Source organism: Streptomyces sp. NPDC029526, assembly GCF_040637405.1.
Lineage (GTDB): Bacteria > Actinomycetota > Actinomycetes > Streptomycetales > Streptomycetaceae > Streptomyces.
This window is the reverse complement of record NZ_JBEZWE010000024.1, coordinates 1-57000: the sequence shown is the minus strand read 5'-3', so window position 1 is coordinate 57000 and position 57000 is coordinate 1. Positions and strand designations below refer to the sequence as shown.

At 73.7% G+C, this 57000-nt stretch carries 48 protein-coding genes (1 of these 48 only partly in view); 22 read left to right on the top strand and 26 right to left on the bottom strand.

Annotated elements, in window-relative coordinates; genetic code table 11:
- On the bottom strand, nt 1–1653 hold the beginning of the coding sequence (locus tag AB0F01_RS29340) for a glycosyltransferase (RefSeq protein WP_362101868.1). It extends 2184 nt beyond the left edge of the window; the window shows 1653 of its 3837 coding nt (coding positions 1–1653); the start codon lies at nt 1651–1653; its stop codon lies beyond the left edge, outside the window.
- 260 nt (nt 1654–1913) lie between these two features.
- Nucleotides 1914–2177, bottom strand: a complete 264-nt coding sequence (locus AB0F01_RS29335; protein WP_362101865.1) for a WhiB family transcriptional regulator — start codon at nt 2175–2177, stop codon at nt 1914–1916.
- A 735-nt stretch (nt 2178–2912) separates the two neighbouring features.
- Between AB0F01_RS29335 and AB0F01_RS29330 the strand changes: the two genes are divergently transcribed.
- The 4 genes from AB0F01_RS29330 to AB0F01_RS29315 all read left to right on the top strand — a co-directional run bounded on the left by AB0F01_RS29330 (nt 2913) and on the right by AB0F01_RS29315 (nt 6958).
- Nucleotides 2913–3521 (top strand): cysteine dioxygenase family protein, encoded by a 609-nt coding sequence (locus AB0F01_RS29330; RefSeq protein ID WP_362101862.1) that lies wholly within the window; start codon nt 2913–2915, stop codon nt 3519–3521.
- A 33-nt stretch (nt 3522–3554) separates the two neighbouring features.
- The gene (gene cofD / locus AB0F01_RS29325) at nt 3555–4535 is read left to right on the top strand and encodes a 2-phospho-L-lactate transferase (RefSeq protein ID WP_362101859.1); all 981 of its coding nucleotides are present in this window, start codon (nt 3555–3557) and stop codon (nt 4533–4535) included.
- A complete protein-coding gene (locus tag AB0F01_RS29320; RefSeq protein ID WP_362101856.1) occupies nt 4532–5845 on the top strand; it encodes a coenzyme F420-0:L-glutamate ligase in 1314 nt (437 codons plus the stop codon). Before cofD ends, AB0F01_RS29320 begins: the two co-directional genes overlap by 4 nt.
- 165 nt (nt 5846–6010) lie before the next feature.
- The gene (locus AB0F01_RS29315) at nt 6011–6958 is read left to right on the top strand and encodes a DNA-3-methyladenine glycosylase 2 family protein (protein ID WP_362101910.1); all 948 of its coding nucleotides are present in this window, start codon (nt 6011–6013) and stop codon (nt 6956–6958) included.
- Between the two features lie 310 nt (nt 6959–7268).
- Here AB0F01_RS29315 and AB0F01_RS29310 read toward each other — a convergent pair whose 3' ends face one another.
- Complete coding sequence (locus tag AB0F01_RS29310) at nt 7269–8351, bottom strand: NDP-sugar synthase (protein ID WP_362101853.1); 1083 nt, start codon at nt 8349–8351, stop codon at nt 7269–7271.
- Nucleotides 8352–8486: 135 nt separating this feature from the next.
- Nucleotides 8487–9905, bottom strand: a complete 1419-nt coding sequence (locus tag AB0F01_RS29305; protein WP_362101850.1) for an N-acetylmuramoyl-L-alanine amidase — start codon at nt 9903–9905, stop codon at nt 8487–8489.
- Nucleotides 9906–10033: 128 nt separating this feature from the next.
- On the opposite strand from AB0F01_RS29305, the gene AB0F01_RS29300 reads away from it, so the two are divergent.
- The 5 genes from AB0F01_RS29300 (at nt 10034) to AB0F01_RS29280 (ending at nt 18575) form a co-directional block, all read left to right on the top strand.
- Complete coding sequence (locus AB0F01_RS29300; RefSeq protein ID WP_362101847.1) at nt 10034–10807, top strand: TIGR03089 family protein; 774 nt, start codon at nt 10034–10036, stop codon at nt 10805–10807.
- A 496-nt stretch (nt 10808–11303) separates the two neighbouring features.
- Nucleotides 11304–12584 (top strand): LCP family protein, encoded by a 1281-nt coding sequence (locus AB0F01_RS29295; protein ID WP_362101844.1) that lies wholly within the window; start codon nt 11304–11306, stop codon nt 12582–12584.
- A gap of 245 nt (nt 12585–12829) precedes the next feature.
- Complete coding sequence (locus tag AB0F01_RS29290) at nt 12830–14581, top strand: LCP family protein (RefSeq protein WP_362101841.1); 1752 nt, start codon at nt 12830–12832, stop codon at nt 14579–14581.
- A 487-nt stretch (nt 14582–15068) separates the two neighbouring features.
- Nucleotides 15069–16823, top strand: a complete 1755-nt coding sequence (locus AB0F01_RS29285) for an LCP family protein (protein WP_362101838.1) — start codon at nt 15069–15071, stop codon at nt 16821–16823.
- Nucleotides 16824–16976: 153 nt separating this feature from the next.
- Complete coding sequence (locus AB0F01_RS29280) at nt 16977–18575, top strand: LCP family protein (RefSeq protein WP_362101835.1); 1599 nt, start codon at nt 16977–16979, stop codon at nt 18573–18575.
- A 359-nt stretch (nt 18576–18934) separates the two neighbouring features.
- On the opposite strand, the gene AB0F01_RS29275 is transcribed toward AB0F01_RS29280, so the two are convergent.
- Nucleotides 18935–19972, bottom strand: coding sequence for a glycosyltransferase family 2 protein (locus tag AB0F01_RS29275; protein WP_362101832.1), 1038 nt, complete (start codon nt 19970–19972; stop codon nt 18935–18937).
- Nucleotides 19973–20006: 34 nt separating this feature from the next.
- Here AB0F01_RS29275 and AB0F01_RS29270 point away from each other — a divergent pair, with 34 nt between their 5' ends.
- A complete protein-coding gene (locus AB0F01_RS29270; RefSeq protein ID WP_362101829.1) occupies nt 20007–21572 on the top strand; it encodes an LCP family protein in 1566 nt (521 codons plus the stop codon).
- A 237-nt stretch (nt 21573–21809) separates the two neighbouring features.
- On the opposite strand, the gene AB0F01_RS29265 is transcribed toward AB0F01_RS29270, so the two are convergent.
- Nucleotides 21810–22367 (bottom strand): acyl-CoA thioesterase, encoded by a 558-nt coding sequence (locus AB0F01_RS29265; RefSeq protein ID WP_362101827.1) that lies wholly within the window; start codon nt 22365–22367, stop codon nt 21810–21812.
- Nucleotides 22368–22485: 118 nt separating this feature from the next.
- Between AB0F01_RS29265 and AB0F01_RS29260 the strand changes: the two genes are divergently transcribed.
- Entirely contained in the window at nt 22486–23772 is a 1287-nt protein-coding gene (locus AB0F01_RS29260; protein ID WP_362101824.1) for an LCP family protein, read from the top strand.
- A 288-nt stretch (nt 23773–24060) separates the two neighbouring features.
- On the opposite strand, the gene AB0F01_RS29255 is transcribed toward AB0F01_RS29260, so the two are convergent.
- Nucleotides 24061–24423, bottom strand: coding sequence for a four-helix bundle copper-binding protein (locus AB0F01_RS29255; protein ID WP_362101821.1), 363 nt, complete (start codon nt 24421–24423; stop codon nt 24061–24063).
- Nucleotides 24424–24646: 223 nt separating this feature from the next.
- Between AB0F01_RS29255 and AB0F01_RS29250 the strand changes: the two genes are divergently transcribed.
- Entirely contained in the window at nt 24647–25843 is a 1197-nt protein-coding gene (locus tag AB0F01_RS29250; RefSeq protein WP_362101818.1) for a phospholipase D-like domain-containing protein, read from the top strand.
- 75 nt (nt 25844–25918) lie between these two features.
- Entirely contained in the window at nt 25919–26563 is a 645-nt protein-coding gene (locus AB0F01_RS29245) for a dihydrofolate reductase family protein (protein ID WP_362101815.1), read from the top strand.
- A 93-nt stretch (nt 26564–26656) separates the two neighbouring features.
- On the opposite strand, the gene AB0F01_RS29240 is transcribed toward AB0F01_RS29245, so the two are convergent.
- The gene (locus tag AB0F01_RS29240) at nt 26657–27814 is read right to left on the bottom strand and encodes an acyl-CoA dehydrogenase (RefSeq protein ID WP_362101812.1); all 1158 of its coding nucleotides are present in this window, start codon (nt 27812–27814) and stop codon (nt 26657–26659) included.
- Nucleotides 27815–28002: 188 nt separating this feature from the next.
- Here AB0F01_RS29240 and AB0F01_RS29235 point away from each other — a divergent pair, with 188 nt between their 5' ends.
- Nucleotides 28003–29346 (top strand): UDP-glucose/GDP-mannose dehydrogenase family protein, encoded by a 1344-nt coding sequence (locus tag AB0F01_RS29235; protein ID WP_362101809.1) that lies wholly within the window; start codon nt 28003–28005, stop codon nt 29344–29346.
- Between the two features lie 341 nt (nt 29347–29687).
- Here AB0F01_RS29235 and AB0F01_RS29230 read toward each other — a convergent pair whose 3' ends face one another.
- A complete protein-coding gene (locus AB0F01_RS29230; RefSeq protein ID WP_362101806.1) occupies nt 29688–30245 on the bottom strand; it encodes a CGNR zinc finger domain-containing protein in 558 nt (185 codons plus the stop codon).
- 112 nt (nt 30246–30357) lie between these two features.
- Between AB0F01_RS29230 and AB0F01_RS29225 the strand changes: the two genes are divergently transcribed.
- The gene (locus AB0F01_RS29225) at nt 30358–30717 is read left to right on the top strand and encodes a VOC family protein (protein WP_362101803.1); all 360 of its coding nucleotides are present in this window, start codon (nt 30358–30360) and stop codon (nt 30715–30717) included.
- A gap of 44 nt (nt 30718–30761) precedes the next feature.
- Complete coding sequence (locus AB0F01_RS29220; protein ID WP_362101800.1) at nt 30762–31154, top strand: VOC family protein; 393 nt, start codon at nt 30762–30764, stop codon at nt 31152–31154.
- A 123-nt stretch (nt 31155–31277) separates the two neighbouring features.
- Here the strand turns inward: AB0F01_RS29220 and AB0F01_RS29215 are convergent, their stop codons facing one another.
- The 4 genes from AB0F01_RS29215 to AB0F01_RS29200 form a co-directional block, all read right to left on the bottom strand.
- Nucleotides 31278–32429 (bottom strand): dipeptidase, encoded by a 1152-nt coding sequence (locus AB0F01_RS29215; RefSeq protein WP_362101798.1) that lies wholly within the window; start codon nt 32427–32429, stop codon nt 31278–31280.
- A gap of 193 nt (nt 32430–32622) precedes the next feature.
- The gene (locus tag AB0F01_RS29210) at nt 32623–33801 is read right to left on the bottom strand and encodes a dipeptidase (RefSeq protein WP_362101795.1); all 1179 of its coding nucleotides are present in this window, start codon (nt 33799–33801) and stop codon (nt 32623–32625) included.
- Between the two features lie 14 nt (nt 33802–33815).
- Nucleotides 33816–34346 (bottom strand): 5-(carboxyamino)imidazole ribonucleotide mutase, encoded by a 531-nt coding sequence (gene purE / locus AB0F01_RS29205; RefSeq protein WP_362101792.1) that lies wholly within the window; start codon nt 34344–34346, stop codon nt 33816–33818.
- Nucleotides 34343–35482 (bottom strand): 5-(carboxyamino)imidazole ribonucleotide synthase, encoded by a 1140-nt coding sequence (locus tag AB0F01_RS29200; RefSeq protein ID WP_362101789.1) that lies wholly within the window; start codon nt 35480–35482, stop codon nt 34343–34345. The genes purE and AB0F01_RS29200 overlap by 4 nt, the downstream gene beginning before the upstream one ends.
- A 209-nt stretch (nt 35483–35691) precedes the next feature.
- On the opposite strand from AB0F01_RS29200, the gene AB0F01_RS29195 reads away from it, so the two are divergent.
- Nucleotides 35692–36189: a GtrA family protein gene (locus tag AB0F01_RS29195; RefSeq protein ID WP_362101907.1), complete on the top strand. Its 498-nt coding sequence runs from the start codon at nt 35692–35694 to the stop codon at nt 36187–36189.
- Between the two features lie 21 nt (nt 36190–36210).
- Here the strand turns inward: AB0F01_RS29195 and AB0F01_RS29190 are convergent, their stop codons facing one another.
- On the bottom strand, nt 36211–37485 hold the full coding sequence (locus tag AB0F01_RS29190; protein WP_362101786.1) for an ATP-binding protein: 1275 nt from the start codon (nt 37483–37485) through the stop codon (nt 36211–36213).
- Nucleotides 37486–37532: 47 nt separating this feature from the next.
- A complete protein-coding gene (locus AB0F01_RS29185) occupies nt 37533–38210 on the bottom strand; it encodes a response regulator transcription factor (protein ID WP_362101783.1) in 678 nt (225 codons plus the stop codon).
- Nucleotides 38211–38763: 553 nt separating this feature from the next.
- Here AB0F01_RS29185 and AB0F01_RS29180 point away from each other — a divergent pair.
- A complete protein-coding gene (locus AB0F01_RS29180; protein WP_362101780.1) occupies nt 38764–40302 on the top strand; it encodes an oligopeptide:H+ symporter in 1539 nt (512 codons plus the stop codon).
- Nucleotides 40303–40377: 75 nt separating this feature from the next.
- Here AB0F01_RS29180 and AB0F01_RS29175 read toward each other — a convergent pair whose 3' ends face one another.
- From AB0F01_RS29175 to AB0F01_RS29160, 4 genes are all read right to left on the bottom strand, one after another.
- Nucleotides 40378–40737, bottom strand: coding sequence for a hypothetical protein (locus AB0F01_RS29175; protein ID WP_362101777.1), 360 nt, complete (start codon nt 40735–40737; stop codon nt 40378–40380).
- Nucleotides 40738–40828: 91 nt separating this feature from the next.
- Nucleotides 40829–41293 (bottom strand): hypothetical protein, encoded by a 465-nt coding sequence (locus AB0F01_RS29170; protein ID WP_362101774.1) that lies wholly within the window; start codon nt 41291–41293, stop codon nt 40829–40831.
- Between the two features lie 155 nt (nt 41294–41448).
- Complete coding sequence (locus AB0F01_RS29165; RefSeq protein ID WP_362101771.1) at nt 41449–42048, bottom strand: ATP-binding protein; 600 nt, start codon at nt 42046–42048, stop codon at nt 41449–41451.
- Nucleotides 42049–42301: 253 nt separating this feature from the next.
- On the bottom strand, nt 42302–42679 hold the full coding sequence (locus AB0F01_RS29160; RefSeq protein WP_362101768.1) for an STAS domain-containing protein: 378 nt from the start codon (nt 42677–42679) through the stop codon (nt 42302–42304).
- Between the two features lie 239 nt (nt 42680–42918).
- Between AB0F01_RS29160 and AB0F01_RS29155 the strand changes: the two genes are divergently transcribed.
- Nucleotides 42919–43845 (top strand): RNA polymerase sigma factor SigF, encoded by a 927-nt coding sequence (locus AB0F01_RS29155; RefSeq protein ID WP_362101765.1) that lies wholly within the window; start codon nt 42919–42921, stop codon nt 43843–43845.
- 191 nt (nt 43846–44036) lie between these two features.
- Complete coding sequence (locus AB0F01_RS29150) at nt 44037–45638, top strand: RICIN domain-containing protein (RefSeq protein WP_362101762.1); 1602 nt, start codon at nt 44037–44039, stop codon at nt 45636–45638.
- An 82-nt stretch (nt 45639–45720) separates the two neighbouring features.
- Here AB0F01_RS29150 and hutI read toward each other — a convergent pair whose 3' ends face one another.
- The 4 genes from hutI to hutU all read right to left on the bottom strand — a co-directional run bounded on the left by hutI (nt 45721) and on the right by hutU (nt 51312).
- Complete coding sequence (hutI, locus tag AB0F01_RS29145; RefSeq protein WP_362101760.1) at nt 45721–46893, bottom strand: imidazolonepropionase; 1173 nt, start codon at nt 46891–46893, stop codon at nt 45721–45723.
- Between the two features lie 179 nt (nt 46894–47072).
- Entirely contained in the window at nt 47073–48437 is a 1365-nt protein-coding gene (locus AB0F01_RS29140; protein ID WP_362101905.1) for a formimidoylglutamate deiminase, read from the bottom strand.
- Nucleotides 48434–49651 (bottom strand): allantoate amidohydrolase, encoded by a 1218-nt coding sequence (locus tag AB0F01_RS29135; protein ID WP_362101756.1) that lies wholly within the window; start codon nt 49649–49651, stop codon nt 48434–48436. The genes AB0F01_RS29140 and AB0F01_RS29135 overlap by 4 nt, the downstream gene beginning before the upstream one ends.
- Nucleotides 49648–51312, bottom strand: a complete 1665-nt coding sequence (gene hutU, locus AB0F01_RS29130) for a urocanate hydratase (protein ID WP_362101753.1) — start codon at nt 51310–51312, stop codon at nt 49648–49650. Before hutU ends, AB0F01_RS29135 begins: the two co-directional genes overlap by 4 nt.
- Nucleotides 51313–51434: 122 nt before the next feature.
- Between hutU and AB0F01_RS29125 the strand changes: the two genes are divergently transcribed.
- Nucleotides 51435–52868, top strand: a complete 1434-nt coding sequence (locus AB0F01_RS29125) for a diaminopimelate decarboxylase (protein ID WP_362101750.1) — start codon at nt 51435–51437, stop codon at nt 52866–52868.
- Between the two features lie 281 nt (nt 52869–53149).
- Here the strand turns inward: AB0F01_RS29125 and AB0F01_RS29120 are convergent, their stop codons facing one another.
- The 3 genes from AB0F01_RS29120 to AB0F01_RS29110 form a co-directional block, all read right to left on the bottom strand.
- On the bottom strand, nt 53150–53734 hold the full coding sequence (locus tag AB0F01_RS29120) for a hypothetical protein (protein ID WP_362101747.1): 585 nt from the start codon (nt 53732–53734) through the stop codon (nt 53150–53152).
- A 240-nt stretch (nt 53735–53974) separates the two neighbouring features.
- Nucleotides 53975–54817, bottom strand: a complete 843-nt coding sequence (locus AB0F01_RS29115) for a MurR/RpiR family transcriptional regulator (protein WP_362101745.1) — start codon at nt 54815–54817, stop codon at nt 53975–53977.
- A gap of 98 nt (nt 54818–54915) precedes the next feature.
- Entirely contained in the window at nt 54916–55458 is a 543-nt protein-coding gene (locus tag AB0F01_RS29110; RefSeq protein WP_362101743.1) for a GNAT family N-acetyltransferase, read from the bottom strand.
- 609 nt (nt 55459–56067) lie between these two features.
- Between AB0F01_RS29110 and AB0F01_RS29105 the strand changes: the two genes are divergently transcribed.
- The gene (locus AB0F01_RS29105) at nt 56068–56499 is read left to right on the top strand and encodes a hypothetical protein (RefSeq protein WP_362101903.1); all 432 of its coding nucleotides are present in this window, start codon (nt 56068–56070) and stop codon (nt 56497–56499) included.
- Nucleotides 56500–57000: the final 501 nt, after the last annotated feature.

Genomic DNA, 57000 nt, shown 5'->3' with positions numbered 1-57000 from the left:
CAGCGAGCGGGAGGCGAAGTAGGCGGTGAGGCCGGCCAGCGGGACCGAGCCGACCAGCAGCAGGGTGACGGCGAGGCCGGTCGAGCCGAGCAGCAGGGTCGCGAACGCGGCGAGCACGGCGAGGTAGGGCGGGGCGGAGCCGGTGCTGCCGGTGCCCACCGCGTGCCAGGCGTCGGTGTAGCGCGCCCACAGGTCACCGGCGTCGGCGGGGACCGGGAGCAGGGCGCCGCCGGCGAGGGCGCCGCCGCCGAGGAGGTGGCGGCAGGCCGTGAGGGAGACCAGCAGCAGCACCACGAAGAGCACCGGGGCCGGCTTGCGGGCGATGCGCTTGAGGCGGGCGAACTGCTCGATCTCCAGGAAGTCGGCGTCGTCGCCGCCGGGGCCGGACTCGACGGCGCCGCCGTGCCGTCCGGCGCCCGAGGCGGTCTCCGGGTCGGAGCGTCCGACGAGGCTGCCGGCGACCTGCTCGACGGTGACGCGGACGGTCGCCCCGGGCGGCGGGAACAGCGGCCGCAGCTCGGCCTTGTCGACCTGCGGGGTGCCGCGGCGGCGCCGTCCGGCGAGGATGCGTTCGGGGCGCAGCAGGGTGCCCAGCAGGCCGCGGATCTCGTCGAGGGCCTGGCCGGGCACCTTGCCCACGAGGTGGGCGAGGGTGCGCAGCAGGGTGCCCAGGACGAGCCGCAGCAGGACCCAGGGCAGTGCCGCGGTACGGGTGTTGACGAGCAGGGTGTGGACCGCGCCGGCCTTGTCGACCTTGTGCGGGGAGGCGGCGGTGCGGCCCACGCAGTCGACGGTGCGCCGCTCGCGGGAGGCGGCCTCGGCGTGCCGGACGACGGCCTCGGGGGCGACGAGGACCCGGTAGCCGGCGGAGTGCGCCCGCCAGCACAGGTCGACGTCGTCCCGCATCAGGGGCAGGTGCGGGTCGAAGCCGCCGAGTTCCTCGAAGACGTCACGGCGGACCAGCATGCCCGCGGTGGAGACCGACAGCACGGTGCGGACGTGGTCGTGCTGGCCCTGGTCCTGTTCGCGGCGGTCCAGGCCGGTCCAGCGGCGGCCGGAGTTGGCGATGGAGACGCCGACCTCCAGCAGTTGCCGGCGGTCGTACCAGCCACGCAGCTTGGGTCCGACGACGGCCACGTCGTCGCGGCCGAGTTCGTACTCGTTCTCCACCACGCGCAGGAGCTGGGCGAGGGCGTCGGGTTCGGGGGCGCAGTCGTCGTGCAGCAGCCACAGCCACTGCACCGGTTCCCCGTGGGGCAGTTCGGGCAGGTCGTAGGCGTCGTCGCGCCAGCTGCGGGTGACCGGGTCCCAGCCGCTGGGCCGCTTCAGGTAGGGCAGGTCCTCGGGGGTGAGGTGGGGGGCGCTGCGGTCGCACTCCTCGACGGCCTGGCCGAAGCCGGTGCGCCGGGCGAGGTGCAGGACGCGGTCGTCGCCGAGGGCCTCGCCGAGCAGCCGGGCGGAGTCGTCGGCGCTTCCGGTGTCGGCGCCCATGGCGTACTGGACGGGCCGCTCCTGGCCGAGCAGCCCGGAGAGCGCGTCGGGCAGCCAGCGGGTGCCGTCGTGGGAGACGAGGACCGCGGTCACCACATGACGCGGGAACTCGGGTGCGGCGGCGGCGTCTTGGGCGGCTGCCGGGTGGCTGTGCACGGACATCGAGGTACGGGCCCCGGTTCGGTGGACTGAGGTGGACGCCCGTGCGCGCTGGGGGCGGCGGGGCGTCTCGGACGAGCGACCACACTAGCGGCTGGTCCGCACAGCGGCCCGCCGCCTGTGGACAACCCACGGGCGACGGGCCGATCGTGCCGTATGTACTGGTCTGGCGGGTCCGGGGCGGCGGTGCGGCCTCCCGGGCGCGGGGTTCCGCGGCCGGTGGGAGCGGTGCTCCGGCGGCGGCGGAGGTGCCGCGCGGTGGGTCAGACCGCGGCCTTCTTCAGGCGGCGGCGCTCCCGCTCGGACAGGCCGCCCCAGATGCCGAAGCGCTCGTCGTTGGCGAGGGCGTACTCGAGGCACTCGGAGCGGACCTCGCAGGCGAGGCAGACCTTCTTGGCCTCCCGGGTCGACCCGCCCTTCTCGGGGAAGAAGGACTCGGGGTCGGTCTGGGCGCACAGTGCGCGCTCCTGCCAGCCGAGCTCCTCTTCCGCGTCGTCGACCAGCAGTTCCTGCACCAGCTCGGTCATGTGCGCCCCTCGTCCGTCTTCCACGTCCCCGTGATGCAGCCGTTACCGTTTCCGGCTGAACGACACGAGTGAAATTACAAGTGTGCTGCTCCGGGCGAGTCAAGCCGAAATCTGCTATTGGGCCCCTTATTCACTCTGCGGAACCAAGGCCAAGCGGAAAGTGTTCAAATCGCCATAAACCTTGACACACAGACTGGGCCCGCGAAGCACCCCGCCCCGCGCGCAACCTCCACAGGGAAGGACGTCCGGCAGAAAGGACTTGTTCCGGCACGCGCGACGAAGCGAACCTGATCACATTCGGATCACAGGATCACAACGACGTTCATGCTCCCGGTCGTGCGCACCATGTGTCCCGGGATCCGTATGAGCAAACCTTTCACCTGCGAGATGAACCGGATGAGGTGAACCGCGTCCCACGAACGGGGCGTCGAGTTGACAGTGGGGGTGTGAACCGCTGTCCTTGTGGGCATGCTCGCGAACTCGGCACTCACCTCGACCCGCTCCGCCGGGTCCCCCGGTGCTGCCCTCGTTCGCTGTAGCTGTCGCTCCTGCGGCTGTTGAGCCCTTCCCCCGCTCCGGCCGCCGCCGCCGCGTCGTACCCGACCCGGCCGCTGTGACCCCGCTCCCCCGCAGGGCGCCCCGCGCCGCCGTCCGCGATCCGGACGCCCGCGACACCGTCCTCGCACCCCCTGCCACCGCCTGCCACCGCCTCTGAGCCGAGGAACCACCGCACCCATGAACAGCGACAGCGACCTCCAGATCGCCGGCGACATCCTCGAAGTGCCCCACCTGCTCCAGGCCCCGCGCCGACACCCCGCCACCGTCGCCGACTTCGTCGGCCTGGCCCGCTCCCTGGCCGCCGACCGCGCCCAGTGGGAGCCCCTGGTCCGCTTCGACGCCACCACCCGCTGGTACCACCGCCTGCGTGCCGTACCCGGGGCGTCGGACCCGGCGCTGCCGGCCGGGGGGCCGCCGCACGACGCCGCCTCCCCCGGCACCCCCGGTTACGAGGTCTGGCTGCTGTCCTGGGTACCGGGGCAGGGCAGCGGGCTGCACGACCACGGCCGCTCCTCCGGGGTGCTCACCGTCCTGTCCGGCGCCCTCACCGAGCGCACCGCCCGCGGCACCCGGGTGCTGACCCCGGGCTCCCAGCGGGTGTTCGCGCCGGGCTACGTCCACGAGGTCGTCAACGACGCCCTGGAGCCGGCGGTCAGCCTGCACGTCTACTTCCCCGGCCTGACCGAGATGCCGATGCACCCCGCGGCCGGGTCCGGGGCGGCCGGGCGGCCCTCCCCCGCCGCCCGCCGCGCGTCCGGGGCGCTGCCCGGGTCCCCGACTGCCTGACACGGGGGCGGGGGCGCCTGCCAGACTTGCCCCATGCGCATTGTGGTTCTGGCAGGCGGCATCGGCGGTGCCCGTTTCCTGCGCGGTCTGAAGCAGGCCGCGCCGGACGCGGACATCACGGTCATCGGCAACACCGGCGACGACATCCACCTCTTCGGGCTCAAGGTCTGTCCCGACCTCGACACGGTGATGTACACGCTCGGCGGCGGCATCAACGAGGAGCAGGGCTGGGGGCGGGCCGAGGAGACCTTCCACCTCAAGGAGGAACTCGCCGCCTACGGCGTCGGCCCCGAGTGGTTCGGGCTCGGCGACCGGGACTTCGCCACCCACATCGTGCGGACCCAGATGCTCGGCGCGGGCTACCCGCTGAGCGCGGTCACCGAGGCGCTGTGCGACCGGTGGAAACCGGGCGTGCGGCTGATCCCGATGACCGACGACCGGGTGGAGACGCACGTCGCCGTGACCCTCCCCGACGACGAGGGCGCGGGCGCCGGCGAACGCCGGGCCGTCCACTTCCAGGAGTACTGGGTGCGGCTGCGGGCGTCGGTGCCCGCCGAGGCGATCGTGCCGGTCGGCGCGGAGCAGGCGAAGCCCGCGCCGGGTGTCCTGGAGGCGATCGGCGCGGCCGACGTGATCCTCTTCCCGCCGTCCAACCCGGTGGTGTCCATCGGCACCATCCTCGCCGTGCCCGGCATCCGGGAGGCCATCGCCGAGGCCGGCGTGCCCGTGGTGGGCCTGTCGCCGATCGTCGGCGGCGCCCCGGTGCGCGGGATGGCCGACAAGGTGCTGGCCGCGATCGGCGTGCAGAGCACGGCGGCGGCGGTCGCCGAGCACTACGGTTCCGGTCTGCTGGACGGCTGGCTGGTCGACACCGCCGACACGGCCGCGGTGGAGCGGGTGGAGGCGGCCGGCATCCGCTGCCGGGCCGTCCCGCTGATGATGACCGACGTGGACGCGACCGCCGCCATGGCCCGCCAGGCGCTGGCCCTCGCCGAGGAGGTGCGCGCCCTGTGACCGGCACGCACCGGGAGCCCGGCTACCGCGTCTGGGCGGTCGCGGGCCTGCCCGAGATCCGCAAGGGCGACGACCTCGCCCGGCTCATCGCCGACGCCGAGCCGGACCTCGCCGACGGGGACGTCCTGCTCGTCACCTCGAAGATCGTCTCCAAGGCGGAGGGCCGCGTCGTCGAGGCCGCCGACCGGGAGGCGGCGATCGACGAGGAGACCGTACGGGTGGTGGCCCGGCGCGGCCCGCTGCGCATCGTGGAGAACCGGCAGGGCCTGGTGATGGCGGCGGCCGGCGTCGACGCGTCCAACACCCCTTCGGGGACGGTGCTGTTGCTGCCGGAGGACCCCGACGCGTCGGCCCGCTCGATCCGGGACGGCCTGCGCGACGCCCTCGGCGTCGAGGTCGGCGTGCTCGTCACCGACACCTTCGGGCGCCCCTGGCGGACGGGGCTCACCGACGTCACGATCGGCGCTGCCGGGGTCCGGGTCACCGACGACCTGCGCGGCGGCGAGGACACCCACGGCAATCCGCTGAGCGCCACGGTCGTCGCCACGGCCGACGAACTGGCCGCCGCGGGCGACCTCGTGAAGGGCAAGACGGCCGGGCTGCCGGTGGCGGTCGTGCGCGGGCTGCCCCGCCTGGTCACCCCGGAGGACGGCCCCGGCGCCCGGGCCCTGGTCCGTGACGCGCGCGACGACATGTTCCGCCTCGGCACCTCGGAGGCGGTCCGGGAGGCCGTCACCGGGCGGCGCACGGTGCGCAGCTTCACCGACGAGCCCGTCGACCCCGAGGCGGTGCGCCGCGCGGTCGCCGCCGCCGTGACGGCACCCGCCCCGCACCACACCACGCCCTGGCGGTTCGTCCTGCTCCCGTCGCGGGAGTCCCGGACGCGTCTGCTGGACGCCATGCGGGACGCCTGGATCGCCGACCTGCGCGGGGACGGCAAGTCGGAGGAGTCCATCGCCCGGCGGATCCGCCGGGGGGACGTGCTGCGCAACGCCCCCTTCCTGGCGGTGCCGTGCATGGTGATGGACGGCTCGCACACCTACGGCGACGCCCGGCGGGACGGCGCGGAGCGCGAGATGTTCGTGGTCGCGACCGGCGCCGGGGTGCAGAACTTCCTGGTCGCCCTGGCCGGGGAGCGGCTGGGCTCCGCCTGGGTGTCGTCCACGATGTTCTGCCGTGACGTGGTCCGCGAGGTGCTGGACCTGCCGGCCCACTGGGACCCGATGGGCGCGGTGGCGATCGGTCACCCCGCCGGGGAGCCCGGGCCGCGGCCCGCGCGGGACGCGGACGCCTTCATCGAGGTGCGGTGAGCCGGTCCCGCGAGCGCCTACCCTCGTAGGGTCCCTCCGCGGCCCCGGCCGCGCCTCCGCCCCCGTCCCCTGGATCACCTCGTGGCAGGACGTTTCGCCCCCCGGCCCCCGCGCCCCGACGGCGCGGGGCGGGCCGCCCCCGTGCCCGGGCGCGGGGGCCGGGTCGTGGCGCCCGCCGCCGGGATACCCCGGCAGGCGCTGGCGCCGGCGCGGGTGCGCACCTGGGTGCCGGGCGGCCCGCTCGACCTCGGCCTGGTCCTCGGCCCGCTGCGGCGCGGCACCGGCGACCCGACGTTCCGGACCCTGCCGGACGGTTCGGCCTGGCGGGCCAGCCTCACCCCGGCCGGACCGGGCACCCTGCGGGTGACCCGGCGCGGCGAGGAGGTCCGCGGCGAGGCGTGGGGGCCGGGCGCCGACTGGCTGCTGGACCACCTCCCGGAGCTGCTCGGCTCCACCGACGACCCGGACGCCTTCGTGCCCCGGCACCGGCTGCTGGCGCACACCCGGCACCGGCGGCCCGGACTGCGGCTGACCCGGACGGGACTGGTGCTGGAGTCGCTGATCCCCTCGGTCCTGGAACAGAAGGTCACCACCGGGGAGGCGTACCGGGCGTGGCGGCTCCTGGTCCGCAGGTTCGGGGAGCCGGCACCCGGACCGGCGCCGGAGCGGATGTACGTGATGCCGCCGCCGCGCACCTGGGCGCTGATCCCGTCCTGGGAGTGGCACCGGGCGGGCGTCGACGACAAGCGGGCCTCGACGGTCCTGCGGGCGGTGCGGGTCGCGCCCCGGCTGGAGGAGGCGGTGCGGATGCCGCCGGCGGCGGCGCGGGAGCGCCTGGAGCGGGTGCCGGGCATCGGGCCGTGGACGTCGGCGGAGACCGTGCAGCGCAGTCACGGCGCGCCCGACGAGGTGACCGTGGGGGACCTGCACCTGCCCGGCATCGTCGGCTGGGCCCTCGCCGGGGACCGCTACGCGGACGACGCGGTGATGCTGGACCTGCTGGAGCCGTACGCGGGCCAGCGGTACCGGGCGGCGCGCCTGATCCTGCTCAGCGGCCGGGTCCCCGAACGCCGGGCGCCGCGCATGCCCCACGGGGACATCGGCCGGCTGTAGCCGTCCCGGCCGGACCGGCCGGGACGACGGAGGCCGTCGGCGGTCCGGGGCACGGGCACACGGGGCACGGGGCCAGGGGGCAGGGGGCAGGGGGCACGGCCACTCGGGGTACGACCACGAGCGGGGCTCCCGCCGCCCGGGCCCGTCGGCCGCCCCGCCCGTCCACCGCCCCGCCGTGCTCCCGCGCCGCCGTGCTCCCGCGCCGCCGTGCTCCCGCGCCGCCGTGCTCCCGGGCCGCCGTGACGGCGTGGGTCGCCGTGACGGCGTGGGCCCGGGAGCGTGTCCCGGGGCCGTCACCGCCCCCGGGCGGTCACTGGTCCGAGGAGAAGCGCACCGCGCCGGCCGGGATGCGGGCGTCGCACCAGACGCGGGCCCCGTCGAGGAACTCGTTGCGGGCGCCGACGACCGCGCCGTCCCCTATCACCGCCCCGGTGAGCACCGACCGCTCCCCCACCCGGGCCCGGGTGCCGATCAGGGAGTCGGTGACGACCGCGCCCGGTTCTATGACCGCGCCCGGCAGGATGGTGCTGCCGAAGACGCGCGCGCCCTCCGCCACGAACGCGCCCTCGCCGACCACCGTGCCGCCCGCCAGCTTCGCGTCCGGTGCCACCGTCGCCGTGGGCAGCACCAGCCGGTCGCCGCAGCGGCCGGGCACGGCGGGCGACGGGGCCCGGCCGAGCACCAGGTCCGCGGAACCGCGCACGAAGGCCGCCGGGGTGCCGAGGTCCAGCCAGTAGGTGGAGTCGACCATGCCCTGCAGGTGCGCCCCGGCCGTCAGCAGCCCGGGGAAGGTCTCTCGTTCCACGGACACCGGCCGTCCGGCGGGGATGGTGTCGATGACCGAGCGGCGGAAGACGTACGCGCCCGCGTTGATCTGGTCGGTGACGATCTCCTCGGGGGTCTGGGGCTTCTCCAGGAAGGCCAGGACCCGTCCGGTGTCGTCGGTCGGGACCAGCCCGTAGGCGCGGGGGTCGGTCACCTTCGTCAGGTGCAGGGAGACGTCCGCGCCGGTCGTCTCGTGCGTGCGCACCAGCGCCCTGATGTCCAGCCCGGTGAGGATGTCCCCGTTGAAGACGAGCACCGGGTCGTCGGGGCCCGAGTGGAGGCGGGAGGCGACGTTGCGCAGGGCGCCGCCGGTGCCGAGCGGTTCCTCCTCCGTCACGTACTCGATGTGCAGCCCGAGCGACGCGCCGTCGCCGAAGTGCGGTTCGAAGACCTCGGCCAGGTAGGACGTGGCCAGGACGATGTGTTCGACGCCCGCCGCTCTGGCTCTCGCCAGCTGGTGCGTCAGGAAGGGCACTCCGGCCGCCGGGACCATGGGCTTGGGCGTGTGCACCGTGAGCGGACGCAGCCGCGTGCCCTTGCCGCCGACCAGGAGGATCGCTTCTGTCACCTGTCGTCTCTGCTTCCTGCCGGGACCGGCCGAACTGTCTTTCGGCCGGTCAGTGTATGCAGACCGTTCCACCGCGCATGCGACGGCCGTGGACTCCGGCAGGAAGGAACGTGCGGCCCGGCGGCCCCGCGTGCCTCAGCGACCCTGGTAACGGGCCGCCGTGGAACGGGCGCTGCCGAGCTTCTTGTAGAGCTTCCCCCCTGGGCACGCCGTGTTGAACCCGTCCCTGTGACCGGAGATCACGTTCAGTCGCACCTTCTTGCCCTTTCGGTAGAGGTTGCCACCTGCCGACGTGAGGTATGTCTTCCCCTTGGGATTCATGCCGTGCAGACCCAGCTTCCAGGCCGTCAGCCGGGACACGGCCTTCACCGCGGAGCCCGACGGCTTCTTGGCGCCGTAGGAGCCGATGACCGCGATGCCCATGCTGTTGCTGTTGAAGCCGAGCGTGTGCGCGCCCAGCACCGGCTTGGCCACTCCCCCGGCGCGGCCCTCGTAGATGCGCCCGCACTTGTCGATGAGGAAGTTGTAGCCGATGTCCCGCCAGCCGAGGCTCACCACGTGGTAGCGGTAGAAGCCGCGGATGAGGGAAGGCGCCTGGGAGCACTTGTACGTGTTGCCGGAGGCGGTGTGGTGGACGAAGGCCGCCTTGACCTTCTTGGTGTAGGAGAAGCCCTTCTCCCGCATGCTCTCGTTCGCCCCCCAGCCGCGCCGGGTGGTGATGGCCGGGCGCGGCCCGATGTACGGCTTCGCCTGCCGGGCGCCCGGCGCGGCGGCCCCGCGGTCGGAGAGGAGCTCCCGCTCGGTCAGTTCGCGGCTCAGGGCGGGGATCTCGGTGGCGCCCAGGGGCGCGAGGGAGGCGTTGGCGGCGGAGGCGGCGGTCGCCTCGGTGCCCGTCTCCCCGGCCCGGGGGGCGTCGAGGGGTCCGGCGGACGCCGGGGTGCCGTCCCCGGGGTCGATGAGTTCGAGCTGGAGCCCGGCCGGGAGCAGCGGGACCGCCGCGCTCCGGGTGCCGTCGGCGGGGCCGGTCGCAGTACCGTCCGGGGAGCCGGTCGCGGGAGCGGCCGTCGCGCGGACGCGGATCTCCACGCCGTCCGACGCGCCCACCCACAGCGGTGCGGTGGCCCCCCGCCGGGTGCCGGAGGCGCGTTCCGGGGTGCCGGGGTCGGCCGCGTGGTCGGCGTTGTGGGTCTCGACGTCCTGCCAGCCGGACCAGGTGCCGGTGGCGACGGACCGGGTGCGGACCTGGACCAGGCCGTCGAGGTGGGCTGCGGGATCGTCCCAGACGACCCCGAGGAGGGAGAACTGCCGTACGGTCCGCGGGCCGAGGCCCTGGACCACGGTGCCCGCGGCGCGGTCGCCGCCGAGCGGACGGAGGGACAGGGACTGGGTGCTGCCGGGGACGTCCGCATCGGTCGCGCCCGTCGCGCCCGTCGCACGCGTGGCCGCCTCAGCCGTCGGCGCCGGTCCCGCGACCGCCGCGGCGGGCGGGGCGAGGGGGAGGGCGAGGGCGGCGGCACACGTGACACCGATCGAGGAAGCAAGAATTCCACGCATGCCCCTGAGCTTGGACACAGTCGTACAAATCTGTCCATCGCGGATATGACGGGCCGTCGGGCCCCGTTCCGCCGACCGGTGGACCGGCCGAACGGTGCCCCGGGGCCCGCCCGCGTACGCTTGCCCGGGTGAACGCCAGCGACCGTACCCCTGCCGACCTGCTGAGTTCCGCGCTCGCCGCGGACCCGGCACGCCCCCTGGTGACGTTCTACGACGACGCCACGGGCGAACGCGTCGAACTGTCCGTGGCCACCTTCGCCAATTGGGTGGCCAAGACCGCCAATCTCCTCCAGGACGAGCTGTCCGCGGAACCGGGCGACCGGGTGGCGCTGCTGCTGCCCGCGCACTGGCAGACGGCCGTGTGGCTGCTGGCCTGCTCGTCGGTCGGTGTGGTCGCCGACGTGGCGTCCGCCGATCCGGGCGCGGCCGACGTCGTGGTGAGCGGGCCGGACACGCTGGAGGCGGCACGGGCCTGTCCGGGCGCCCGGATCGCGCTGGCCCTCAGGCCGCTCGGCGGGCGCTTCCCGCAGCCTCCCGAGGGCTTCGCCGACTACGCGGTGGAGGTGCCGGGCCAGGGCGACCGCTTCGCGCCGTACGCTCCGGTCTCCCCGGACGACCCGGCGCTGATCGTGGCCGGACGGGAGTTCAGCGGCGCCGAGGTGGTGCAGCGCGCCGAGGCCGAGGCCGCCGGCCTGGGGCTGACCGGGCCGGGCACGCGCATCCTGTCGGGGCTCGCCTACGACACCTGGGACGGGCTCAACGCGGGGCTGTACGGGCCGCTGGCGACCGGCGGTTCGGTGGTGCTGTGCCGCAACCTGGACCGGCTCGCCGCGGAGGACCTGGACAAGCGGGTGGAGAGCGAACGGGTCGCGGTCATCGCGCGCCTGCCCTCCCAGCCGTAGGCCGCGCGGACGGCGGCCCGCCCGCCGTCGGGCCGCGGACCCCGGTGGACCGGGCCGCCCCCGGCCCCGGGACCCACCGGTGGACCACGGCCCACCCCACGGGACCCGGACGCACCGGTGGGCCAGGGCCCGCCCCACGGGACCCGGACTTACCGGTGGACCAGGGCCCACCCCGCCTGCCCCCGGCCGGTGCCCTGGGCTCCGTCCTACGGCGTCCGCCCGCCCGGGAGGCGCCCCCGGCCCGCGTCGCGCGGCCCAAACCATGGGGCGGCCTCCTTCACCCGTACGCCCCGGCCCGTCCCCCGTTCGGCGCAGTTCCGCCCGCGCGCCGCCGCCCGGCCGGGGCATCGTCGTGAGCGACGGCACGGCACGCTGCGCGCCGGACGCGCCGGACGCCCCGCACGCGGTGCGCCGCCGACGCGGTGGGCGGCGGCTGCTGCCCGGCGGCGTCCGGCCCGTACGACGTTCCCGCGCGCCAGGGAGGGGTGGACCGGTCATGAGCGACACCGCAGACGCGTCCCCCGGCGGGCCGGGGCCGGCCGGGCGCGGTCTCGGCCCGGGCGCCGGGGCCTCGGCGAGCGGGGCCGGGCCGGACCGGCGCAGGCGCCGGCGGTGGACCCGGATCACGGCACTCTCGGCCGCCGGCGTGCTGGTGGCGGCAGCCGCCGCCGGCTGGGCGGTCTACGCCAAGCTGGAGGGCAACATCACGCCGGACGAGGCCGCCGCGGCCGAACTCGCCCGGTACGAGAAGGAGCGGCCGACCGCTCTGGTCAAGGACGCCCGGAACATCCTGCTCATCGGCTCGGACTCCCGGGCCGGCGACGGCAACGCCCGCTACGGCCGCGACTCGGGCACGGAGCGGTCGGACACCGCCATCCTGCTGCACCTGGCGGCGGGCCGGCGCGACGCGACCGCGGTGTCCCTGCCCCGCGACCTGATGGTCGACGTGCCGGGCTGCCTGCGCCCGGACGGCACCCGGACCCGGCCGATGTTCACGATGTTCAACCAGGCGTTCGCGGTGGGCGGTTCCGCCTGCGCCATCCGCACCGTGGAGAAGCTCACCGACATCCGCGTCGACCACCACGTCGTCGTCGACTTCCAGGGTTTCAAGAAGATGGTCGACGCCGTCGACGGCGTGGAGGTGTGCCTGCGGCGGCCCATCGACGACGAGGACGCCGGACTGAGCCTGCCCGCCGGGCGGGTGACCCTCGACGGCGAGCAGGCACTCGGGTATGTGCGAGCCCGGAAGTCCCTCGGGAACGGGAGCGACACCGACCGGATGGAACGCCAGCAACGCTTCCTCGGGGCGCTCGTCACCAAGGTGCGCAGCAATGACGTCCTGCTGAATCCGGCGAAGCTCTATCCCGTTCTGGACGCGGCCACCTCCTCCCTCACCACCGACCCGGCACTGGCGAGTCTGCGCGGCCTGTACGAACTCGTGCGCGGGTTGCGGGACATCCCCACGGAACGGGTGCAATTCCTCACCGTGCCGCGGGAGTCCTACGTCCACGACGCGAATCGGGACCAGTTGGTGCAGCCCGCCGCGCGGGAACTCTTCGAGCGGCTGCGCAGGGACGAGCCGCTGGTCGTGGCGCGGGGAGCGGCGCGGAACCCGGCCGGGGAAAGCGGATCCGGAGCCTCCTACGAGAATGCGGGGCGCGCTGCCGCACGGGGTGCGGAAAAGGCCGACGGAAAGGCCGCGGGGGAAACCTCCGACAACGCCTCGCCCGCCCCCACGTTCTCCGGCAACACGGCCGCCGAGGACAGCTGCACATAAGGACCGGGGACCGACAACTCCACGACGGGCGGGCACCGTCCAGGGAAATGGGCGAATTGCCCGCTTGTACGCGCGTGGAATGTGTCACCGGCGTCGCCGTGGACTGATCCGTGCCGTTAGTGTGAGCCGACCCCGGTGCGCGGCACCTCGGGACCGGTCCTGAGGTCGCGCGCCGTGACACCGAGACCCGAGCGCCTTGGGAGGGGAAAGGCGCCGCGTGGCCCCGACGGAGGATTCAGGCGACCGTGGACGCGCAAGGCCGTGGGCGGGCGGACGACATCGACCCCGCAGACCAGTGGGTGCTCAACCCGACGACGGGTGAATACGAACTGCGACTGAGCCCTTCCGCGGCGCAGTCGCCGGTCCCCGAACCCCGCAGCGCGCGCAGCGCCGCGCCGGCCGCACCGCGCGGCCGGACCCAGGCGCCGCCGAGGACCACCGAGGCCCCCGCCCGGCGCCCGCCCGAGCGTGAGGTGCCGCCGCCGCGCCGGCGGAAGGGCGCGCCCGAGGAACCGCCGCCGGGACGGCGCGGACGCCGGCCGGTCAAGAAGAAGGGCAAGGCGAGGCGCGCACTGCTGTGGACCGGCGGGGTCATGGCGTTCGTCGTGCTGGCCACCGGTGCGGCCGGGTACCTGTACCTGGAGCACCTCAACGACAACATCACCTCGGTCTCCGACGACGGCGCGGGCACGGGCGGCTTCAGCAAGGACAAGGCCATCAACATCCTGCTGATCGGCACCGACAAGCGCACCGGCAAGGGCAACAAGGGGTACGGCGACGCCGGGAGCCCCGGGCACGCCGACACCACGATCCTGCTGCACGTCTCCAAGGACCGCACGAACGCGACCGCGTTGAGCATCCCGCGCGACCTGATCGTCGACATCCCCGACTGCCCGACCACGCAGGAGGACGGCAGCACGAAGGTCATCGCGGGCACCACCGGGGTCCGCTTCAACACCAGCCTCGGCCAGGACGGCCGGACGCCCAGCTGCACCATGCGCACCGTCACCGAGCTGACCGGCATCACGCCGGACAACTTCATGGTGGCGGACTTCAACGCGGTCAAGACGCTGACCTCGGCGGTGGGCGGGGTCGAGGTCTGCCTCGCCAAGAACATCGACGACCCCGACTCGCACCTGAAGCTGCCCAAGGGAACGCACACCATCGAGGGCGAGACGGCGCTGGCCTACGTGCGCACCCGCCACTCGGTCGGCTTCGGCGGGGACCTGAGCCGGATCGGGCTGCAACAGCAGTTCCTGAGCGCGCTGATGCGCAAGCTGAAGTCCAGCGACACGCTCACCAGCCCGTCGAAGATGGTCAAGCTCGCCGAGGCCGGGACCGAGGCGCTGACCGTCGACTCCCAGCTGGACAGCATCAACAAGCTGAAGGACCTCGGCCTGGAACTGGGCAAGCTGAACACCGAGAACCTGACGTTCACCACGGTGCCGGTGAAGGACAACCCGGCGGAGCAGGTGAAGGCGACCGTCGTCCTCGACGAGGCCAAAGCCCAGCAGGTGTTCGACCTCATCCGCAACGACGTGTCGTTCACGGACGTCAAGCAGCGGAAGAAGAAGGAGAAGGCCGCCGTCGCCGCCCGCCTCGAGGGCGAGAAGGCCCCGGCCGGCGAGGTGCGGGTGCGGGTCCTCAACGGCGGTGCCGCCCAGGGCAGTGCCCAGCAGACCCTGAGCTGGCTCCAGGTCGAGGAGGGCGTCACCAAGTCGGAGAACGGCGGCAACGCGCCGAAGGAGCTGAAGCGGACCACGCTGGAGTACGCGCCCGACCAGGCCGCCCAGGCCCGCCGCCTCGCCGCGATCCTCGGCCTGTCGGGGTCGGGGATGAAACCCGGCGAGAGCGTCACCAACGCGCAGGGCGTGCCCGCGATGACGCTGACACTGGGCAAGGACTTCAAGGGGCCGGGCGTGTCCCTGACCCCGCCGGACAAGGCGCCGGACGACATCGACAAGTCCACGGCGGACAAGGTCGAGTGCGCCGAGTGACCCGCCGGGTCCGCCCCACGCCCCGTGTCCCACCGGGCGTGGGGCGGGCCCGTGTTCGGGCGCGAGGCGGACCCGCGTCCGGCGTGCGGGCTCCCTCGGCGCCGGCACGGTCGTCGCCGGGTCGGGCACGTCGGCCACGTCGGCCGGGGCGACCGGGTGCCGCCGTGCGCGTCCGGGACGAGCGCCCCGCCCGGGTGGCGGACGCCGCTCGGCGGTTCCGCCGGGCGGTCACGCAGGATCAGCCCGGTCGGCGGCAGTGGGAAAACCCTTTGATCCAGGGCCGGATGGCAGGTAATGTCCCGTTTCGTCAGCGAGGAATTCGTCACTGCCTTCACTCCTTCACCGACGGGGCAGCTAATGTGAGCGCTCCAGTGCCCCCGGCCGCGAGGACCGCCGTCCTCGCGTCGTGCACTGAGGTGACCAGCACCGCGGGCGCCTTCCGGAGGGGGGAAGGCGCCACGTGGTCCCGACGAAGGATCCGGACACCATGGACACGCAAGGCCGTGGGCGGGGGGACGACATCGATCCCGCAGACCAGTGGGTAATCAATCCGGCCACCGGGGAATACGAACTGCGACTGGGCCCTTCCGCTCCGCAACCGTCCGTGCCCCGACCCCGCACGGGACCGCGGGACGGCGCGGGTCCACGGGACGGCACCGGTTCGCGGGACGGCGCGGGTTCACGGGACGGCACGGGCCGCACGCGGTCGCCCGGGCGGGAGTCCGTGCCGCCGCAGCGGCGGCGGGAGCCCGCGGAACCGTCGCCGGGCCGGCGCGCGGGCAGGGCCCCGCAGAAGAAGCCGAAGGCCAGGCGGATCCTGCTGTGGACCGGCGGCACCATGGCGTTCGTGGTGCTCGCCACCGGCACGGTCGGCTACTTCTACCTCAAGCACCTCGAGGGCAACGTCACCACGGCCGACGTCGGTGACGCCGCGAAGAGCAACTTCAGCAAGGACGAGGCGTTCAACATCCTCGTCCTCGGCACCGACAAGCGCACCGGCAAGGGCAACAAGGGGTACGGCGACGCCGGCAGCGTCGGGCACGCGGACACCACGGTGCTGCTGCACGTGTCCAAGGACCGTACGAACGCGACCGCGTTGAGCATCCCGCGCGACCTGATCGTCGACATCCCCGACTGCCCGACCACGCTGGAGGACGGCACCGAGACCGTCGTCCCCGGGGCGCAGGGTGTCCGGTTCAACCGGAGCCTGGGCGAGCAGGGCCGGGACCCGGGCTGCACCATGCGGACCGTGGAGGCGGCCACCGGCATCAAGCCGGACCACTTCATGATGGCGGACTTCAACGCGGTGAAGACCCTCACCACGGCCGTCGAGGGCGTCGAGGTGTGCCTGGCGAAGGCGGTGGACGACAAGAAGTCCCACCTGAAGCTGCCCGCCGGGAAGTCGGTGGTCGAGGGCGAGCAGGCCCTCGCGTTCGTCCGCACCCGCTCCAGCTTCGGCAACCAGGGCGACCTCGACCGGATCAAGGTGCAGCAGCAGTTCCTGGGCTCGCTGATGCGCAAGATGTCCTCCGGCGACACCCTGACCAGCCCCACCAAGCTGGTGAAGCTGGCCGAGGCCGCCACCGAGGCGCTCACCGTCGACAAGGCCCTCGGCAACGTCAACACGCTCAAGGACGTCGCCCTGGAACTGAAGAAGGTGCCGCCGAAGAACATCTCCTTCCTCACCGTGCCGGTGAAGGACAACCCCGCCGAGCGGGTGAAGGCGACCGTCGTCCTCGACGAGGCGCAGGCGCCGCAGGTGCTGGACGCCATCCGCGACGACGTGTCGCTGACCGAGGTCAAGCAGAAGCGGAAGAAGGAGAAGGCCGCGGTCGCCGCCCGGCTGAAGGGGACGAAGGCCCCGGCCTCCGAGGTCCGGGTGCAGATCCTCAACGGCGGGGCCCCCTCGGGCAGTGCCCAGCAGACCCTGAGCTGGCTCCAGGTCGAGGAGGGCGTCACCAAGTCGGAGAACGGCGGCAACGCGCCCGAGGAGCTCAGGAAGACCACGCTGGAGTACGCGCTCGACCAGGCCGACCAGGCCCGCCGCCTCGCCGCGATCCTCGGCCTGTCGGGGTCGGCCATGAAGCCCGGCGAGAGCGTGGTCAACTCCCAGGGCGTGCCCGCGATGACCCTCACCCTCGGCGAGGACTTCAAGCGTCCCGGCGCGAAGCTGGACGGCTCGGGCGCGACCCCGCCGAAGGTCGACAAGACCACCGCCGACAAGGTCGAATGTGCGAGCTGACGCTCAGGTGAGAGCGTCGCGGCGGCCGGCTTCACCGTGTTGAAGTCGTTGCCGTTTCCTGTGCAACTGACGGGCCCTTCGTGCGTCTAACAGGACGCAGGACGGGCCTGTTTCACGACACGAGAGGTGCCAGGAGTGGCGAGAACGGGGGCAGTGACGCGGAACGCCGACCCGGGCACACCCGGTGACGGTGATCCCGCTGCGGACCGGGAGGGGGGCCCGTCCGACGGGGACGGCGACACGGCCCCGGCCGGCGACGGCAGCCGCCGTCCGCGGCGTCGACGGCGGGTGCTCAAGTGGACCGCGGCGGTGCTCGCGCTGCTCATAACCGGCTCCGCAGGGGCGGGTTACCTCTACTACCGGCACCTCAACGACAACCTCAGGAAGGACCCCCTGAACCTCGGCGACAACAAGATCGCCGCGCCCACGCCCAACGCCGCCGGGCAGACCCCGCTGAACATCCTGCTGATCGGCTCGGACGCCCGGGACACCAAGGAGAACCAGCAACTCGGCGGAGCCCGGGAGACGTTCGGCTCGACGCCGCTGGCCGACGTGCAGATGCTGGTGCACCTGTCGGCGGACCGCTCCAACATGTCGGTCGTCAGCATGCCGCGGGACACCCTGGTGCAGATCCCCAAGTGCACCGACCCCGAGGACGGGACGGTGTATCCGGCGAGCAACGGCCGGGTGATGACCAACCAGAGCCTCGGTCACGGCGGTCCGGGCTGCACGGTGGCCACCTGGCAGGAGCTCACCGGCATCCACATCGACCACTTCGTCATGGTGGACTTCGCCGGCGTGGTGTCCATGGCCGACGCGGTCGGCGGCGTCCCGGTGTGCGTGGACAGGAACATCCACTCCCGCGACAGCCGGGGGCACGGCTCCGGCCTGAAGCTGGAGAAGGGCACCACCCACATCAAGGGCGAGCAGGCCCTGCAGTGGCTGCGCACCCGGTACGGCTTCGAGGACGGCAGCGACCTCGCCCGCGCCAAGGCGCAGCACATGTACATGAACGCGATGGTCCGTCAGCTGCGGGAGAACGCCACCCTGAGCAGCCCCAACAAGCTGCGCAGACTGGCCGAGAAGGCCACCACCGCGCTGACCGTCGACCCCGGCCTGGACACCGTCAAGAAGCTCTACGACCTCAGCAACGAGCTGCGGAAGGTGGAGCCGAAACGTATCACCATGACCACCATGCCCAACCGGTACGTGGGCGCCCGCGTGGAGCCCACCGAGGACGCCGAGCAGCTGTTCCGGCTGGTGCGCGAGGACATCGCCCTGGACGGCAGGGACGCCGAGGAGGAGCCGGCCGTGGAGGACGCCCCCGCGGAACCGGCCGCCCCCGACGACGAGATCGCCGTGCAGGTCCGCAACGGCACCCGGACGGACACCCTGGGCCCCGCCGCCGGGCGGGCGGGCACCGTGGCCGGGCTGCTCAAGGAGAAGGGCTTCACGGACGCCTCGGCCGACACCGTCGGCGTCACGCGGGAGAAGCGCACCGTCGTGCGCTACCCGAGCGCCGACCTGGAGGGCGACGCCCGGCGGGTCGCCGAGGTGCTGGGCATCCCGTCGGACGCGGTGAAGCGGTCCACCGAGGTCTCCGGCGTCACGCTCGTCGTGGGCGCCGACTGGCGCGAGGGCGACACGTACCGGGCACCGGAGAAGGACGACAGCACCCCCGAGTCGGCCCAGCCCCTCAACGGCGCCGACGACTCGGCCTGCATGGAGGTCAACCCGGCCTTCAGCTGGTAGCGGGGGCGGGAGGGCGGCGGGCTCTCGCGCCGCACGACACGGGCCGGGCGCGGCGGGGCCTCACGCCCGTACGGCACGCGTCGGGGGCGGCCTGGTCCCCGGCAAGGGCACGGTACGGGCCGGGGGCGGCCTGGTCCTCGGCAGGGAAGGGCACGGGGCGCCTGGCACGGGGCACGCCCGGCAGGGCGCGAGCCGGGGGCGGCAGAGGGCAAGACACGGCACGGTACGGGCCGGGCGCGGCCTGGATCCGGGCAGGGGCAGGGCACAGGACCCGCACGGCACGGGCCGGGCGCGGCCGGCGTCCGGCCCCGGCACGGTACCGGGGGCCCTCCCCACCGGAAGGGCCCGTGAACGGTCCGTCAGGCCGCCGGGGCGTCCGCGCGGACGGCCGGGCGGCGCGAGGCGATGACCTTCTTCGCCAGCGAGCGCGGGCTGGTCAGGAAGCCCCAGCCCCAGGACATGTGCATGGTGGCCAGGGCCACGGGTATCCGCAGCCGCGCCGTCAGCGGCAGGCCCTTGCCCGCCGGCACCGAGCCCAGCACGATGGCCGCCAGGTAGCCGCCGGGCACCACGAAGCCCCAGGGGGTCAGCAGGACACCGGCCAGGGTGCCCGCCGCGATCGCGCACACCGCGGCCGGCGGGGCCAGGTAGCGCAGGTTGATGGACCCGGCGTGGTAGCGGGCCACCACGTGCCGCCAACGGCCGTAGTCCTTGTACTGCTTGGCCAGGGCCCGCACGGTGGGCCGCGGGCGGTAGGACACCTTCAGTTCCGGCGAGAACCAGATCAGCCCGCCGGCCTCGCGGATGCGGAAGTTCAGCTCCCAGTCCTGGGCGCGGATGAACTCCACGTTGTAGCCGCCCTGCTGCTCCAGCGCCTCGCGCCGGAACACCCCGAGGTACACCGTGTCGGCGGGACCGGCCTCGCCGCCGGTGTGGAAGGCGGCGTTGCCGACGCCGATCCGGGACGTCATCGCGGCGGCGACCGCGTGCTCCCAGTCGTTCTCCCCCTCGGCGTGCATGATGCCGCCCACGTTCTGCGCGCCGGTCTCCTCCAGGAGCCGCACGGCGGTGGCGATGTAGTTCGGGGAGAGCATGCCGTGCCCGTCGACGCGGACCACGACCGGGTGGCGCGAGGCCTTGATCGCCGCGTTGAGGGCGGCCGGGGTGCGGCCCGTCGGGTTGGGCACGGTGTGCACCCGCGGGTCCTCGGCGACGAGCTCGGCGGCGATCTCGTCCGTGCGGTCCGTGGACGGACCGAGGGCGATCACGACCTCCATCTCGCCGTCGTACTCCTGGGCGAGGATCGCGCGGACGGCGCCGCGCAGATGCCGCTCCTCGTTGAGGACCGGCATGATCACGGAAACGGCGGGGTGCCGCACGTCGGGATTGGCGTTCATAGGAGGCTCACGTTACCGCGTACGAGGGACACCGATGCGCGCGCCGGGGGCGATGAGCCGGGCCGCAGATCGTATCGGCCTACGGTGCTCAAGATCCACGCACGGCCGTCGTCCGGAGGTGTCCCCTTTGCCCACGCCGCCGCGGTCCCCCCGGCCCCGCACCACGCCCCGGCGCCCGCACCGACCGTCCCGCGGCGCCCCGCGTCCCCCCGCCCGCCGCCGGCGGGCGCGCTGGGTGACGCGGGCCGTCACCACCGTGTCGGTGGTGGTGCTCGCGTCGGCGGGCATCGGGCACGCGGTGCTCACCGGCCTGGAGTCGGGCATCGACCGGGTCGACCCGTTCCGGGACATGAAGAACCGTCCCGAGGCCGGCCACGGCATGAACATCCTGGTGGTCGGCACCGACGGACGCGACGGGATCAGCGAGGAGGAGCGGCGCAAGTACCGCCTCGGCGGGGCGCCCTGCCACTGCACCGACACCATGATGATCGTGCACATCTCCGAGGACCGGGACCGGGCCAGCGTGGTGAGCCTGCCGCGCGACTCCTACGCCATGACCCCCGCGCACACCGACCGGGTCAGCGGCGAGCGGCACGAGGGGCACCCGCTGAAGCTGAACGCCGCCTACGCCGAGGGCGGGCCGCAGCTGACCGTGCGCACGGTCGAGAAGATGACCCGGGTGAAGATCGACCACTACCTGGAACTGGACTTCACCAGCTTCATGAAGACCGTCGACGTCGTCGGCGGCGTCGAGATCTGCACCGACCGGCGGCTCAAGGACACGCACACGGGCCTCGACCTGGCCCCCGGCCGGCACACCCTGGACGGCGGGCAGGCCCTGCAGTACGTCCGCGCCCGGTACGTCGACGCGGCGAGCGACCTGGGCAGGATGAAGCGCCAGCAGCGCTTCATGGCCGCCCTGGTCGAACGGGCCACCTCCTCCGGGATCCTGCTCAACCCGATCAAGTTCCGGGACGTCACCCGGGCGGTGCTCGGCTCGGTCCGCGCCGACAAGGGCTTCGGCAGCGACGAACTGCTGGACCTGGGGCGGGCGATGCGGAACTTCTCCCCCTCCTCCTCGGAGTTCACCACGGTCCCGATCGGGAAGATGGGCCACCGCGTCGAGGGCGTCGGCTCGACGCTGAAGTGGGATCCGGAGAAGTCGGAGCGCATCTTCGAGGCGCTGCGCCAGGACGACCCGCTGTCACCGCCGAAGGCGAAGGGCGGGGCGCTGCGGGTGGCCGTGGACCCCGCGCAGATCCGGGTCCAGGTCGAGAACGGCACCACCACCGCCGGGCTGGGCCGCCGTGTCGACGCGGCCCTGGCCGCGACCGGCTTCGCCACCACCCGAGCCCCGGCCAACGCCGCGACCCGGGACGTGACGCGCACCGTCATCGCCTACGACCCCCGCTGGGACCGCTCCGCGAAGTCTCTCGCGGCGGCCCTTCCGGGCAGTGAACTGCGCGCGGTCAAGGGCCAGGGCGCCACGCTCAAGGTGATCGCCGGGACGGACTTCGAGAAGGTCCGCAAAGTGCGGCCCGCGGACCCGGGCCAGGACGAGTTCGGTGTGGTGCGCGGCGACGAGGTCGGCTGCACCTGACGGGTCCGCTGAACCGGCAGGGCTCTGACCACCGGAACGGCTGGGCCCGACCATCGAACCGGCTGAGTCGGACCGAACCGGTTGGGCCCGACCACCAGACCGGCTGGACCGGACCGCCGAACCCGCTGGACCCGACCACCAGACCGGCTGGACCGGACCGCCGGACCACCGGACCCCGGCCGCACCGGACCGTCGGCCCCGGTCACGCCGACCGCGACCGCCCCGGGGCCGCGCGGCTCAGTCCTCGTACCCCTCGGCGGCCCGCCGCTCGCGCAGCTCCATGATCGCCCGGCGGCGGGCCAGGCGGTGCGTGCGGCGGATCTGCGCCTCCTGGTAGCGGCGCCGGTCCCGGTCGCTCTCCGGCAGGACCGGCGGCACGCGGCGCGGTTTGCCCTCCGCGTCGACGGCCGCGAACACCAGGTAGGCGGAGCCGACCTGAGTGGCGGGGGCGGACTCGTTCCAGCGCTCCGCCAGCACCCGCACGCCCACCTCCATCGAGGTCCGGCCCGTCCAGTTGACCTGGGCCTTGACGTGCACGAGGTCGCCGACCCGGACCGGCTCCAGGAACGCCATCTCGTCCATCGACGCGGTGACCGCGGGCCCTTCGGAGTGCCGTCCGGCGACGGCGCCCGCCGCGTCGTCCACCAGCTTCATGATGACGCCGCCGTGCACCGTCCCGAGCAGGTTGGTGTCGCTGTGGGTCATGATGTGGCTGAGCGTCGTCCGGGACGCGGACGTGGGCTTGCCCGGGATATCCGGACTGTCCGTCTGAGGGGCGGGGGCCTGGTCTGTCATGGCCTCCACCTTATGCCGAGGCGAGATGCCGGGAATGTGTGTCAGCTTCGCAACAGCGGCGACCCTATTTTCCGACGACCCTGTATGGCACGGCGTCCGGACCTGCACACTGTTGCGCATGACTGATTGGCCCGACGCACGGCCCGACGACCACCGCGGCAGCCGCTACGGCCGCGGCAGCGCGAGCGCACAGCCCGAAAGCGCCCGCGTGATGCGGCAGGTCCGCCGCGGCCCGACCGCCCCGCCCGCGCACGGCGGTTACGGCGGTGTCCCGCAGCAGCCCTCCTACGTCGACGGCCAGGGCCACGGCGGCTACGACGGATACGGCGGCGGTCAGGGCGGTGACTACAACACCGGCCAGGTCTACGGGCGGCCCTCCGGGCCCGGCGGGCCGGGCGGCGCCGGCACCTACCCGCGGCAGTCCGCGCCGGACTGGCGGCGCCGCATCAAGGTGACCGCGATCACCGTCGCCACTGTGCTGATCGTCACTTCGGTCGGCACCTACTTCTGGGCCGACTCCAAGCTGAACCGCGAGGTCGACCTGTCCAAGGTGATCGAACGGCCGGAGAAGGGCGCGGGCACCACCTACCTGATCGTCGGCTCCGACAGCCGCGCCGGGCTCAGCTCCGAGCAGAAGAAGGAGCTGCGCACCGGGTCGGCCGAGGGCAAGCGCACCGACTCCATGATGATCCTGCACACCGGCGACAACGGCCCCACCCTCATCTCGCTGCCCCGCGACTCCAACGTGGAGATCCCCTCGTTCAAGGGCTCCGACTCCGGCAAGACGTACCCGGGCACCGGCCGTCAGGTGAAGCTCAACGCCGCTTACTCCGAGGACGGGCCCGAACTGCTCGTGCGCACCGTGGAGTTCAACACCGGGCTGCACATCGACCACTACGTCGAGATCGGCTTCGCCGGCTTCGCGAACATCGTGGACGCGGTCGGCGGCGTCGAGATGGACATCCCGCAGGACATCAAGGACACCAAGTCCGGCGCCGATCTGAAGAAGGGCAAGCAGACGCTGGACGGCCAGCAGGCCCTCGCCTTCGTCCGCACCCGGTACGCGCTGAAGGGCTCGGACCTGGACCGCACCAAGAACCAGCAGAAGTTCCTCTCCGCCCTGGCCAACCAGGTGGCCACGCCCGGCACGGTGCTCAACCCGTTCAAGCTGTACCCGACCCTGGGCGCCGGTCTGGACTCGCTGATCGTCGACAAGGACATGGGCCTGTTCGACCTCGCGGGGATGTTCTGGGCGATGAAGGGCGTCAGCGGCGGCGACGGCACCTCGATGAACATGCCCATCGCGGGCTCCACCGGCGGCAACCTGCTCTGGGACAAGGCCAAGGTCAAGCAGCTGGTGAACCAGCTGAACAACGACGAGAAGGTCACCGTCAAGGGCAACTGACGGCGGCAGCACGGCACCTGACGGCACGTCCACGGCCGAGGGGCACCCCGCCCGGGGGTGCCCCTCGGCCGTTCCGCTGCGGCGGCGGGCGGACGGGGCGGTGCCGTGCGGTGCCGGACCGGGACCGGCGTCACGGGGCCCGAGGACCGCGCCGGTGGCCGACCGGGACCGGCGTCACGGGACCCGAAGACCGCGCCGGTACCGGACCGGCGTCACGGTGCCTGGCCGGAGGACCGCGTCACGGGACCCGAGGACCGGGACCGGCCTCACGGGCCCCGAGGATCCGCGTCACATCGTCGCGCCGGCCATCGTGCGGCAGGAGTCGGCGCAGCGCCGGCACGCCTCGGCGCAGCGCATCATCTGCTCGTCGTCCGGCATGCTCATACACGCCTCCGCGCACGTGTCGCAGGCCGTGGCGCACATCGCGCACATGTCGGGTGCGAGCGGGGAGCGGCGCATCATCATGTCGGCGCACAGCCGGGTCGTCTCGGCGCAGTCCATGAGCGCGCGCATGATCTGTACCGGGGCTTCGCCGCCCATCTGCAGGCAGTGGCTCATGGTCTGTTCGCACATGCTGTGGCAGGTCATGCACGCGTCGATGCAGTCCTGCATCTCCTTGCTCAGCGGGGCGGCGGCGGATTGCTGCGTCATGATTCCTCCCGGGAGTCCGCGAGGACCGGGGCGGCCCCCGCCCCTCCGTCCTACGCCCCTCGCCCCATGACCACCACAGGAACGGCCCCACCGTGGCCCCGGTTCCCACGCCCGTCGGGCGGCGCCCTGCTTGGGAGCGCCGACAACGGCAAGAAGAGGTATGGCGCCCCGGTCGGAGCGACCACGCCGGGAGGACTCGACGAGCGGCCCAGGGAGAGCATCCATGACCCAGGTGACACCGGACACGGAACCCGCACAGACACCGGAGGCGGAGCGCAAACGGCTGCGCAGACGGCTGGAGCGGCTGATCGGCATCGCGGCCACCGAGGGCAACGAGCTGGTGCCGTTGCGCAACGGCGACCGGATCTTCCCCGAGATGCTGGCGGCGGTCCGGGCCGCCGAGCACACCGTCGACATGATGACCTTCGTCTACTGGCGGGGCGACATCGCCCGGGAGTTCGCGGACGCGCTCTCCGAACGGGCCCGCGCGGGCGTGCGCGTCCGGCTGCTGCTGGACGGCTTCGGCGCCAAGGAGATAGAGCCCGACCTGCTGGACGCCATGCGGCGGGCCGGCGTCCAGGTGGCCTGGTTCCGCAAGCCGACCCGGCTGTCACCGATGCGGCAGAACCACCGCTGCCACCGCAAGGTCCTGGTCACCGACGAGCACACCGCGTTCACCGGCGGCGTCGGCATCGCCGAGGAGTGGTGCGGCGACGCCCGCGGCCCGGGCGAGTGGCGCGACACCCACGTGCGCGTCCGGGGGCCCGCCGTGGACGGGATAGCCGCGGCCTTCGCCCAGAACTGGGCGGAGTGCCACGACGACCTGTACGACGACCGCGACCGCTTCACCGACCAGGACCAGCCGGGCACCGCCACGGTCCAGGTGGTGCGCGGCTCGGCGAGTTTCGGCTGGCAGGACATGCAGACGCTGCTGCGGGTGATGATCACCTCGGCCCGCGAGCGCTTCCGCCTCTCCACCGCCTACTTCGCGCCCGACCCGTACTTCATCGGCCTGCTGGTCGACGCCGCCCGCCGGGGCGTGCGGGTGGAGATCCTGCTGCCCGGCCCGCACACCGACCAGCGCGCCTGCCTGCTGGCCGGACGGCAGCACTACGCGGCCCTGGCCGACGCGGGCGTGGAGGTACGGGAGTACCAGCCGACGATGCTGCACACGAAGATCATCACGGTGGACGGGGTGTGCTCCCTGATCGGCTCCACCAACTTCAACCGGCGCTCCCTGGAGCACGACGAGGAGGTCATGCTGGCCGTCCTCGACGAGGACTTCACCGCGACCCTGGACGCCGACTTCGACGCGGACCGCGAACGGAGCGAGCCGATCGACCCGAGCCGCTGGCGGCGCCGCCCGCTGCCCGCGCGGCTGGCCGAGGCCGCGGTCACCCCGATCCGGCGTTTTCTGTGAACCGGGGGCGATGAGTGTCCCCGCCCCGGGGAGTCCTCCCCCTGTCACCGATTTTCCTGGTCAGTGGGAGAGACAATGCCGCAATTGCTGAGAGTGCAGAACTTCAACGTCTCGAGTGACGGGATCGGCGCGGGCGAGGACCAGAGCCTGGAGCGTCCCTTCGGCCATGTGGACCCCGGTCGGCTCTTCGCCTGGGCCGGCGCGACCGCGAGCTGGCCGAACCGCACCGAGCCCGGCGGGACCCGGGGCATCGACGACTACTTCACCCGGGACTTCGCGAACAACATCGGCGCCGAGATCATGGGGCGCAACAAGTTCGGGCCCCAGCGCGGGCCCTGGCAGGACCACACGTGGCAGGGCTGGTGGGGCGACGAGCCCCCGTTCCACACCCCGGTGTTCGTCCTGACCCACCATCCGCGGCCGTCGATCAGGCTGTCCGACACGACGTTCCACTTCGTCGACGGCGACCCGGAGGAGGTGCTGGAGCTGGCACGTCAGGCGGCCGGCGGCAAGGACGTCCGGCTCGGCGGCGGGGTCACCACCGTGCGGGAGTTCCTCGACGCCGGTCTCGTCGACACCCTGCACGTGGCGGTCTCCCCGGTGGAACTCGGCTCCGGGCTGCGGCTGTGGGACTCCCCCGACGACCTGCTCGACCGGTACCACCTGGAGGTCGTGCCCAGCCCGAGCGGTGTGACGCACCACCTGTTCTGGCGCCGGTGACCCGCCCGCGCCGGGCCCGGACGGCAGTGGGGGGTGCCCCGGTCACCCGGGCACCCCCCACCTGTTCGCCCCGCCTGTCCGCCTCCGCCGCGGTTACGGCAGGTTACGGGCCATCACGATCCGCTGGACCTGGTTCGTGCCCTCGTAGATCTGGGTGATCTTGGCGTCCCGCATCATCCGCTCGACCGGGTAGTCGCGGGTGTAGCCGTAGCCGCCGAGGAGCTGGACGGCGTCCGTGGTGACCTCCATGGCGACGTCGGAGGCGAAGCACTTGGCGGCGGCGCCCTGGAAGGTCAGGTCGCTGTCGCCCCGCTCGGACTTGGCCGCGGCAGCGTAGGTCAGCTGGCGGGCGGCCTCGATCTTCATGGCCATGTCGGCGAGCATGAACTGGATGCCCTGGAAGTCGGCGATCGGCTTGCCGAACTGCTTGCGCTCCTGGACGTAGCCCTTGGCGTAGTCGAGGGCGCCCTGGGCGATGCCGAGGGCCTGGGCCGCGATGGTGATGCGGGTGTGGTCCAGGGTCTTCATCGCCGTGGCGAAGCCGGTGCCCTCCTCGCCGATCATGCGGTCGGCGGGGATGCGGACGTTGTCCAGGTAGACCTCGCGGGTCGGCGAGCCCTTGATGCCCAGCTTCTTCTCCGGCGCGCCGAAGGAGACGCCCTCGTCGGACTTCTCCACCACGAAGGCGGAGATGCCCTTGGAGCGCTTGGTGGGGTCGGTGACCGCCATGACGGTGTAGTACTCGGAGACGCCCGCGTTGGTGATCCAGCGCTTCACGCCGTTGAGGACGTAGTGGTCGCCGTCGCGGACCGCCTTGGTCTTCATGCCGGCCGCGTCCGAGCCGGCGTCCGGCTCGGAGAGGCAGTACGAGAACATCGCGTCGCCCTTGGCGAGCGGGGTCATGTACCGCTTCTTGAGGTCCTCGGAGCCGGAGAGCAGCACGGGCAGCGAGCCCAGCTTGTTGACGGCGGGGATGAGGGAGGAGGACGCGCAGGCGCGAGCCACCTCCTCGATGACGATGACGGTGGCGAGCGCGTCGGCACCGGCACCGCCGTACTGCTCGGGCACGTGGACGGCGTGCAGGTCGTTGGCGACCAGCGCGTCGAGGGCCTCCTGCGGGAAGCGTGCTTCCTCGTCCACCGCGGCGGCGTGCGGCGAGATCTTCGCCTCGGCCAGGGAGCGGACGGCCTCGCGGAGCATGTCGTGCTCTTCGAGCGGGCGGTACAGGTCGAAGTCAGCCGATCCGGCCAAGGTCTCTCACGCTCCAAAACGCGGCGGTACTGGCGCTAACTACTGTTAAGTAACACCAATTTTAGAGCTCCGCGCGCATTCGTGGATAGGTGAGCTTGACGACAGCGGCCCGCCTGCCCCGCGCAGCCCCTGCGCGCGGCCCGGATATGCTCGGGCGCGCACTGTGCCGTAGACCCCTGGAGCACCCCATGGCCCTCAAGATCACCGTGATCGGGACCGGTTATCTCGGCGCGACGCACGCCGCGGCCATGGCGGAGCTCGGGTTCGAGGTGCTGGGCCTCGACGTCGTCCCCGAGAAGATCGACATGCTCCGCCGCGGCGAGGTCCCGATGTACGAGCCGGGGCTGCAGGAGCTGCTGCGCCGGCACGTGGCCGGGATCGAGGGCTCCACCGGGCGGCTGCGCTTCACCACGGACTGGGCCGAGGTCGGCGAGTTCGGCGACGTCCACTTCGTCTGCGTGAACACTCCGCAGCGGCACGGCGAGTACGCCTGCGACATGTCGTACGTGGACGCCGCCTTCGCCTCGCTGGCCCCGCACCTGAAGGGTCCGGCCCTGGTCGTCGGCAAGTCGACGGTGCCGGTGGGGTCGGCGGACCGGCTGGCCGCCTACCTGGCGGAGCACGCCCCGGCCGGCGGGGACGCGGAGCTGGCGTGGAACCCGGAGTTCCTGCGCGAGGGCTTCGCGGTGAAGGACACGCTGCACCCGGACCGGATCGTGGTGGGCGTGCGCGGCGAGCGGGCCGAGAAGCTGCTGCGCGAGGTGTACGCGACGCCGATCGGTGAGGGGTCGCCGTTCGTGGTGACCGACTTCCCGACCGCCGAGCTGGTGAAGACGTCCGCGAACTCCTTCCTGGCGACGAAGATCTCCTTCATCAACGCCATGGCGGAGGTGTGCGAGACCGCCGGCGGCGACGTCGCCAAGCTGGCGGAGGCGATCGGGTACGACGACCGGATCGGGGCGAAGTTCCTGCGGGCCGGGATCGGGTTCGGCGGGGGCTGCCTGCCGAAGGACATCCGGGCGTTCATGGCGCGCGCGGGCGAGCTGGGCGCGGACCAGGCGCTGACGTTCCTGCGGGAGATCGACTCCATCAACATGCGCCAGCGGGGCCGGATGGTCGAGCTGACCCGGCAGGAGCTGGGCGGCGGGCCGTTCCTGGGCCGGCGGGTGGCGGTGCTGGGCGCGACCTTCAAGCCGGACTCGGACGACGTGCGGGACTCGCCCGCGCTGAACGTCGCCGGTCAGATCCACCTCCAGGGCGGCCAGGTCACGGTGTACGACCCGAAGGGCATGGACAACGCCCGTACGGTCTTCCCCACCCTGGGCTACGCCGATTCCGCGCTGGAGGCGGTGCGGGGTGCGGACGTGGTGCTGCATCTGACGGAGTGGCGGGAGTTCCGGGAGCTGGATCCGCGGGCGCTGGGCGAGGTGGCCGCGGAGCGGCTGATCCTGGACGGGCGCAACGCGCTCGACGCCGAGGTGTGGCGGCGGGCGGGGTGGCGTTACCGCGCGATGGGGCGGCCCACCGCCTGACGGGGCGGGGTCCGGCACCCCCCGGCCGAGACGGTGGACGCCGGTTCGGCCGAGGCTCAGTCGGCCGAACCGGCGTCCTGTTGCATTCTGCACCACGCGGGGCCGCCGGGGTGTGGCCACGGCCACTCCGCCGCTGAGGGCCCCGTTCGCCCTGCTGCGTTCACCCTGCTGCGGTTGCCCTGCTGCATTCGCCCCGCCGCATTCGTCCCGCCCCCGGCGCCGTTCCCCGGTCCGGGACGGGCCATGACGCCCGGGACGGGCCGTGGCGCCGGGACCGGCCGTGACGCCGTGCCGGGCCGCGCCGCCGTGACGGTCCGCGACGCCGGGTCGGACGGCCCCTCTCAGGCGCGCTCCGGCGTTCCCGCTCCCCCGCCGTCCGGTGACGGCCGCTCCCCCGTCCCCCGGGCCCGGTAGCGGCGCATCTTGGCGCGGGCCCCGCACACCTGCATCGAGCACCAGCGGCCCCGTCCGGCCGGGCTGCGGTCGTAGTACGCCCAGTGGCAGGTGACCGCCTCACAGGCCTTCAGCCGGGTCCAGGTGCCCGCGGAGACGGCTTCCGCCACGGCTGCGGCGATCCGGGAGAGCAGGGGTGCGCCGTCGAGGGGCGCGAGGGCGGCGGAGCCGTCGGCCGGGTCGACGGTGACGACGAGGGGTGCGGCGGCGAGCAGGTCGCCGAGCGGGGTCACCGGGCGGTGCGGCGGGTGGCCGGCGTGGGCGAGCAGCGTGGCGCGCAGCGATTCGCGCAGTTCCCGGGCAGCGGGGAGGTCGTCCTCGGTGAGCCCGAAGGGCGCGCGGCCGTCCGCGGTGTCGAGGGCGTCGGCGCCCGACTCCAGGTCCACCGTGTTGACCAGGGCCTGGATCAGGGCCGGTCCTCCGGGCGGGGCGGCTCTCTCACTCATGCGTGGACGGTACCTCTCGTCATTTCCCTTGCGAGGTTACCGGCTCTACGGGAGCATGCAGTAACCGTTACTGGTTACCCGCATCTGTAGGTAACCCCATGGAGGAGGAATCATGTCCGTAGCCAAGGTGGGCGCTGTCGTACTGGACTGTCCGGACCCGCGGGCCCTGGCCGGTTTCTACGCCGACGTGGTCGGCGGCACCCCGGAGGGCGAGGGCGACTGGGTGCAGGTGCAGGTGCCCGGCGGCCCGCTCCTCGCGTTCCAGGGCGCCCCCGGTCACGTGCCGCCGCAGTGGCCCGCGCCCGACCACTCTCAGCAGTTCCACCTCGACCTGGAGGTGGAGGACCTGGACGCGGCCGAGAAGGAGGTGCTGGCGCTCGGTGCCCGGCCGCTGGACACGGAGGACCGCACGCGGACCTTCCGGGTTTACACGGACCCGGCGGGGCACCCGTTCTGCCTCTGTGCCTGCTGACTCCGTACCTGCTGACTCAGCGCCTGCCGACCCGGGGAGGAACCATGGCCGCCGTGGCCCGTCTGCGCTCCGTCGTCGTCGACTGCCCCGACCCCCGTGAGCTGGCCCGCTTCTACGCGGCCGTCGGGGGCGGTGTCCCCGAGGAACAGGACGCGGACTGGGTGGTGCTCCAGATCCCCGCCGGGCCTCGGCTCGCCTTCCAGCGGGCCGAGGGGTACGCCCCGCCGGCCTGGCCGAGCGCCGACCACGACTCCCAGCAGTTCCACCTCGACTTCGACGCCGGCGGCACGTGGGCCGAGGTGGACGAGGCCGAGCAGAAGGTCCTGGCGCTGGGCGCGCGGGTGCTGGACCGGGAGGACGACGAGAAGAAGGGGTTCCGGGTGTACGCCGACCCGGCGGGGCACCCCTTCTGCCTGTGCCGCATCGAGCAGCCCTGACGGACCGGAACACCTCGCCGGCCCCGGGCCCGACGGGACGCGTCACCGGCCTGGGCCGGACGGGGAGTGACCGGTCTGGGCCGGACGGGGTGCGTGACCGCCCCGTTTCCGGGCCGGAGCGCGTTACCGGCCGCCGCCGTCGAGATCCGTGATCGTGGCCGTCGACGGGGGCCGCCGGTGCCGGGCCGCGCGGGCGGTGAAGTCCGCGGCGCGCAGCACCCGCTGCACGTTCCCCCAGGTCACGAGGCCCACCTCGGCCTCCGACCAGCCACGTCGCAGCAGCTCCGCGACGAGCGTCGGGTAGCCGGAGGTGTCGGGGAGTTCCTGCGGGTGGGCCGAGCCGGTGTCGTAGGTCCCGGAGAGACCGACGGACTCGGGCCCGGCCGTCCGGCGGACGTGGTCGAGGTGGTCGGCGACGTCCCGGACGGTCGGGCCTGCCTGTTCGGCGGTCAGCGGCACCAGGCACAGCCCGCCGGCCGCGCCCACCTCGGCGAGCAGGTCGTCGGGCAGGTTCGCCGGGTGGGGGCGCAGGGCGCAGGCGGCGGACCGGGTGAAGAGCGCGGGCGCCCGGGAGACGTCGAGGACCCGGCGGACCGTCCGGGCGGAGGCGTCGGTGAGGTCCGGCAGCACGCCCAGCCGGTTCATCTCCCGCACCACCTCCTCCCCGAAGCGGGTGAGCCCGGCGGGGCCCGCCCAGGAGGTGCCGTGCAGGGACAGCACCCGCAGTCCGAGGCCGTGCAGCGCGCGCAGCACCGCCAGCGAGTCACCCATCGCCGACGCCTGGACGGGCCCGAACAGCACGGCGATCCGGCCCCGGTGGCGGGCGTCGGCGACCTCACCGGCGCTGCCGGCCGGGAGCAGGCCCTCGTCGTGCGCGGTGACGACCGACCGGGCGAGGTCCAGCTGGTCCAGCGCGGCCACGACGGCGCGTCCGCCGTCCCCCGCGTCCGGCAGGTCCAGTGACCAGAACACCGCACCGACGTGTCCCGCCCGCAGCCGCGGCAGGTCCGCCTCGACGGCACTGTCCCCGAGGTCCAGGTCGTACCACGGCAAGGACCGCAGCACCTGCGGCAGCCCGCTGCACCCGTCGGCGACCGGGTGGACGGCGAGGACGGCGCGGGCACGGGTCAGCGGGCTGTCGTCCGGGCCGGAGAGGGGCGGGGCGGGGTCCGGGGGGACGACGATCCCCTCGTCCACGAAGGAGGGCGGCTCGGCCCGCTCGTCGAGGCGGCCGACCTCGGTCGCGGGGTGCAGGTCGTCCTGGAGATCGGCCATGACGGGCTCCGTACTCGTGACCTCGGGGCGCGGTCGCCGTGGCCGACCGCGTGTCCGTGTGCTCGCAGTGCTCGCAGTACGGCCACCGTGGCACGACGACCCACGAGAGTGCCTGGTGGGCGGGGCGTATGGGGGTACGGACGGCCGGGCCGGCGCGGCCGACGGCGCGGGCCGAACGCGCCGGCCGCAGCCCTCAGCCGTCGAGCGCCGCGAGTGTGGCGTTCGACGGGGCGCGGGTGGTGCGCAGGTCGCGGGACACGTCCTCGGCGGCGCCCAGGACCCGTACCGCGTTCTGCCAGGTCAGCTTGGCCAGGTCGGGTCGGGACCAGCCGCGGTCGAGGAGTTCCGCGAGGAGGTTGGGGTAGCCGGAGACGTCGTCCAGGCCGGCGGGGGTGAAGGCGGTGCCGTCGTAGTCGCCGCCGATGCCCAGGTGGTCGATGCCGGCGACCTCGCGCATGTGGTCCAGGTGGTCGGCGACCGTGGCCGTCGTGGCGACCGGGCGGGGGTGGCGCTCCTCGAAGGCGCGGTGCACCTTCATCGCCTCGGGGGTGGTGTCGAGGTGGTGGAAGCCGTGGGCCCGCATGTTCTCGTCGGCCGCGGCCGTCCAGTCGACGGCGGCCTGGAGCACGAACTTGGGCACGAACGTCACCATCGCGACGCCGCCGTTGGCGGGCAGCCGCTCCAGGACGTCGTCGGGGATGTTGCGCGGGTGGTCGCAGACCGCGCGGGCGGAGGAGTGGGAGAAGATCACCGGCGCGGAGGTGGCGTCCAGCGCGTCCCGCATGGTGGTGGCGGCGACGTGGGAGAGGTCGACCAGCATGCCGAGCCGGTTCATCTCCCGCACGACCTCGCGGCCGAACGCCGTCAGGCCGCCCGCCCGGGGCTCGTCGGTCGCCGAGTCGGCCCAGTCCACGTTGTAATTGTGGGTGAGCGTCAGGTAGCGCACGCCGAGGTCGTACAACCCCCGCAGGGTGCCGAGGGAGTTGGCGATCGAGTGGCCGCCCTCCGCGCCCATCAGCGAGGCGATGCGGCCGTCGGCCCGGGCCGCCTCCATGTCGGCGGCGGTCAGCGCGGGCGCCAGGTCCTTGGGGTGGCGTGCCAGCAACTGCCGTACGCAGTCGATCTGTTCGAGCGTGGCGGGCACGGGGTCCGGCTGGTCCGCGCGGACGTACACCGACCAGAACTGCGCGCCGACGCCGCCCGCCCGCAGCCGGGGGATGTCGGTGTGCAGGTGGGCGGACTGGTCGCCGGCGATGTCGCGGGCGTCGAGGTCGTAGCGGACCTGCTCGCGCAGCGCCCACGGCAGGTCGTTGTGTCCGTCGACCACGGGGAACTCGGACAGCAGCGCGCGGGCGTCGTCGAGGGACGTCATGGCACCCACTCCGCTCACTTGCCGAAGCCGAAGCCGGCGCCGGAACCCTCGGCCTTGGCCCGCAGGCGCTTGCCCTTCTCGGTGGCCTGGTCGTTCAGCTCCTGCTGGAAGTCCCGCATGCGGCCGAGGAGTTCCTCGTCGTGGGCGGCGAGCATGCGGACCGCGAGCAGGCCCGCGTTGCGCGCGCCGGCCACGGAGACGGTGGCGACCGGGACGCCGGCCGGCATCTGCACGATGGACAGCAGGGAGTCCATGCCGTCGAGGTGCTTCAGCGGCACGGGCACGCCGATCACGGGCAGCGGGGTGACCGAGGCGAGCATGCCGGGCAGGTGGGCGGCGCCGCCCGCACCGGCGATGATCGCCTTCAGTCCGCGGTCCGCGGCCTGCTCGCCGTAGGCGATCATCTCGCGGGGCATGCGGTGCGCGGAGACGACGTCGACCTCGTAGGCGATCTCGAACTCGTCGAGGGCCTTGGCGGCGGCCTCCATGACGGGCCAGTCGGAGTCCGACCCCATGACGATGCCTACGACCGGGCTCGGGCTCATTCGGTGATCGTCCCTCTCAGGTATCCGGCTGCGTGACGGGCGCGCTCCAGCACGTCGTCGAGGTCGTCGCCGTAGGTGTTGACGTGACCGACCTTGCGGCCGGGCTTCACGTCCTTGCCGTACATGTGGATCTTCAACCGCGGGTCGCGGGCCATGCAGTGCAGGTACGCGGAGTACATGTCCGGGTAGTCGCCGCCCAGGACGTTGACCATGACCGTCCACGGGGCGCGCGGGCGCGGGTCGCCGAGCGGCAGGTCGAGGACGGCGCGCACGTGGTTGGCGAACTGCGAGGTGATCGCGCCGTCCATGGACCAGTGGCCCGAGTTGTGGGGGCGCATCGCCAGTTCGTTGACGAGGATGCGGCCGTCGCGGGTCTGGAACAGCTCGACCGCGAGGTGGCCGACGACGTCCAGCTCCTTGGCGATGTTCAGCGCCATCTCCTCGGCGCGCAGCGCCAGCCCCTCGTCGAGGCCGGGCGCGGGCGCGATCACCGTGTCGCAGACACCGTCGACCTGCTGCGACTCGACGACCGGGTAGGCGACGGCCTGGCCGTGCGGGGAGCGCACCACGTTGGCGGCCAGCTCGCGCACGAAGTCGACCTTCTCCTCGGCGAGCACGGGGACGCCGGCCTTGAACGGCTCGGCGGCCTCGGCCTCGGAGCCGACGACCCACACGCCCTTGCCGTCGTAGCCGCCGCGGACGGTCTTCAGCACGACGGGGAAACCCTCGCCCTCCGCGGCGAACGCGGCCACGTCGCGCGGGTCGGCGACGATGCGGTGCCGCGGGCAGGGCACGCCGATCGCGTCCAGCTTCGCGCGCATCACGCCCTTGTCCTGGGCGTGCACCAGCGCGTCGGGGCCGGGGCGGACGGGGATGCCGTCGGCCTCCAGGGCGCGGAGGTGCTCCGTGGGGACGTGCTCGTGATCGAAGGTGATCACGTCGCAGCCGCGGGCGAACGCGCGCAGCGTGTCCAGGTCGCGGTAGTCGCCCACGACGACGTCACCGACGACCTGCGCCGCGGAATCCTGCGGAGTGTCGCTGAGGAGCTTGAACCTGATGCCGAGCGGGATGCCCGCCTCGTGTGTCATACGAGCGAGCTGACCCCCGCCGACCATGCCGACTACCGGGAATGTCACCTCCCCAGGGTATCCGCCGCGGCGCGGTGGCCGGTTCCGTCGGGTGCCGCCCGCCCGGTCCGCCGCACGTCGCGCCCGGCGGGGCCCGTCGTCCGGCCCGTCCACCGGTGGTTTCCGGCCCGTTCGTCCATCCGTCCGCAGGAAGATCGCGCGAGCGGGTGGTTAGCATGGCTGGGTTGACGCATCCGACGGACGGGAGCCTGCTGGCGATGGAACGCGGTTCCTCGGGGCTCCGACGGCTCTGCCGCGAAGTGGCCAAGTTCGGCGCGGTGGGCGGGGCCGGTGTGCTGGTCAACCTGGGTGTGTTCAACTTGGTGCGCCAGGTGACCGACCTCCAGGTGGTGCGGGCGAGCGTCATCGCGACGATCGTGGCGATCGTCTTCAACTACGTGGGCTTCCGCTACTTCACCTACCGCGACCGCGACAAGACCCGGCGCACCCGGGAGATGTCGCTGTTCCTGCTGTTCAGCGCGGTCGGCCTGGTGATCGAGAACGGTGTGCTCTACACCGCGACGTACGGCTTCGGCTGGGACAGCCCGCTGCAGAGCAACATCTTCAAGTTCCTCGGCATCGGCGTGGCCACGCTGTTCCGCTTCTGGTCCTACCGCAGCTGGGTGTTCCGGGCGCTGCCGGTGCGCGAACCCGCCGTGGGCCCGGTCGCCGGGGGCGGCCCGCGGGGCGCCGCACCCCGCCAGCCCGTGCCGTAGGCGCCGGTTCCGCGCGAGCCGTCAGCGGACGGTGCCGCGGCCGTCCTCGTCGGACGACTTCTGCGGGGGCGTCCGGGACAGGAACAGGCCGAACACCGGGGGCTTGGCCTGCAGCATCTCCAGCCGTCCGCCGTCCGCCTCCGCGAGGTCCCGGGCGACCGCGAGGCCGATGCCGGTGGAGTTGTGGCCGCTGATCGCCCGCTCGAAGATGCGGGCGCCCAGCTCGGCGGGTACCCCGGGGCCCTCGTCGGTGACCTCGACGACGACCTGGTTGCCGGTGACCCGGGTGCGCAGGGCGACCGTGCCGCCGCCGTGCATCAGCGAGTTCTCGATCAGTGCGGCGAGCACCTGGGCGACCGCGCCCGGGGTGCCCACGGCCCGCAGGTTGCGCTTGCCGGAACTGACGATGGCGCGGCCCGCGCTGCGGTAGGCGGGGCGCCATTCGGCGAGCTGCTGCTGGATGACCTCGTCCAGCTCGAAGGTGACCGCGGAGCCGGTGCGCGGGTCGCGGGCGTTGGTGAGCAGCCGCTCCACCACGTCCGTCAGCCGTTCGACCTGCGTGAGCGCGATGGCCGCCTCGTCCTTCACGGTGTCCGGGTCGTCGGTGAGGGTGATCTCCTCCAGGCGCATGGACAGCGCGGTGAGCGGGGTGCGCAGTTGGTGGGAGGCGTCGGCCGCCAGGCGCCGCTCGGCGGTCAGCATGCGCGCGATGCGCTCGGCGGAGGAGTCCAGCACGTCGGCGACCCGGTCCAGCTCGGGCACGCCGTAGCGCCGGTGCCGGGGGCGCGGGTCGCCGGATCCGAGGCGTTCGGCGGTCTCGGCGAGGTCGGTGAGCGGGGAGGCGAGCCGGTTGGCCTGGCGCACGGCGAGCAGCACCGCGGCGATCACCGCGAGCAGCGCCACCAGGGCGATGATCAGCAGGGTCCGGCCGACCTCCCGGGTCACCGAGGAGCGCGGCTCCTGCACGGTGACCGTCTCGCCCTCCTTGCCGGGCGCGGAGGCGCTGATGACGTCGCCGTCGGGTTTCGTACCGATCTCTATGGGTTCGCGCCCGGGGATCGCGACGACGGCGTAGCGGTCCTCGGTGATCTGGTCGCTGAGGACCTCGGCGCTGATCTTCTCCTCGACGAGCAGCCTGCTGTCGACGATGCTGGCCAGCCGCACCGCCTCGGACTCCACGCGTTCGCGGGCAGCGTCGCTGATGGTGCGGGTCTCGACGATCACCAGGGAGACGCCGAAGACGGCGATCACGACGAGCACCACGGCGAGCGTGGACTGGATCAGACGGCGGCGCATGGCCTGTTACGCATGTCTCTTACCCGGCAGCGGGCCCCGGCGGGGGCTCAGCTCTTCTCGAAGCGGAAACCGACACCGCGCACGGTGGCGATGTAGCGGGGGTTGGCCGCGTCGTCACCCAGCTTCTTGCGCAGCCAGGAGATGTGCATGTCGAGGGTCTTGGTCGACGACCACCACGTGGTGTCCCAGACCTCGCGCATCAGCTGGTCCCGGGTGACGACCCGGCCCGCGTCCCGGACCAGCACCCGCAGCAGGTCGAACTCCTTGGCGGTGAGCTGGAGTTCCTCGTCCCCCATCCAGGCCCGGTGCGACTCGACGTCGATCCGGACGCCGTGCGTGGCGGGCGGCTGCTGCGGCTCGGCGGCGCCGCGCCGCAGCAGGGCGCGTACGCGGGCGAGGAGTTCGGCGAGGCGGAACGGCTTGGTGACGTAGTCGTCGGCGCCGGCGTCCAGGCCGACGACCGTGTCCACCTCGTCGGCGCGGGCGGTCAGGATCAGGACGGGGACCGTGTGCCCCTCCGAACGCAGCCGGCGGGCCACCTCCAGCCCGTCCATGCCGGGCAGCCCGAGGTCCAGCACCACCAGGTCGACGCCGCCGCGCATCCCGGCGTCGAGCGCGCTGGGCCCGTCCTCGCGCACCTCCACCTCGTACCCCTCCCGGCGCAGGGCGCGGGCCAGCGGCTCCGAAATGGACGCGTCGTCCTCGGCGAGCAGTACACGGGTCATGGAGTGATGGTAGTCCCGCCGCCCCCGGGCCAGGGCCGTGACCGCCGGGCCGGGTCCCCACGGGTGTCGCGTGTGCTCCCCCGCCCCGCCGGGAACCGTGCGGGGGCTCGCGGCGCCCCGGCGTGCGTCCTGCGGCTGCGGGGTGCGAAGGTGAGGAGACCTTCGAAAGGGCGATCGACCCGCCCGAAAACCTGTGATTCACGTCTCAAGTCCGCCGATGTCCTGTGCTGTCCCGCACTGTCCTGCCGTATGGTGAACCAACGCCTGTTGCACCACGGGGACCTTTGGCGCAGTTGACGCCGAAGGTCTCTTTTGCGTGCGGTCCGGTGCGGGTTCCCTCCCCGCCGGTCCCGGAAGGAACGACCTGTTGCCGGGCCTGTCGCGCGCATCGCCGCGCGGAAGGCGTGGATCCCGGTGGTCGCCGTCCGCCGCTCCGCGATCCGGAGCGGACTCCCCCGGGCGTGGGGTGGACGGCACGGCCCGCCGGTGCCGGCTCCCCCCACCGGGCGCGTGCACCTTCGCGCTGACGCGTCCCGACCCACGAGGAACGACCATGGCGTCCAGCCTGACGAAGGATTCGGCCGGCCCGGGTACCCCCGGCACCGAGAAGACCTTCTTCGGCCACCCCCGCGGACTGGCCACTCTCTTCATGACCGAGATGTGGGAGCGGTTCTCCTACTACGGCATGAAAGCCCTGCTCACCGTCTACCTGCTGTCCGGCGGTCCGGACGCGGGCAAGGACAGCATGGGCGGTGGTCTGGCCATGGACGTGGCCACCACCACCGTGATCGTCTCCGTGTACTCGGCGATGGTCTATCTGCTCGCGATGCCCGGCGGCTGGCTCGGCGACCGCGTCTGGGGGCCGCGCAGGACGGTGGCCATCGCCGCCGTCACCATCATGTCCGGCCACGTGGTGCTGGCCCTCCCCGGCGGCGAGGCGCCGTTCTTCGCCGGTCTGGCACTCGTCGCGGTCGGTTCCGGCCTGCTCAAGGCCAACATCTCCACCATGGTCGGCCATCTGTACGACGGCCCGCAGGACCCGCGGCGCGACGGCGGCTTCACGATCTTCTACATGGGCATCAACATGGGTGCCTTCTTCGCCCCGCTGGCCATCGGCACCGTCGGCCAGAAGGTGAGCTGGCACCTCGGCTTCGGCATGGCCGCGGTCGGCATGGCGATCGGCCTCGCGGCCTTCCTGCTGGGCACCCGCAACCTGAGCCCGGTCAGCAGCGTGGTCCCCAAACCGCTGGCCGCGCAGGAGCGCGCCGCCTGGCTGCGGAAGGGCCTGGTCTGGACGGCCGTCACCGCCGTCTTCTACGGCATCGTCGGCTTCACCGGTCACTTCACCCTGAACTGGGCGATGATCCCGCTCACCGTCATCGGTCTGCTCGTCCCGGCGGGCGTGCTGCTGCGCATCAAGCGCGACAAGGACCTCTCCGCCGACGAGCAGTCGAAGATGACCGGCTACATCTGGTTCTTCGTCGCGGCCGCCGTCTTCTGGATGATCTACGACCAGGGCGCTTCCACGGTGCAGGCGTTCGGTGAGGGCAAGGCCTCCGGTTCGCTGCTGGGCTTCGACTTCCCGTCCTCCTGGTACCAGTCGCTGAACCCGCTGTTCATCATGGCGCTGGCCCCGGTCTTCGCATCGGCATGGCTGTGGCTGAACCGCCGGGGCAAGGAGCCGAGCACCATCGTGAAGTTCTCGATGGCGCTGATCCTGATCGGCGTGTCGTTCTTCTTCTTCCTGATCCCGCTGGCCATGGCGGCCGACGGCACCGCGGTCAGCCCGATGTGGCTGGTGGGCATCTACTTCTTCATGACCGTGGGCGAGTTGTGCCTCTCGCCGGTGGGCCTGTCGGTGACCACGAAGATGGCGCCGGCCAAGTACGCCAGCCAGATGATGGGCGTGTGGTTCCTCGCGGTCACCGCGGGCGACTCGGTCACCGGCCTGATGTCCAACCCGGCCGTCGGCGGCGTGGACCTCAGCGGCTCCGCCGCGGTCGCCGTGCAGGCGACCCTCGCCGCACTCGCGGGCGTGGCGGTCTTCATGTACCGCCGCAACGTCAAGTCCCGGATGGGCGACGTCCACTGACGTCACCCCGCGGACGCGGCAGGGCCGCCGTACCCCCTCGGGTGCGGCGGCCCCTGCCGTGCGCCGGTCCGGCCGTCAGGCCTTCGTCTGCACGCTCCAGGACCGGGTGAAGCTGCTGAACCCGCACTTCACGGTCGACTTCTGCCCCGGCTTCTTCCACGGCCCGTAGAGCGTCCACGGCACCGAGTGCGGGGTGCCCCGCCCACGGACGACGTCGCACACCAGCTTGACGCGGTGCTTGCTCACCTTCTTGCCGGAGCCGGACTTCTTGCACGACGACGTGGCCTTGGGCCGGCCCAGGTCCAGATGCACCTCGGCCTTGCACGCGTACTTCGCGGCGGCGGCCTCGGCCGGAGCCGCGGTCACCAGGCTCGTACCGGTGGCCATCAGCACGGCGGCCAGCGCACCGCCGGCGGCCTTCTTCCCCCAGAACATTCGCTTCCTCTTCCCGGCGCCGGACGAGGAGCACGGTTGGTCGGTCGTCACGTGCTCCGTTGCGCCCGGCGCAACATCACTTGGTGTTCACTCACGCGAACGACGCGACGTTATACGCCTCATGATCGTCGGAACAAACGCAGCGCCGGATTCTGAGCGAAAGCTGAGGAAACCCGACCGGCTCACCCGGACCGGGCCCCCGCGGGGGTGCACGGGGCTCGGTCCAGGGTTCCTCGGCGAGGATCCGGCCGCCGTACGTGAGGGTGACGGTGCAGTCGCCGTGCGCGCCCGCGGTGAGCTCCACCGGCAGGCCGACGCGGGCCGTGCCGCCCGGCTCGACGGTGCCGCGCCAGGGCAGGTCCTGCCACTGCGGGGCGTGGACGCCGCGCGAGGTGCCGACCCGGAAGACCGGGTCGCGCACGTCGCCGATGGGTGTCTTGCACCGGTAGTCGACATCGACGACGTCGGCCCGGGCCACGGGCGCGGTCAGCAGCACCGCCGAGCCGGCCAGGGCCGCGACGGACGCGAGCGCGGCGGTTCGCTTCGGGTACGGCACGGGTCCCCTCACTCCGGACGCTCCTGCCGGCACGCTTCCTGACGGCGTATCAGATCGGGCGGTCGAGGTACGCCCGGGTCCGGAGGAGGGAAGAGAAGGCGCACGCCGGATCCGTGGTGATCCGGCGAGGGCGGGGTGAGGCGGTCGTGGAGCTGTCAGGCGGGCGCGCCGAGTTCGGCCCAGACGGTCTTGCCCGCGGTGCCCGGCGTGCGGACGACGCCCCAGTCCAGGCAGAGCCGCTGGACGATGAACATGCCGTGGCCACCGGGCCGGCCGGCGCGGTGCGGGGTGCGCGGGGCCGGCTGGCCGGTGCCCCGGTCGGTGACCTCGACGCGGATCACCTTGTTGTCGCAGGTGATGTCGAGCTGGTCGGGCCCCTCGGCGTGCAGGCAGGCGTTGGTGACCAGTTCGGACACGACGAGCAGGACGTCCTCGGCGGCGGCCCGCTGTTCGGCGCCGGCGGCGGGCAGCCAGCCCCACGCGTACAGCGCCTGGCGGGTGAAGTCCCGCGCGAGCGGGACGACGCCGCTCTGGTCGTCGAAGTTCAGTCTGCGGGACTGCCGCCCCACCGGCCGGGCCGTCGTGTCCGTGCCCGGCGGAGCCTGGGACGCCTTCGCCGCGGCGGGCTGCCCGGACGGTGCGGCCCTTCCCCCGTCGGACGCCTTCGACACCTGCGCGGTGCCCCCGGACGCACCGGAAGCGCCGCTGGGCTCCGCACCGCGGTCGCCCGGCGGGTAGGGCCGGGTGGTGCTCATCAGCGCTTCACCTCACCGTGTCACCAGTTCACCATTCAAAATTTCCATGCTCAGTCAGTCACGCCGTGAACGGCCCGGCCGGTTCTCGCCGGCGCCATGACCACGGCTTCCGATCCGTTCAGCATGTCTCCTGCCCGGGGGCACGGACGGGACACCCCCGTATTCGCACGAAAAGACACGTCGGCGGGATCACGCGTGTCACCGCGGCCGCCGGAGCACCCCTCGCCGCTCACGGCCGGCCCGCGCGTACGGATCACGCGGGATCGTCGGCCAGAGCCGCCTCGAGCGTGTCGTGAACGGCGAACACGGCGTCCGCGCCCGTGATCTCGAACACCCGCGCCACCACGGGCTGCATGCCCGCGAGGTGCACCCCGCCACCGGCCGCCTCGGCCTTCAGCCGGGCACCGAGCAGGACATTGAGCCCCGTGGAGTCGCAGAACTCCAGCCGGGAGCAGTCGATGACCAGCCTCTTGAATCCCTTGGCGAGGCAGCCCTCCAGCGGCTCGCGCAACAGATCGGCGGTGTGGTGATCCAACTCACCCGCCGGTGTCACGACGGCACTGGGGCCTTCTTCTCGCACCTCGACCAGAAGCCGGCCCGACTGTGCGCTGCCGACCGTCCCGCGGTCCATGCCGCTCTCTCTCCTGCCGTCGTGACTGCTTGCTGACGCTCTCGAACATTACGCCTTCCCGCCGCGCTTCGACAGCCGAACAATCCCCCGCAAACGGACATATACCAACAAAACGCACTTGCGGCGGGCTCGGCAAAGCGGGTAGGGCTAGTAAAGACACGTACCCGACACGGCCGGCTTTGGAGGCGCCGCACACCGCAGTGCACGTATTTGGCTTCGGCAGCCATATGCCGAGAACGATGGAGGACATCATGTCACCCCGGCTCGACGCATCGCCTACCCATACAGCGACGTCGACACACTCTCCGGAACATCTGATTCCCATCGAGCCGGACGACGACCCCGTCGTCCTGGACGATCTGCTCGCCGGTCTCCCGGAGATCCCCCCGTACGACGAGGTGGCCCCGGTCGACGCCCGGGCCCTGTCCAAGACCCTCTTCGAGCGCCTCGAATCGCTGGCCGAAGGCACCCACGAGTACTCGTACGTACGCAACACGCTCGTCGAACTCAATCTCGCCCTGGTCAAGTTCGCCGCCTCCCGCTTCCGCTCCCGCAGCGAGCCGATGGAGGACATCATCCAGGTCGGCACCATCGGCCTGATCAAGGCGATCGACCGCTTCGAGATGTCGCGCGGGGTGGAGTTCCCCACGTTCGCCATGCCGACGATCATCGGCGAGATCAAGCGCTTCTTCCGCGACACCTCGTGGTCCGTGCGCGTCCCGCGCCGGCTCCAGGAACTGCGGCTGGACCTGGCCAAGGCCGGTGACGAACTGGCCCAGCAGCTCGACCGCGCGCCGACAGTGGCCGAGCTCGCCGCGCACCTGGGCATCACCAACGACGAGGTCGTCGAGGGCATGGCGGCCTCCAACGCCTACACCGCCTCCTCGCTGGACGCCCAGCCGGAGGAGGACGACGCCGAGGGCGCGCTGGCCGACCGGATCGGCTACGAGGACCACGGCCTCGAAGGCATCGAGTACGTCGAGTCCCTGAAGCCGCTGATCGCCGAGCTGCCGGCCCGCGACCGGAAGATCCTGTCGCTGCGCTTCGTGGCCGGCATGACCCAGTCGGAGATCGGTGAGGAGCTCGGCATCTCCCAGATGCACGTCTCCCGGCTGCTCTCCCGCACCCTGGTGAAACTGCGCAAGGGTCTGACCGTCGAGGAGTGACCCGACAGCGTCCCGCGTCCGCCCGGCACCGGTCCCTTCCGGGGCACCGGCCTCCGGACGGGCGCGGGGCGCTCTCGTTACCCACGGTCACCCCTTTTGCCGCACGCCGTCTTCCTCCACTATGGGCTCGCCAAACTGGCCGGTAGGTCAGGAACGCCGGGGCACGGACCCGGTGACGCGAGGAGGCGTGCATGGGCGCGGGCGACGAGACGGTCCACGGTGACGGCGCGACACCCCCCGGCCCGCACACGGGCGCATCCGACACCCGGCTGACCGACCTGCTGCGCGGCGACACCGCGGCCGCCTACGCGGCCCTGCAGGAACTCCGCGCCCGGCACGGCCCTGCCGTGCACGCGTACGCCCGCCAGTGCGCCACCGGCGACTCGACGGCACGTCAACTCGCCGCCCAGGCCTTCACCCTGGCGGCCCGTCAGACCGCACGCGGCAGCGACCCCGGCGGCCCGCTCCGTCACCACCTGCTGCTGCTCACCGCCCGCGTCGCCGCCTCCTGGGCCGCCGACGGACGGGCCGGCGGGCTCGACCCCGGACTGCACCTGCTCCTCACCTCCTCCGGCCCCGGCGGACCGGTGCCGCCCATGCTGGCCGCGTTCCGCACACTGCCGTACCGGACCCAGGGCCTGCTCTGGTACGGGGTCGTGGAGCGGGAGAGCGCGGACCGCACGGCCGCCCTGCTGGGCGTGGCCCGCCGCGACGTGGCCCAGGGCACCGACTCCGCACTGCAGTCGCTCGGCCAGGCGTGCCTGCGCGGCCGGCTGGCCGCCTCCGACGATCCCCGCTGCGCCGACTTCCGGCGGCTGATCACGGAGGCGGTGCGCCCCGACGCCCCGCGCGACAGCGCGGACCTGCACACCCACCGGGCCCGCTGCTCCGCCTGCACGGCGGCCTACGAGGAGCTGTGCGCGCTGCGCGACGCCCCGGCGGCCACGCTCGCGGAGGGCCTGCTGCCGTGGGCGGGCACCGCCTACGCGGCACGCGCCGGCCGGGCCCCGGCTCCGTCCGGGCCGGACGCCGCCGGGGCGGGCGACGCGGCACCGGCCGGGTCCAGGTTCGCCGCCCTGCGGTCGCTGCCGCGGTCCCGGCGCCTGGTGCTGGCCTCGGCGGTGCTCGGGGTGGGCGTCCTGCCGCTGCTGCTGTTCGTGAGGCCGCCGGCGGAGCCCGCGGCGCCCGCGGGCGAGGACACGGCCGGATCGTCCGTCACCCTGCCCGTGCCTCCGCCGGTGACGGTGACGGCCACGCCGTCGTCGTCCGCCACGCCCTCCCCGCCCGCGAGGACGCCGTCGCCGTCACCGTCGCAGACCCGGCCGCCGGAGGCCTCGCACCCGCCCCGGGCCACCCCGTCCCCGACCCGCGAGGCGCCCGCGTACCCGCCGCCGGGCGCCGCCTACGCCCCGGTCGTCAACGTGGCCCGGGGCCTGTGCCTGGACATCCGCGGCGGCGTCCTGGAGAAGCGCACCGACGTGGTGGCCGCGCCCTGCGACTCCTCCCGCACCCAGCGGTGGCGGTTCGACAGCGGGCGGGGGGTGCTCCAGTCCGCCGCCGATCCCGACTACTGCCTGGACAGCCGGGGCGCGGTGGACCGCGGGGCCGGCATCTGGGAGTGCGCCTCGGTCGACGGGCGCAACGGGCAGAACCTGCGGTTCGCGGTCGACGCCCGCGGGGTGATCCGGCCCGCGATCGCCCCGGACCACGCGCTCACCCCGTCCGGCGGCGGCGCCGTCTCCCTGGTGGCCGAGACGGGGCGGGCCGACCAGCGGTGGCGGGCGGGGAACTGAACGGGCGCGCACGGCGGCGCGGCGAGGGCGGGGGCGGGGCAGGGAACCCGCCCCCGCCGTGTGCGCCGCCACACCCCGCCGGTCACACCAGGCGTGCGCCGCGCCGCCACACCCCCGCGACCAGCGGGACGCCGGGGCGGTAGGCGAGGTGAACGTGACTGGGGGCCTCGAGGAGCACCAGGTCCGCCCGGGCGCCCGGGGCGATGCGCCCGACGTCGGTGCGGCGCAGGGCCGCCGCGCCGCCCGCGGTGGCCGACCAGACGGCCTCGTCCGGTGACATCCCCATGTCCCGCACCGCGAGGGCGACGCAGAACGCGACGGAGGACGTGAACGAGGAGCCCGGGTTGCAGTCGGTGGACAGCGCGACCGTGGCCCCCGCGTCCAGCAGGCGGCGCGCGTCGGGCCAGGCGGCCCGGGTGGAGAACTCGGCGCCGGGCAGCAGCGTGGCGACGGTCCGGCTGTTGGCGAGGGCGTCCACGTCGGCGTCGGTGAGGTGGGTGCAGTGGTCGGCGCTGGCCGCGTCGACCTCCACGGCGAGCTGCACGCCGGGGCCGTGGGTGAGCTGGTTGGCGTGGATGCGCGGGTGCAGGCCCCTGGCCCGGCCCGCGGTGAGGACGGCGCGGGCCTGGTCGCCGTCGAAGGCGCCCTTCTCGCAGAAGACGTCGATCCAGCGGGCGTGCGGCGCGCAGGCGTCCAGCATCTCCCCGGTGACGAGGTCCACGTAGGCGGCCGGGTCGTCCGCGAACTCGGGGGCGACGATGTGGGCGCCGAGGTAGGTGACCTCGTCGGTGTGGCGGGCGGCCAGGCGCAGGGCGCGGGACTCGTCGGCGACGGTCAGGCCGTAGCCGGACTTGGTCTCGAAGGTGGTGGTGCCCTGCCGGAGCGCCTCGGCGAGGTAGCGGGTGAGGTTCGCCTCCAGTTCCGCGTCGGTGGCGGCGCGGGTGGCGGCGACGGTGGTGCGGATGCCGCCCGCGCTGTAGGGGCGGCCGGACATGCGGGCGTTGAACTCCTCGGTGCGGTCGCCCGCGAACACGAGGTGGGAGTGGGAGTCCACGAAGCCCGGGAGGACCGCCCGGCCGCCGGCGTCGACCCGGTTGTCAGTGGCGGGTGCTTTGCTTGCCTCACCGGTCCACACGACGTGGTCGCCGTCGATGACGACGGCCGCGTCGCGGATCAGGCCCAGGGGGGAGTCCCGTTCGAGGGAGGGGTCGTTGGTGACCAGGGTGGCGATGTCGGTGATGAGGGTGCTGCTCATGGTGTCCTCGTGGGTGGCTCGGTGGGCGCTTCCGACGGGCGGCGGGGGTTGTGCGGTCCTCGGGAAAGCGGCCTTCGGGCGTGCGGGCGAAGGGGGTCCGGGCGTCGGGGGCGCGGGCGACAGGGGTCCGGGCGTCAGGGGTGCGGGCGTCGGGCGGGTGGCCTTCCGGCGTGCGGGCGTCAGGAGTGCAGGGCCCGGACGGCGTCCGCGAGGGCCCGCGGTACGTCGGGGACGAGGGTGTGCACCCCGTCGCGCACGACGTGCCGGCCTCCCACCACCGTGTGGCGCACATCGGCCGCCGTCGCGGCGAAGACGGCCGTCTCGGCGCCGAGTCGCGGTGGCGGTCCGGCCGTCCTGACCGAGTCCAGGGCGAGCGTGGTGAAGTCGGCGGCTGCTCCGGTGACGAGGGCGCCGGCCCGGTCCCAGCCGAGGGCGGCGTGCCCGTCGGCGGTGGCCGCGCGCAGCAGGGCGTTGGCCGTCCAGTGGCCGCGGGTGCGGGTGCGCAGCCGCTCGTTCAGCTCCAGGGCGCGGGCCTCCTCGAGCAGGTCGACGACGGCGTGGCTGTCGGAGCCGAGGGAGAGCGGGGACCCCTCGCGCTGCAGGGCCGCCGCGGGGCCGATGCCGTCGGCGAGGTCGCGTTCGGTGGTGGGGCACATGCAGGTGCCGGTGCCGCTGCCGCCGATGAGGGAGACGTCCTCGTCGGTGAGGTGGGTGTGGTGGACGCCGGTGGTGCGCGGGCCGAGCACGCCGTGGTCGGCGAGCAGTCGGGCCGGGGTGCGGCCGTGCGCCCGGCGGCAGGCGTCGTTCTCGGCGGTCTGCTCGGACAGGTGCACGTGCAGCGGGGCCCGCCGCTCCTCGGCCCAGCGCGCCACGGTCGCCAACTGCCCGGCGGGCACGGCGCGTACGGAGTGGATGGCGGCGCCGATCCGGGCGTGGTCCGGCGCCGTGAGGCGGGAGACGCGGTCGGCCCAGGCGTCGGCGGTGCCGTCGGAGAAGCGGAGCTGGTGGTGGTTCGGGGGCTTCCCGAAGCCGGACGAGAGGTAGCAGGTGTCGAGGAGGGTGATGCGGATGCCCGCCTCGGCGGCTGCGGCGATCAGGGCCTCGCCCATCGCGTTGGGGTCGGCGTAGGGGGTGCCGCCGGGACCGTGGTGCAGGTAGTGGAACTCGCCGACGGCGGTGATCCCGGCGAGGGCCATCTCGGCGTACACCGCGCGGGCGAGGGCGTGGTAGCTGTCGGGGGTGAGCCGGTCGGCGACCGAGTACATGACCTCCCGCCAGGTCCAGAAGGTGCCGCTGCCGACCTGGACGATGCCGCGCAGGGCGCGGTGGAAGGCGTGCGAGTGGGCGTTCGCCAGTCCGGGCAGCGTGAGTCCGCGCAGCACCTCGGCGCCGGGCGGCGGGGCGGTGACGCCCGGGACGACGGCGGTGAGGACGCCGTCCCGGACCTCCGCCGTGACGCCCGGCTCGACCCGGTCGCCGAGCCAGGCGTGCTCCAGCCAGTAGGTCCGCGCGGCGCCGCCGCCCGTGCTGCTGTCCTGCGTCACCTGCACGCCAGTCCCTCCAGTACGTCGGCGAGCGCGATCACCCCGGCCACGCAGTCGTCCTCGGCGGCGAACTCGGCCGGGGAGTGCGAGACGCCGGTGGGGTTGCGTACGAACAGCATGGCGGTCGGGATGCGCGCGGAGAGGATTCCGGCGTCGTGTCCCGCGCCGGTGCCGAGGACGGGCACCCGGTGGCCGGTGTCCCGGGCGAGGAGGCGGCCGAGTTCGTCGCGCAGCGCGTGGTCGAAGCCGACCTCGGGCGTGAAGGACTCGCGCACCACGTCCAGCTCCACTCCGTGCTCGGCGGCGTGGTCGCGGGCGGCCTTCTCCACGGCCGCGGTCACCGTGTCGAGGGCGGCCTGGTCGGCGGCGCGGGAGTCGAGCCAGCCGCGCACCAGGGAGGGGATGGCGTTGACCCCGTTGGGCTCGACGGCGATCTTGCCGAAGGTGGCGACGGCACCGGCGCGTTCGGCCTCCCGGCGGGCGGCGAGCACGGTCTCGGCGTACGGCAGCATGGGGTCGCGCCGGTCGGCGAGGCGGGTGGTGCCGGCGTGGTTGGCCTCGCCTCGGAAGTCGTAGCGCCAGCGGCCGTGCGGCCAGATGGCGGAGGCGATGCCGACCGGGTCGCCGGACAGGTCCAGGGCGCGGCCCTGTTCGACGTGGAGCTCGACGAAGGCGCCGATGCGGGCGAGGCGTTCGGGGTCCGGTCCGATCGCGTCCGGGTCGTACCCGGCGGCTTCCATGGCCTCGGGGAGGGTGACGCCCTCGCCGTCGGTGAGCCGGTGGGCCTGTTCGCGGGTGAGCTGCCCGGCGGTGAGGCGGGAGCCGACGCAGGCCAGGCCGAAGCGGGCGCCCTCCTCGTCGCCGAAGTTGACGACGCCGAGCGGCCGGGTGGGCCGGGCGCCCCGGTCGCGGAGTACGTCGAGGGCGGCGAAGGCGGACACCACGCCGAGGGGGCCGTCGAAGGCGCCGCCGTCGGGCACGGAGTCCAGGTGCGAGCCGGTGACGACGGCGTCCCCGGCGGCCGGGTCGCCGAGCCAGGCCCACTGGTTGCCGTTGCGGTCGGTCTCGTAGGTGAGCCGGCGGGCGCGGGCCTGCTCCTCGAACCAGGCCCGGCAGTCGGCGTCGGCCCCGGTCCAGGCGTAGCGGCGGTAGCCGCCGGTGCCGACGTCGCGGCCGACGGGCAGCAGCTCCGCCCACATGCGGTGGAAGCTCACGCCAGGTCACCCTCACGCATGGGGATGCGCACGCCGCGGGTGTCCGCGACCGACTCCGCGAGGTCGTACCCGGCGTCGACGTGCCGGATCACGCCCATGCCGGGGTCGTTGGTGAGCACGCGCCGGATCTTCTCGCCCGCCAGGGCGGTGCCGTCGGCGACGGTGACCTGGCCGGCGTGGATGGAGCGGCCCATGCCGACGCCGCCACCGTGGTGCAGGGACACCCAGGAGGCGCCGGAGGCGACGTTGACCATGGCGTTGAGCAGCGGCCAGTCGGCGATGGCGTCGGAGCCGTCCCGCATGGCCTCGGTCTCCCGGTACGGGGAGGCGACGGAGCCGCAGTCGAGGTGGTCGCGGCCGATGACGACCGGGGCGGCGAGTTCCCCGCTCGCGACCATGTCGTTGAACCGCTCGCCGGCCCGGTCGCGTTCGCCGTAGCCGAGCCAGCAGATGCGGGCGGGCAGGCCCTGGAAGTGGACGCGTTCACCGGCCATGCGGATCCAGCGGGCCAGCGACTCGTTCTCGGGGAAGAGGTCGAGGACCGCCCGGTCGGTCTTCGCGATGTCGGCCGGGTCACCGGAGAGGGCGGCCCAGCGGAAGGGGCCCTTGCCCTCGCAGAACAGCGGGCGGATGTAGGCGGGGACGAAGCCGGGGAAGGCGAACGCCCGGTCGTACCCGGCGAGCCGGGCCTCGCCGCGGATCGAGTTGCCGTAGTCGAAGACCTCGGCACCGGCGTCCAGGAAGCCGACCATCGCCTCGACGTGCCGGGCCATGGACTCGCGGGCGCGGGCGGTGAAGCCGGCCGGGTCCTTCTCGGCGGCCTCGGCCATGTCCTCGAAGGCGGTCCCGGCGGGCAGGTAGGCGAGCGGGTCGTGGGCGGAGGTCTGGTCGGTGACGATGTCGACGGGCGCGCCCATGGCGAGGAACCGCGGCAGCAGTTCGGCCGCGTTGCCGAGCACGCCGATGGACAGCGGGCGGCGGGCGTCGCGGGCCTCGACGGCCAGCCGGAGGGCGTGCTCGGGCGAGTCGGCCTTCACGTCCAGGTAGCGGTGCTCGATGCGGCGGTCGATGGCGCGCGGGTCGCAGTCGACGCAGATCGCCACGCCGTCGTTCATGGTGACCGCGAGCGGCTGGGCGCCGCCCATGCCGCCGAGTCCGGCGGTGAGGGTGATGGTCCCGGCGAGCGTGCCGCCGAAGCGCTTGGCGGCGACGGCGGCGAAGGTCTCGTAGGTGCCCTGGAGGATGCCCTGGGTGCCGATGTAGATCCAGGACCCGGCGGTCATCTGCCCGTACATCGTCAGGCCGAGGGCCTCCAGGCGGCGGAACTCCTCCCAGGTGGCCCAGTCGCCGACGAGGTTGGAGTTGGCGATGAGGACGCGCGGCGCCCACTCGTGGGTCTGCATCACGCCGACGGGGCGGCCCGACTGGACGAGCATCGTCTCGTCCTGCTCGAGGGTCTCCAGCGTGCGGACCATGGCGTCGAAGGAGCGCCAGTCGCGGGCGGCCTTGCCGGTGCCGCCGTAGACGACCAGCTTGTCGGGGTGCTCGGCGACCTCGGGGTCGAGGTTGTTCTGCAGCATGCGCAGCGCGGCCTCCTGCTGCCAGCCGAGGGCGCTCGGTTCCGTGCCGCGCGGCGCTCGGACGGTGCGGGGTCCTGACATGGTCTGCCTCCTGGGACGGCCACGACTGCTGCTACGGATATTCACATCCTTGCCGCCTGAATAGGTCTAGTCAATACATCGGTGTGCCGACACGGGCACGCGCCGGATGTTTGGCTGGACGCATGAGCACCGACGGGAAGAACGACGGCGGCTTCCGCCACGGTGACGACGGCGGCCACGGGGGCGAGGGCAGGGACGGGGAGGTCTCCGGCGCGGCCGTGGAGGCGGCGGGCCGGCGGGACGCGGCCGTGCGGGCGGCCGTGGAGCAGGGGCTGCTCGACCCGGACCGGCCCCTGGTGGCGCTGCTCGACGTCACCGGGATCCGGCGGTCGGCGGCGGAGCTGCCGGCCGCGTTCGCGGCGGTGACGCCGCCCGGGACGCCCGTCCTGCACGCCTTCGCGGTGAAGGCCACCCCGCTGGTGCCGGTCCTGCGGCTGCTGCACGAGGAGGGCATCGGCGCGGAGGTCGCGAGTCCGGGCGAGCTGGCCCTGGCCCGGGCGGCGGGGGTGCCGCCCCGGCACACCGTGCTCGACTCGCCCGCCAAGACGCCGGGGGAACTGCGCGAGGCGCTGACCCTGGGCATCGCCGTCAACGTGGACAACCCGCAGGAACTGGCCCGCCTCGACTCCCTGGTACCGCGGTCCGGCACCCGCTCCCCGCTCGGCCTCCGGGTGAATCCGCAGGTCGGGGCCGGCTCCATCGAGGCCCTGTCCACGGCCACGGCGACGTCGAAGTTCGGGGTGGCGCTGCGCGACGAGGGCGCCCGCGCCTGGGTCGTGCGGGCGTACCTGGACCGGCCGTGGCTGACCCGGCTGCACGCGCACACCGGCTCGCAGGGCATCGCCCTGTCGCTGATGGCGCGCGGGGTGGCGGAGGTGTACGCCCTCGCGGAGGAGATCAACCGGCAGGCCGGACGGCAGCAGGTCGACACCCTCGACATCGGCGGCGGGCTCCCGGTGAACTTCGCCTCCGACGCCACCGACCCCACCCACGCGCAGTACGCGCGGCTGCTGAGCGAGGCGGTCCCGGGCCTGTTCGACGGGCGGTACGGGCTGGTCACCGAGTTCGGCCGGTCACTGCTCGCCAAGCACGGCACCGTCGTGGCACGGGTCGAGTACACCAAGAACGCGGGCGGCCGGCCGGTCGCGGTGACGCACGCGGGCGTGCAGGTGGCGACGCGCACCGTGTACGCGCCGGAGGCCTGGCCGCTGCGGATCGCCGCCTACGACGCCAAGGGCCGGCCGAAGGAGGGCCCCGCGGTGGTGCAGGACGTGGCGGGCCCGGCCTGCTTCGCGGGCGACCGGCTGGCCCGGGAGCAGGCGCTGCCCCTGCTCGAACAGGGTGACCACGCGGCCGCCCTGGACACCGGCGCGTACTACTTCGCCCACCACTACGCCTACAACTCGCTCCCCCGGCCCGCCGTCCACGGCTTCGCCCCCGACGGCAGGGGCGGTATCGTCTTCTCCCCGGTCCGGCGCGCGCAAACCGTCGAGGAGATCGTCGCCGAGTCCGGCGGCGGTTCCCCGGACGCCCTGACCCGTCTCCCGCCGAGCTGACGGCCTGCCGGGCCGACGCACCTGCCGGCCCGACGCGCCTTGAGCACCGGGGTACCGGTCACCTCGCTGCGGGACGCCTCTCAGCGCCGCCACCGGAGCACACCCTCAGGCCGCCATCGGGCGGACGCCCCTCGGGCCACGACCGGAGCGCCACCGGGCAGACACCCCTCAGGCCACGACCGGAGCACCACCAGGCAGACACCCCTCAGGGCCACGACCGGAGCGCCACCGGGCGGACACCCCTCAGGGCCACGACCGGAACGCCACCGGGCGGACGCCCTTCAGGCCGCCACCGCGACACGGCGGCGGGCTCCGCCGGGGGCCGCGTCGCCCGCGGCGATGCCGGTGGTGCGGTAGCCCTTGACCCGCTTGCCGGCGGGGCCGCCCGCGCGGCGGTCGAGCCAGTCGACGCGCACCCAGAGCAGGGTGTCGTCGGCCTGCTCCAGCCGCCCGACCCAGGCCGCCTTCAGCCACAGGCCGACACCCCAGCCCGCCATCAGCAGGCCGCCCGCGGCGGGCAGCGCGAACGCGCTGCCGACGGCGGCGAGGAAGGCGAGCAGCAGCCACCAGCGGTGCCCGCGGCGCCAGTTGCGCGCGCTCACCGCACGGTCCTGGAGCACGTCGTGCTTGCCCGCGCGGGCCGCCGAGCGGGCCAGGGCGCGGTACCGCCCCCGGCCCGTGTACGCCACGGCGGCCACCGCGACGAGGAACAGCACCGCACCGGCCAGCACACCGATCCGCCGTCCGGTCAGGCCCGGCACCAGCGCCCCGGTGCCCGCCGCCACCACTCCGGTCCACCACAGTGGCGCGGCTCCGGCCCGTACGACGACGGCCACCCGGGCCAGCCCCTGTCCTCCGCGCGTCACGTCCGGCCTCCTGTTCTCCCGTCCCACACGTCCGTCCCACCCGTCGGGGTGGCTCCCGGGCAGTCGCCCCGGGAGGGGCAGGCTAGCGAACCAAGGTGAGACGAGTCTGAGAATCGGCGCGGCCCGCCGCCGCCCCATCACCCCGTGGTCGACGGGCCCCGACAGGCCCCGCGCCCTCAGGCCTTCCGGGCCCCGTTCGCTCCGGTGCCGTCCGGTGGCGTGCTCCCGCGTCCGCCGCCGTCACTCCACGAACAGGCCGCGCGCCGCCGCCCGGGTGTCGAACTCCTCCAGGCGGGCCTGCGCGTCGGGCAGGCCGTCGCACATCGCCTCCAGCAGCACCCGCCCCAGCAGCATCGGCGCGCACGCCGTGTCGAAGGCGAGCCCGGTGCCGACGGCGGCGGGCAGCAGCAGGTCGGACACCTTGGCGACCGGCGCGAAGGCGGAGTCGGCCACCGTCACGACGGTCAGCCCCACCTCCTTGGCGCGGGCCAGGGCGTCGACCACCTCGCGGGGGTGCCGGGGCAGGGCGAAGCACAGCAGCGCGTCCGCACCGGCCCGGGCGGCGGCGTCGATACGGTCGTGGAGCATCGTGCCGCCCTCGTTCAGCAGCCGCACGTCGGGGTGGACCTTGGCCGCGAAGTAGGCGAAGCCGTGCGCCTGGGCGGCGGCCGCCCGCAGCCCGAGGACGGGCAGGGGACGGCTGTGCGCGAGCACCCGGCCGGCCCGGCGGACCGGCTCCGGGTCGGCCAGCGCCTCCGCCAGGTGCCGCAGGTTCTCGATCTCGGCCTCGACGGCCTGCTGGTACTCATTGGCGTCCGCGGCCGGGGGCGCGGCGTCGGCGGGCGCCACCTCGCGCAGGTGGCGGCGCAGGGCCGGGTAGCCGTCGAAGCCCAGCGCCACGGCGAACCGGGTCACCGAGGGCTGGCTCACCCCGGCCAGCTCGGCCAGTTCCACGCTGGACAGGAACGGCACGTCGGCGGCCCGCCGCACCATGCTGTGCGCGATGCGCCGCTGTGTCGGCGTCAGCCGGTGCCCCTCGAAGAGCGCCTGCAGACGCGCGGCAGGGCTGTCGGTGACGCTCATGGGCGGCTCCCCCTCGACCTCTTCACCTTCGCGGCCTCTTCACGTCCCGCGGGTCCTGCATGACTCCATACAACCGCACCGGGAGCCGGGCGAGCGGGTCAGGGAAGGTTTCGGCCCCAGGTCTGCAGGGCGTAGGGACGTCCCTTCTCCTCGCCCTCGATCAGCGGGACGTCGAGCGGCCGGAAGCCCGCGCGGGTGGCGACGGCGACGCTGGCGGCGTTCTCGGGCTCCAGTTCGAGGATCACCCGGTCGGCGCCCAGTTCCTCGTGCGCGTACGCGGCCATCACCCGCACCGCCCGCGCCGCGAGCCCTTGGCCGCGGTGCGCCGGGCCCACCGCGTAGCCGAGTTCGACGCCGCCGGCGCCGCGCCGGAGCATCACCTCGCCGCAGGGGGTGCGGCCGTCGACCGTGATGGCGAGCAGGACGACGCTGCCCTCCGCCCGCAGGCGCCGGTCCCGCTCCAGCCGGGCACGGGCGGCGGCCCCGTCGAACGGGCTGGCCAGGGGCGTCCAGTAGGCGATGTCCGGGTGGTCGAAGAGCGCGGGCATGGCGGGCAGGTCGTCCTCCGTCCAGTCCCGCAGCACGAGCCCCTCCCCCCGGAGCTCGATGCGGGCGGGAAAGGGCGGGGCGGCGCTCGGCATGGTGGGGACCCTCCTGGTCGGCGTGGCCGGTCCGGTCGGCCTGGTCGACACGGACGACGTGGACGGTGTGGCTGGCCTGGTCGACGCGGACGACGCGGACGACGCGGACGACGCCGCAGGATATCCGGGCCGACGCGGCACCCGGCCGGGTTCGTCCGAGCCCGGCCTCGGAGCGGGCGACGGCGGCCGTACGTCCGCGGTAGCCCGGCCTCTGAGCGGGCGACGGCGGACCGTACGTCCGCGCCTCCTGCCCCGCCGCGCCACGGCCGCACGGCCCGCCCGTCCACCCCCGCCCGGCAACAGCCCCACCCCTCGCGCGTCCGACCCCGCCCCGCGACAGCCGCTCCCCCGATGCCCCGCCTCCTCTGCCTCCCCCGACGCCCCTCCTCCTCTGCCTCCCCCGACGCCCCGGCGGCGCGCCCGTCCGGACTCGCCCCGTCTCGAAGCCCCGTCTCCCCGGCGACCGCCGCCGCCCTTCGGCCCTCGTTCCGGCTTCCAGGCCCCGGGCCTCGCGGGCACCGGTACCCGGCAGGCAGCCCGAGCCGGAGACGGGGGCTAACCCCAGTGCCGTCGGAGGGGCACCTGTCTACCGTGGGGGCCATGACCGGAATGGATGCGCGGGACGCCGAGGCGAAGAAGGAACTCGCCGCCACCTTGCAGGCCCGCAGGGAACTGGGCGAGGAGTACGAGTCCGCGCTGGTCGACTCGTTCCTGGAGAAGGTCGACCAGCGCATCGACGGCGCGGTGGAGCGGCGGGTGCGCCGGCAGATGGCCGAGCAGCAGCTGACGGCCGCCCGGGACTCGCGGGCGCCGAGGGCCACGGACAGCTGGGGCGAGCGGTTCGGGTTCGGGATCGTCTCGCTGGTGCTCGCGGTGCCGCTGTCCGCCATCGGCGGCGGCGTGGGCCAGCTTCCCGGCCTGCTCGTCACCTGGGCGGGCATCGTCGGCGTGAACGTGGTGCAGGCCGCCCGCATGTATCCCGGCCTCTTCGGCGGCCGGGGCGGCCGCGGGGCGCGCGAGGACGACGGCTGGAAGGACTGACCCCGCCTCCCGGCGCGCGCCGGGAGGGTGCGTACGGGCGGGATCGGATGCGCGGGGACCGCCGTTCCCCCGTTGCCGGGGGACGGGACGACGACGGTCCCCGCGAGGGACGCGGGCCGACCTCACGGCCGGGAGCGCGTCCGTGGCGTCCGTGGAGATCCGGGAGCCGCTCCGGAAGGTCCTGACGCCGCTCGGTGCCGGCCGGGAGCGATGTCTCCCCGGTGCTGTGCGCCCGGGGGTGCGCCACCGCCCCTTGCCGACATCCCTCACTGTGCCGGACGCGTGTTAAGCGCGTGCTGCGTGCACGTGACACCCGCGTACCAGGTACGCGAAGACCCCGGCGCGCCTGCCGCCGGCCGATGGTTTCCCCGGTCGGCGGGGCGGAGGAGCCCGGGGTCCTCATGACCGCGCGGACGTCGGCCCGGCCTCCCGCCCCGGGGCGGGAGCCCCCCACCCCGCGGCAGTAGGGGGGGGCGGGTGCGGTCCCGGAGCGCCGGGGTG

Coding starts and splice junctions, on each gene's coding strand:
- AB0F01_RS29335 (WP_362101865.1), bottom strand. CDS start 2,177: ATGACCGAGCTGGTGCAGGAACTGCTGGTCGACGACGCGGAAGAGGAG.
- AB0F01_RS29330 (WP_362101862.1), top strand. CDS start 2,913: ATGAACAGCGACAGCGACCTCCAGATCGCCGGCGACATCCTCGAAGTG.
- cofD (WP_362101859.1), top strand. CDS start 3,555: ATGCGCATTGTGGTTCTGGCAGGCGGCATCGGCGGTGCCCGTTTCCTG.
- AB0F01_RS29305 (WP_362101850.1), bottom strand. CDS start 9,905: ATGCGTGGAATTCTTGCTTCCTCGATCGGTGTCACGTGTGCCGCCGCC.
- AB0F01_RS29295 (WP_362101844.1), top strand. CDS start 11,304: ATGAGCGACACCGCAGACGCGTCCCCCGGCGGGCCGGGGCCGGCCGGG.
- AB0F01_RS29285 (WP_362101838.1), top strand. CDS start 15,069: ATGGACACGCAAGGCCGTGGGCGGGGGGACGACATCGATCCCGCAGAC.
- AB0F01_RS29275 (WP_362101832.1), bottom strand. CDS start 19,972: ATGAACGCCAATCCCGACGTGCGGCACCCCGCCGTTTCCGTGATCATG.
- AB0F01_RS29270 (WP_362101829.1), top strand. CDS start 20,007: ATGCGCGCGCCGGGGGCGATGAGCCGGGCCGCAGATCGTATCGGCCTA.
- AB0F01_RS29265 (WP_362101827.1), bottom strand. CDS start 22,367: ATGACAGACCAGGCCCCCGCCCCTCAGACGGACAGTCCGGATATCCCG.
- AB0F01_RS29260 (WP_362101824.1), top strand. CDS start 22,486: ATGACTGATTGGCCCGACGCACGGCCCGACGACCACCGCGGCAGCCGC.
- AB0F01_RS29255 (WP_362101821.1), bottom strand. CDS start 24,423: ATGACGCAGCAATCCGCCGCCGCCCCGCTGAGCAAGGAGATGCAGGAC.
- AB0F01_RS29250 (WP_362101818.1), top strand. CDS start 24,647: ATGACCCAGGTGACACCGGACACGGAACCCGCACAGACACCGGAGGCG.
- AB0F01_RS29245 (WP_362101815.1), top strand. CDS start 25,919: ATGCCGCAATTGCTGAGAGTGCAGAACTTCAACGTCTCGAGTGACGGG.
- AB0F01_RS29235 (WP_362101809.1), top strand. CDS start 28,003: ATGGCCCTCAAGATCACCGTGATCGGGACCGGTTATCTCGGCGCGACG.
- AB0F01_RS29230 (WP_362101806.1), bottom strand. CDS start 30,245: ATGAGTGAGAGAGCCGCCCCGCCCGGAGGACCGGCCCTGATCCAGGCC.
- AB0F01_RS29225 (WP_362101803.1), top strand. CDS start 30,358: ATGTCCGTAGCCAAGGTGGGCGCTGTCGTACTGGACTGTCCGGACCCG.
- AB0F01_RS29220 (WP_362101800.1), top strand. CDS start 30,762: ATGGCCGCCGTGGCCCGTCTGCGCTCCGTCGTCGTCGACTGCCCCGAC.
- AB0F01_RS29215 (WP_362101798.1), bottom strand. CDS start 32,429: ATGGCCGATCTCCAGGACGACCTGCACCCCGCGACCGAGGTCGGCCGC.
- AB0F01_RS29210 (WP_362101795.1), bottom strand. CDS start 33,801: ATGACGTCCCTCGACGACGCCCGCGCGCTGCTGTCCGAGTTCCCCGTG.
- purE (WP_362101792.1), bottom strand. CDS start 34,346: ATGAGCCCGAGCCCGGTCGTAGGCATCGTCATGGGGTCGGACTCCGAC.
- AB0F01_RS29195 (WP_362101907.1), top strand. CDS start 35,692: ATGGAACGCGGTTCCTCGGGGCTCCGACGGCTCTGCCGCGAAGTGGCC.
- AB0F01_RS29190 (WP_362101786.1), bottom strand. CDS start 37,485: ATGCGCCGCCGTCTGATCCAGTCCACGCTCGCCGTGGTGCTCGTCGTG.
- AB0F01_RS29185 (WP_362101783.1), bottom strand. CDS start 38,210: ATGACCCGTGTACTGCTCGCCGAGGACGACGCGTCCATTTCGGAGCCG.
- AB0F01_RS29180 (WP_362101780.1), top strand. CDS start 38,764: ATGGCGTCCAGCCTGACGAAGGATTCGGCCGGCCCGGGTACCCCCGGC.
- AB0F01_RS29175 (WP_362101777.1), bottom strand. CDS start 40,737: ATGTTCTGGGGGAAGAAGGCCGCCGGCGGTGCGCTGGCCGCCGTGCTG.
- AB0F01_RS29165 (WP_362101771.1), bottom strand. CDS start 42,048: ATGAGCACCACCCGGCCCTACCCGCCGGGCGACCGCGGTGCGGAGCCC.
- AB0F01_RS29160 (WP_362101768.1), bottom strand. CDS start 42,679: ATGGACCGCGGGACGGTCGGCAGCGCACAGTCGGGCCGGCTTCTGGTC.
- AB0F01_RS29155 (WP_362101765.1), top strand. CDS start 42,919: ATGGAGGACATCATGTCACCCCGGCTCGACGCATCGCCTACCCATACA.
- AB0F01_RS29150 (WP_362101762.1), top strand. CDS start 44,037: ATGGGCGCGGGCGACGAGACGGTCCACGGTGACGGCGCGACACCCCCC.
- hutI (WP_362101760.1), bottom strand. CDS start 46,893: ATGAGCAGCACCCTCATCACCGACATCGCCACCCTGGTCACCAACGAC.
- hutU (WP_362101753.1), bottom strand. CDS start 51,312: ATGTCAGGACCCCGCACCGTCCGAGCGCCGCGCGGCACGGAACCGAGC.
- AB0F01_RS29125 (WP_362101750.1), top strand. CDS start 51,435: ATGAGCACCGACGGGAAGAACGACGGCGGCTTCCGCCACGGTGACGAC.
- AB0F01_RS29115 (WP_362101745.1), bottom strand. CDS start 54,817: ATGAGCGTCACCGACAGCCCTGCCGCGCGTCTGCAGGCGCTCTTCGAG.
- AB0F01_RS29110 (WP_362101743.1), bottom strand. CDS start 55,458: ATGCCGAGCGCCGCCCCGCCCTTTCCCGCCCGCATCGAGCTCCGGGGG.
- AB0F01_RS29105 (WP_362101903.1), top strand. CDS start 56,068: ATGGATGCGCGGGACGCCGAGGCGAAGAAGGAACTCGCCGCCACCTTG.